The sequence below is a fragment of the Gordonia sp. DT30 genome (assembly GCF_049844915.1).
Classification (GTDB): Bacteria; Actinomycetota; Actinomycetes; order Mycobacteriales; family Mycobacteriaceae; genus Gordonia.
Genome location: NZ_JBNCLY010000007.1, coordinates 115,007 through 170,707, shown reverse-complemented (window position 1 = coordinate 170,707; position 55,701 = coordinate 115,007). Strand labels below are relative to the sequence as shown.

Sequence of the window (55,701 nt, the reverse complement as noted above, 5' to 3'; positions counted from 1 at the left end):
CCAGAAGGTGTGGCCGTCATAACCGGGGCCGGTGAGGCCCTTGGCCGGGATGGCCCGGGACTGGCCGCGCGCGCCGGCCTGCAGCACGTGGAACAAGGCGAACCGCATGGCTTGCTGCAGTTCGGGATCACCGTCGAGCTCGACGTCGGCGTCGCGCCAGAAGTCCTCGAGGTAGGCGACCTGGTCGGCCTTCAACGAATCCCAGCCGGTTTCCATCGCCATGGCCAGCGCGGCGTCGACCTGGGCCCGCAGCGCCGGCACCGAGCGACGGGCCGACCAGCCGTATCCGATGTACTTGGTCAGGCTCAGGCGGGTGCCCTCGGGTACGTTCGCGGCCACCGTCAGGCGTGCGAGATCTCCGTCGGCGCGGATGAATGTGTCTGCGCGGTCCGGGAATTCGATCTGGTGATCCATTCCGGCGGCCACATGCAGGCCGGACTTCTTGGTGTGGTGGACGAGGATGCCCCAATAGTTGCGGCAGGTGGCCAGATCCGAGACCAACGGCTGATCCAGCGCCGCGGCCAGCCGTGGATCGTTACCCGGCGTCGGGATCGGCTCATTGGCAAGCAGATCCGACTGCAGTACCAGTTTCATGTCCTCGCCGACCGGCTCCACCTCGTAGTGGATCGCGACGATGGTGCGTTTGGTGAACGAGACCAGTCGCTCGGATTTGATGCGGACCGTGCGCCCAGTGGGGGAGGTCCACAAGGTGTTGCGCCGCAGCGTGCCGGTACGGAAGTCGAGCACCCGCTCGTGTTCGACGGTGCGCCCGTAGCGCAGGTCCATCGGCTCGTCCTCGACGAGCAGACGGATGATCTTTCCGTCGGTCACGTTGACGACCGTCTGCCCGGATTCGGGGTAGCCGTAACCACTTTCGGCGTAGGGCAGCCCGCGCTGCTCGTAAAAGCCGTTCAGGTAGGTGCCCGGGTGATCGACGGGCTCGCCCTCCTCGAAGGTGCCGCGCAGCCCGATATGTCCGTTGGACAGGGCGAACAGCGTCTCGGTCCGGCCGAGCATGTCGACGTCGAGTCCCCGCCAGCGCAACTGCCACGGGTTGACGTCGAATCCGAAGACGTTCTCACTGGTGCTCATGTGGTCAGCAATTCCTCGAGATCGTTGACGACGATGGACGCTCCGGCTGCGGTCATCGATGCGGCTTGGGTGCCGCCGACCCGGTCGATGCCGACGACGTAGCCGAAGTGGCCGGCGACGCCGGCCTGTACTCCCGAGATCGCATCCTCGACGACGGCGGCGGCTGCCGGTTCGACGCCCATGCGTTGCGCGCCGAGAAGATACGAATCGGGTGCGGGTTTGCCGCGCAGTCCCGCGGCCGCGGTTTCGAGTCCGTCGACACGTACCTCGACGAACGTGGACAAGCCGGCCGCATCGAGTACTGCGGCACCGTTCTTCGACGAGGTCACCACCGCGATCCGCAATCCCGCCTCTTGCGCGGCCTGTAGGTAGCGCACCGAACCAGGGTAGGGACTGACCTCGCCGCGTTCGAGTTCGGTGAGGAACATCTCGTTCTTGCCGCCGCCGATGGTCTCGACGGTGTGCGCGTCGACGTCGTCGATTCCGCGGGCGGTGAGGAAGGCGCGCACGCCGTCATCACGTGGACGACCGTCGACGTAGTCGAGGTAGTCCTGCTCGGTGAACGGCGTGAAGTCCTCGCCCACCTGCTCGCGCAGGTAGGCATCGAACGCGGTCTTCCACGCCTTGCGATGAAGGACGGCAGTACTCGTGAGGACCCCGTCGAGGTCAAAGAGGCCGACGGTGACCGAATCTGGCAAACCCAACACGATTGGCAACGCTACCCGTCGGCGACGCATGGGGCTCGGTATGCGAGAGAAGCCGAACCTGCGTGTGTCGCCCGCCGACGACAAACGTGTGGACGAGCCGACGGCGAATGCTGAACGATGGGGCCATGTCTCGTCGTTTCGCACAGGTTGATGTCTTTGGCTCCGAACCCATCTCCGGTAACCCGGTGGCCGTCGTCGTCGACGCCGACGGGATCACCGACGAACAGATGGCGGCTTTTGCCCGCTGGACGAACCTCTCGGAGACGACCTTCGTGCTGCCCGCGACCGACCCGGCCGCCGACTACCGGTTGCGAATCTGGACGCCCGGCGGAGAGCTGCCCTTTGCCGGTCATCCGACGCTCGGGTCGGCGTCCGCGTGGTTGCAGGCCGGCGGTACCGCGGCCGGCGAGCACATCGTGCAGGAATGCGGAATCGGTCTGGTGCGGATCCGCCGTGACGGTGCGCGGCTGGCGTTCGCCGCGCCGCCGCTGACCCGGACCGGGCCGGTGGAGGACGCCACCCGCGCCGAGGTGATCGCCGCGCTCGGGCTGCACGGCGAGCAGGTACTCGACGCCGAGTGGGTCGTCAACGGTCCGCAGTGGATGGCGTTGCGTCTCGACTCGGCGCAACGCGTGCTCGACGTGCGACCTGACTTCGCCGCGCTCGGCGATCGCGAGGTGGGCCTCGTCGGCGCCTATCCCGACGGGCCGGATACGCCGGCTTTCGAGGTGCGTGCCTTCGCGCCCGGGGTGGGCGTGAACGAGGACCCGGTGACCGGGTCCCTCAATGCGGGTCTGGCGGTCTGGTTGCGCCGCGCCGGACTGGCCCCCGACTCCTATGTGGCCGCGCAGGGCAGCGCACTGCGCCGCGCCGGGCGGATCCACGTGCTCGACGACGGCGCCGACATCTGGATCGGCGGTTTGAGCGCGACGGTCATCGCGGGCACAGTCGAGCTGTGACCCACCCTGCAGACAGTGCTTCGCAGAGCCCCGACAGCGCTTCGCAAGACACCGACAGTGCTTCGCAAGACACCGACAGTGCTTCGATGAAGACCGAGAGCGCCAAGGAGGCCAAGCGTCGGCGTCGCCGGGAGCCGCCGCCCGACCCGGCGCCGCTGCCCGGGCTCGTCGATGCCCACACCCACCTGGCCGCCTGCGGTGGCCGGGACCCCGAGTCGGTGCGGGCGATACTCGATCGGGCCGAGGCGGTGGGGGTCGGGCAGGCGGTCACCGTCGCCGACGACATGGTCGACGCCCGGTGGGCCCTCGATGCCGCACGGTGGGACGACCGCGCGTTCGCCGCCGTCGCCCTGCATCCGACCCACGCCGCCGAACTCGACGACGCGGCGCGGGCCGAACTCGAGCAGATGGCCGCCGATCCGCGGGTGGTGGCGATCGGGGAGACGGGCCTTGACTACTACTGGCCGGGTAAGTCGGAGTCGGCGGCACCGCCGGAGGTGCAGAAGGCGGCCTTCGCGTGGCACATCGATCTGGCCAAGCGGATCGGCAAGCCGCTGATGATCCACAATCGGGAGGCCGACCGCGATCTGCTCGACATCCTCGCGGCCGAGGGCTCCCCGGACGTCGTGATCATGCATTGCTTCTCCGGTGACCGAAATGTAGCCCGCGAATGCATAGATCGCGGATATTTTCTGAGCTTCGCCGGAACTGTGACATTTAACAATGCCGCAGAACTTCGAGAGTCAGCTCACATGGCGCCCGCCGGCCAGCTCCTCGTCGAGACCGATGCACCCTTTCTGACCCCGCATCCCTACCGTGGCCAGCCCAATCAGTCGTATTGCCTGCCGTACACGGCTCGGGTACTGGCCGACGTCCGCCGTATGGATGACGACGTGATGGCGCAGACGCTGGGCGAGAATGCGCGACGCGCGTATCGACTTCCTTTGCGGTAATCATCCCGGCTCGTTATCGTATTGTGATCCATCGCCCCGGCGGTGGCCCGTTCATCGGGGGAGCGGCCCGCGGGCCCGACCTGAACGGCCACGACGCGCCGGGTGCGAGGTGCCCACGTTCCCGACCAGGATGCTTGATCTTGTCTGTTTTTGCGAAAATTCATGTGCTGGATTCGATGCGTGCGCGCGTCGCCATCGGTGCCGTGCTCTGCACCGTCGCTGCCGGCGGCATCACGGGTGCGGCGATGCACAAGAACGTCACCATCGATGTCGATGGGCAGAAGGTCCAGGTCGCCACCATGTCGATGAATGTGGACTCGTTGCTCGAGTCGCAGGGCTATCACCCCGCGGACGGTGACATCGTGTCGCCGGCTCCCGATTCGTCGTTCGCCGATGGCCAGACGGTCACCTTCCATCGCAAGAAGCAGGTCGTCCTCGACGTCGAGGGACAGCGCCGGGTCGTGGAGACGACTGCGGTCAACGTCAACGAGTTGCTCAACCAGCAGGGTCTCGCCCACGGCGCCGACGATCCCAACTTCAACGCCAACGGCCCGATCCCGGTCAAGGGAGCGGTCGTCGACGTCACGCTGCCGAAGAATCTCGTCATTCTCGACGGCGGTACCCGCACCCAGACCTCGGTGCCGGCCGAGACGGTCGCCGAGGCGCTCCAGCGACTCGGCGCGCCGCTTCAGGCCACCGACAAGGTGGAGCCGGCCGCCGATGCCAAGGTCGGCAACGGCACGACCATCACCGTCACGCGTATCCGCACCAACCAGACCACGGTCGAAGAGGACGTCAACGCTCCCGACATCACCCAGGACGATCCGACGGTGACCAAGGGCCGCCGGGTCGTGGCCAAACCCGGCACGCCCGGACGCGCCAACGTCCACTACGAGGTCACCACGGTCAACGGCAAGGTCGTCAAGCGCACCAAGCTCGGTCAGGACGTCATCACCGCACCGGTTGCGGCCACCGTTCGTGTCGGCACCAAGCCCGGGGCGCCGTTCGTCGCGCCCGGGTCGGTGTGGGATTCGCTTGCCCAGTGTGAGTCGACCGGCAATTGGGCGATCAACTCCGGCAACGGCTTCTACGGCGGAATCCAGTTCGACCAGAACACCTGGGATCGCTGGGGCGGCCAGGAGTACGCGCCGCGCCCGGATCTCGCGACCCGCGAAGAGCAGATCGCCATCGCGGAGAAGACCCAGGCCGCCCAGGGCTGGGGTGCATGGCCGACGTGCTCATCCGGACTGGGTCTGCGCTGACCGCCGACAACCCGCCGGCGGAGAGCTCCCCATCGACGGGCCCCGAAGCGCAGAGCAGCGCGCCCGATCCGGCCGTGCGGTTGCTCGGGCCCGCCCAGATCCGTGGGCTCGCAACCGAACTCGGGGTGCGACCGACGAAGACGCTGGGACAGAACTTCGTTCATGACGCCAACACGGTGCGTCGCATCGTCGCCGCGTCCGGGGTGGGCCCCGATGACACCGTGCTGGAGGTCGGGCCGGGTTTGGGGTCGTTGACTCTCGCGTTGCTGGGCACGGTGTCCCGAGTGATCGCCGTCGAGATCGATCCGGTGCTGTCGGCGCGGTTGCCGGCCACGGTGGCCCAGTTCGCGCCGCGACGTGCGGACGCACTCGATGTCGTCACCGCCGACGCGATGACGGTGCGTGCCGCCGACCTACCCGCGGCGCCGACGGCGCTCGTCGCCAATCTTCCCTACAACGTGGCCGTACCGGTGTTGCTGCATCTACTCGGCGAGTGCCCGAGCCTGCGCACCGCCCTGGTGATGGTGCAGGCGGAGGTCGCCGATCGGCTGGCCGCCCCGCCGGGCGGCCGCGTCTATGGGATTCCCAGCGTCAAAGCCCGCTACTACGGCGAGGTCACCCGCGCAGGCGCCGTCGGCCGCAACGTGTTCTGGCCCGAACCCAAAGTGGAATCGGGACTCGTTCGGGTGCAACGGTATTCGCGCTACCCCGACGACCCGGCTGTGCGTGCGAAAACCTTCGCCGTCATCGACGCGGCCTTCGCGCAACGCCGTAAGACGATGCGGTCGGCGCTCGCCGGGTGGGCCGGCTCGGCCGCGGAGGCCGAACGCCGTCTGCGGGCGGCGGCTATCGACCCGCAGATCCGCGGCGAGAAGCTCGGTGTCGACGACTTCGTGCGGCTGGCGCAGGTGCCGGGCGTTTAGGCGAAGCGCGGGCCGAGGCCCCTATGAAGTTCTCAAACAACAATTGCGGTCCCGGCGGGCCGGGTGCAGGAGTCGGGAAGTCGTTGTGGGTGAGACTGTTTCAGGCAGCGGCACTGTCGAGGTGTAGGGTGCGTCGGTTGTAGGCGGGGAGTGGTCGCCGTCGCGGGTCGACCGTGGCCGGTGGGATGAGCCACGGATGTCGATCGAACCCCATGACCACGTCCCAGTGATCATTCGGCCCGCTCGCTTCGCTCCCGGCGCCGGCTCTGTCGTGGACGTCGTGGTGGCAGCTGGTGCAGAGCAGGCAGCCGTTGTCGAGGTCGGTGGTCCCACCGTCAACCCACGACACAAGGTGGTGCGCCTGCGTTCGCGATGCCGGCGCACCGCATTTGACGCAGCACTTATCCCTGAGCAGCAATGCTTTTCGCTGCGACGGCGTGAACAGCCGCTTCTCACGCCCGACGTTCAACGGCACCTGCTCGCCGTCGACGATGACGACGGTGACCGCGGCATCACAACCCAACATTCTCGCGGTCGCGGGTGTCACCGATCCCATGAACTCGAGTGCGGACAGCTTCGGGGCATCAGCGGGGATGGTCAACAGGACGCCGCCGGTCGGTTTGCACGACACGGTCTCGTCAGCAAGTCCCTTCTCGGCGAGCTCGAGAATGGATTCGAAGGCATCGGCGCGCCTGTGTTGTGCTGGCCGCGGATCATGCGAGCCGTCGGATTGCGGTTTCGGCGCCGACAGCGCTTCGACGAGACTGTGCAGTTTTTCCCCGGCAACGGCATCGAGGTTGGCGCGTACATCGAGGCGGCCGTCGTCGGTTTTGTGGTAGCCGAGTTCGTTGATCGACTTGTCTTCGGCGGCAGGTTTGCCGTCGTCGGTGTCGGCGGCGAGTTCGTTGGCGATGGTACGGGCATGATCAGTGATCTGGGCCGGCGTCATGCCCGCCGACGACCACGACATCAGTGACATCAACTGTGCTGACCGCAGGTCGGCGTCGACGGGCTCGGCGGATCGGGTTTCGATGTGCGACAGCCCCCGCACGATCGCGTCGGCGTGTTCGGACGAGATGGCGCCGTCGGCGGCGTGGCGTCGCAGTGGGTCGATGTCGGTGGCGGTGCCGATCCGTACGAACCGGGCGGCGACAGCGGGCGCGCACCCCATCACGACCAACAGTTCCCGCAACCGGCGTCCGTGGCCGTCGGCGACACCGAGGCGGTCGAGTTCACCGGTGAACGCGGCTGCATGGTGGTCGGCGAGATTGCGGATCAGCAGAATCTGTTGCATCGCCGCGTGTGCTTGCGGCCCGCTCATGTCGGGGTTGGTGCGCAGCTCGGCGAGCTGGTCGGCAAATCCGGCCAAAACTGCTGCAGTATCCGTGCTTTCGATGGTGACGTCGGCGATCATGGTGCCCCCCTTGGCGATCGATGCGATGTCTCCATCCTACACGCATCGACCGACAATGGCACCCAAATCTGCGGCGTCTGTGTATCGAATACGGTTTGTGGACAACGATTTTCGCGTCCTCCGTGACTGTGCATTTCTGTCGGTGGCATGTGGTAGCGCGTGCGCCGCAGTCGTCCCTTCGCTACTGGTCACAACATACGGCTGCGACACGGCTTCGCCGCCGCGCCTGATCATCTCAGGCCGACGCCTCCCGATCGCGCAGCAGCCGGCGCAGCTGCTCGGCCAGGCCGCGAGAGTCTTGGCCGACCAATCGATGGTCGCGCACCACCCACCGACCCGCCACCATCACATCGCGCGGGCGGCGTCCCGGTGACGCCCACAGGAGGCCGTCGACCGGGTCGGCGACCCCGGCGTCGTCGACGTCACCGCAATCCCAGACGCACAGATCCGCGGCGGCGCCGACCCGGAGATGACCCAATTCGGCTCGGCCGAGACCTGTGGCCGATCCCTGCGTCGCGGCGGTGAGCAAGGTCCGCGCCGACAACGGGCGGCCGATCAATCCGGATACTTGCATGGCGAGGCGGGCATCGGCCAGCAGATGGCCTCCGTCGTTACTGCCGCCCCCGCTGGTCCCGAGTCCCACGACGATGCCGGCGTCCTGGAGGTCCGCGACCCCGGCGATACCCCAGCCCATCGGGATGTCACAACCGGGCGCGTGCGTGGCGTGGGCCCCCGACCGGGCGAGCGCTGCGATCTCGTCGGTGGTGATGTCACACAGGTGGGCCACGGTGACATCCCGGTCCAGCCAGCCCCAGTCTTCGAGCAACTGCAACGGCCGGGCGCCATAGCGCTCCTGCGCGATTCGGACGTCGACCTGCTCGTTGGCCTGGGTGCGCCGCCGCAGACCGAGTTCGGCTGCGACCGTGCCGAGTTCGCGAAACGCATCTGGCGAGTCCGCATGCACCCCCGACGGTCCGGTCGCCAACTGCGTCATGCCGTCGGCCGACACCCCGTGACTCGGGTCGACGAGATGCGCATCATGGATGGCGCGTACGGAGTCGGCCGCGGCGTGCGGGTCGTCGCCTGCGGTGCCCCGGACGAACACCAGTCGGGCACCGGCATCGCGGGCCGCAGCGATCGTCGCCCCGGCCAGATCGACCGGATCGACTCCTGCGGGCCAGGTCAGGTGGTGATCGGCCACGGTGGTCACCCCGGCGAGCAGCGACTCGGCGAGTCCGACTGCGGCTGCCGCCGCACACAATTCGGGATCGACCCGCATCCGTCGATAGGCGGTTGCCATCACTTGCAGCCACTCCCGCATCGGCCGGAACCGACTGCCCGGAAGTGTCCGGAAGGCCGTCTGCAGCAGGTGATGATGAGCATTGACGAGGCCGGGAGTCACCACACAGTCGGTGCAGTCGACGACCTCGGTGTCACCCGGCACGTCGGCGTCGGCAGAGACGATGTGACCGTCCCGGATGTGGATGGCATCGGAGTGTTCTGATTCGGCGCCGACGATCGCCAGGGCACCGCGCAACGTCATGGTGCTCACAGGTCGAGGACCAATCGTCCGCTCGTGCACCGCGATACGCACAGCATCATCGTTTCGTTCTCGGCCCGCTCCTCCGGGGTCAGGACGGAGTCACGGTGCTCGATCTCGCCGCTGACGACCTCGGCTTCGCATGTGCCGCACACACCCTCGCGACACGAGGAGACGGTGACGACACCGGCATCGTCGAGCGCATCGAGGATCGTCCGCCCGGCGGGCACCGTGACGGTGTGGTGGGAGAGTGCCAGGGACACCTCGAATGGCTCGTCCGACGCGGGCTGCCGATCGGCGGCCACGAAGCGCTCGGCGAACACATCCACGGCATCTTGGTCGGCACAGGCAGATTCGGCATCGGCGATGAGGGATTCGGGCCCGCACGCGTAGACGGCGGTACCCGGCTCGAGGTCGGCGAGCCGCCGGGAAAGATTCAGCCGTCCCGCCGTCGACGAGGAATGGATGACGACCCGGTCGCCGAAGCGCTCGGACAACTCGGCCGCATAGGGCATTCGCGTCGGATCCGATCCGGTGTAGAGCAAACTCCATGGCCGGCCCATCTGCTCGGCCTGCGCCGCCAGCGAGAGGATCGGGGTGATCCCGATGCCGCCGGCGACGAAGACATATCGCAGTGCCCGGCTCAACGCGAAGTGGTTGCGCGGGCGGCTGATCCCGAGCTGAGAACCGGGCTGCACCCCACGGTGCAGCGACACGGAGCCACCGCGGCCCTCATCGCATCGGTCCACCGCGACGCGATAGGTGCCGGTGTCGCCGGGCAACGAGATCAACGAATACTGACGGACGGCGCCGCCGGGCGTGTGGATGTCGATGTGGGAGCCGGCGGACCAGTCGGGTAGGGCCGCAGATGCCAGGGGGGTCAGGGTGAACTCGTCGACGCGGTCGGTCAGTGGGCGTCGCCCGGTGACACGGACCTCGATCAGATCCGAATCGGGGAGACGGGATGATGTTGTGGGCATGGAAATCTCCTAAGGGGAAGATCTCCGCCGATGTCCCAGCCAGGGAACCGATTTCCTATTCCGATGCCTGCACCACGATGAGATGTGCGGACAGGCCACGGCTCAAGCGCCATCGGTGAGGAATGTGGCCAGCATAGTAAAGGCTGTCGCCCGATTGCAATGTGACGAGATGGTCGTCACCGAGGTCGACCTCGATCTCACCGGAGATCACATGCACCCACTCGGGTTGGTGATGGTGGTAGTACTCGTCGAATTCGGCGCTCTGGATGAGGTGTTCCTGCGGATAGAAGGCGGCGTCCCCACGAACCAGCAGCCGCGTGTGACTGGCCTCACGCCGTCCGGGAGACCGCGGTAACCAGGTGCCCTCCTCGTTGCGCATCAGTTGCGTCCCCTCGGGCAGTTGTGCGTTCGGCGGTGACGATGTGTTCGGCGGGGTGGTGGCGAGCATGAGACTCACCTGGGTGGTGCCCAGCGCGGAGGCGATGCGTTCCAGGGTGAGCATCGACGGCCGGGCGTATCCGCGTTCCAGTTGCGAGAGGAAGGAATGTGAGATCTTCGCGTCCGTGGCCAGCTGCGTGATGGTGAATCCCTTCTCGGTTCTGCGCCTGCGGATCTCGGCGCCCAAGGTGGCCTGCGCCGGGTCCGGACTGTCGAGTGCCACTACGACCTCCTGTTTGTGCGGCGAGGAATCACGGTTGAGGAGTCACAATAGCCGCCCATCGGACTGTGAGGTTGCCGACGGTGCGTGTCACGCCGCCTGGAGCGTCCGAATTGCCGTGCTGCGCAATCACTGTGGGGTTGTGTTCAAGCGGCGGCGGACATGTCACACACGCAACGTCTGCCCGTAACACGACCGCAATACGGCGCTCGTACCTTTCTCGATGTTGACCACATCAACATAGCTCAGACCATCAGCATAGCTCCGCCACCCAGCCAGGCGGGACCACCGCGCCGCGTCTTTCGATGCGGCGATGCCATTTCATTCACCATCGGAGAGGTCATATGCAGTCACACGGTGCGCCGCCCTATCGCGTGATCACCGCGCGATCGGCGGGGGGTGACCTGATCGACGTCGCTCTCGCCCCCGACGACGGGGGCCGGATGCGGGTGACGGCGATCGGCTCCACGACCGCGGGCGCATACCGAGAACGACATCTCGACCTGAGCGATCACGTACTGCTGCCGCCGGCCGCCGACCCCCATGCCCATCTCGACAAGGCGTTGTCGTGGGAGGATCTCACACCCGCCGTCGGCGATCTCGATGCTGCGATCGAATGCTGGCGGCGCGGGGTCGACGTGTTCGACGAGACCGACTTTCATCGGCGAGCACGGGCGGCCGCGTTGCTGATGCTCACTCGTGGGACCACTGCCGTGCGTACCCATGTGGATGTCCTCGCCGGCGATGATCCCTACCGCGGGATCCGGGCGATCGATCGGGTACGGCGCGAATTGGCGTCGGTGATGGCCATCGAGATCGTCGCGCTTCCACTTCCCGGAACGCCGTCGGAAGTCGTTCTCGGGGCGCTCGATGCCGGCGCGGACCTCGTGGGCGGCGCACCCCACATCGCCGAGGACCCGGCGACCGAGGTCGCCCATCTGATCCGACTCGCCGAGAGCCGCGGAGTGGGTGTGGATCTGCACACCGACGAATTCCTGATCGGCGATCACATGACGATCGGCACCTTCGCCGAACTCGTCGCCGGATGGCCGGCCGACCGTACCAGGACCGCGGGCCACTGTTGCCGGTCGTCGACGATGGAGCCCGAAGAGTTGTCACAAACCGTCAAAGCGCTTCGTACGTCCGGGATCTCGGTGGTCACGTTGCCGATCACCAACCTCTACCTGCAGGGCAGGGTCCCGCCGGGTTCGGGTCCACGCGGTATCGCACCGATCGACGAGCTGGTGCGCGGCGGTGTGCTTGTGGCTGCCGGTGCCGACAACATCCGGGACCCGTTCAATCCGATGGGGCGCGGGGACGCATTGGAAACCGCGTCGCTGTTGGTGACCGCGGCCCACCAAACTCCCGACACTGCACTCGAACTCGTCACAACCGCCGCCCGCGCCGTACTGGGCCTCGAACCGGCGGGGCCGGCCGTCGGGGCACTGGCCGACTTCATGGCCGTACGCGCCGCCAACCAGGTCGAGGCGATGGCAGCTGCCCCGGATGACCGCGTCGTCATCGTGGACGGCCGCGTCGTGTCCCGCACCGAATCCACCACATGGACCGCGATCGCGTGACCTGATTTCCGCCCGGCCGGTCAATCCCTACCCGGTCGGCCACTCCCCAGTCCGTCACCCTCCAGTCCACTCATCACCCGGAAGGTCGTTCATGACATCGACATCCCCACCCACGCCACCGGTGACCCGGCACCCCATGGTCGGATTCGAGCACGTGGATCTGCGCTTCCCGAACGGCACCCACGCACTGCACGACGTGAGCCTGCAGGTTCGTGAAGGCGAATTCGTCAGCGTCGTCGGCCCGTCCGGCTGCGGAAAGTCCACCTTGCTGCGACTGGCCGCTGGGCTGGAGTCGATCACCGATGGCTACCTGCAGTGCGGCGCCGACCGAATCGGCTACGTTTTCCAGGACGCGACGCTGTTGCCGTGGCGCACAGTCGAAGACAATGCGGCACTGCTCGCCGAGCTCGACGGTGTGGGGAAGCGGGAACGCCGTGGTCGCGCCGCGGAGGCGCTGTCGCTGGTGGGGCTCGACGGATTCGGCAAGCACCTGCCGCACATGCTGTCCGGGGGGATGCGCATGCGGGTGTCGCTGGCACGTTCGCTCACCGTGGACCCCCAGTTGTTCCTTTTCGACGAGCCATTCGCCGCCCTCGACGAGATCACGCGCCAGCGGCTCGGCCAGGAGCTGACCGAGCTGTTCTCCCGCAAGACATTCGCGGGACTGTTCATCACCCACTCGGTGAGCGAGGCCGTGTACCTCTCGTCGCGGGTGCTGGTCATGTCCGGCCGGCCCGGCACGATCGTGGACGAGTTCGAGGTCCCCTTCGACTACCCACGTACCCCTGATCTCCGATTCGACCGATCATTCACCGACCTCACCGAACGGGTGTCGGTGGCACTTCGAGAGGCCCACTCATGACCCGTGCGCTCAGCAGGTCCCGATCCGCCGGCCCCGCCGCGGACGCGGCGGCGACATCGGATATCGCGACCGCACCGCCGACACGTTCCGCCGGCGGCGTGACGGCACGGCTGCGCCGGTGGTCCGCCCCCGCATTCGTCTTCGTCCTCGTCATCGGCGCCTGGTATCTCGTCAGTTACGTCTTTCTGGACGAATCACGCCGCTTCTTGATGCCACCGCCGCAGCAGGTCCTCACCGACGGACTGCTCGGCGACTCGGCGCAAGAGATGTGGCAGGCGCTCGGCCGGACCGCCACCGTTGCGCTGACCGGTCTGTTGATCGCCGCCGTGATCGGCATCCTGTGGGCGATCGCGATGGCCCAATCGCGGACCATGGAAAATGCGCTGTTTCCGTATGCGGTGGTGTTGCAGTGCATCCCGATCCTGGCGCTGGTCCCGCTGGTGGGCTTCTGGTTCGGGTTCGGATTCGGTGCGCGCGTCTTCGTCTGTGTCCTGATCTCGTTGTTCCCGATCGTCTCCAATACGCTCTTCGGATTCCGCTCGGTGGATCCACGGATGCGTGATCTGTTCGCACTGCACCATCCAAGTCGGCTGACGGTGCTGCGGAAGTTGGAGTTCCCGGCCGCGATGCCGGCCATCTTCGCCGGGCTGCGCATCTCCGCGGGGCTGGCCGTGGTCGGCGCCATCGTCGGTGACTTCTTCTTCAAACAGGGCGATCCCGGAATCGGAATCCTGATCGACAATTACCGGTCCCGGCTGCAGTCGCCCGAACTGTTCGCGGCGATCGTCCTGGCATCGCTGCTGGGCGTGGTCGTGTTCTGGTTCTTCGGATGGGTCGGCAACCGCATCGTCGGACGCTGGTACCAGCAGTAGTTCTCACCACTCACCTCACCCACCTGACAGCAAGGAAGTCATGAAGATCAACTCTGCACGAACCCGGGCCCTGTTGGCGGCGGCAGCCGCCGCGGCCGTCGTCGCGACCGCCGCCGGATGCGGCGGTGCGGCCTCATCCGAGGGTTCCGGATACACCGGCTCGATCGGTCCGGTCGACCTCAGCGCCAACTGTCCCAAAAAGGTGGTGGTCCAGACGGATTGGTATCCGGAGGCCGAACACGGGCACCTGTACCAGCTGCTCGGGCCGAATCCGAAGATCGATGCATCGGGTAAGAGGGTTGTCGGTCCATTGTTCGATCACGGTGCGTACACAGGCGTCGACATCGAGATCCGGGCGGGCGGGCCGGCGATCGGCAATCAGTCGGTGGCCGCCCAGATGTATTCCGATGACTCGATCATGCTCGGATACGTCGACACCGACCAGGCCGTCCAATTGTCGCGGACCAATCCGGTGACCGCGGTCATGGCGCCGCTGGACATCTCGCCGCAGATGATCATGTGGGACCCGGCGACCTACCCGCAGGTGCACGGTATCGCCGATCTCAAGAAGACCGGCGCCACCGTGCTGTACTTCCAGGGCACCACGTGGATGAATTACCTCACCGGCGCCGGGATTCTCGACAAGGGTCAGACCGACGCCAGCTACGACGGCACGCCCGCCAATTTCGTTGCGGCAGGCGGTAAGAAGGCCCAGCAGGGCTATGCCAGCGCCGAGCCGCAGATCTACGAAGAAGAAGTCCAGGGATGGAAGAAGCCGGTCAAGTATCAACTGCTCCACGATGTCGGTTTCCCCACCTACAAGTCCGCGATCTCGGTGCGTTCCGGTGATCTGCAGAAGGATTCGGCTTGTCTGAAGAAGTTGGTGCCGGTTCTGCAACGCGGGGTGGCCGACTACCTGGCGTCGCCGGACCAGGCCAACAAGGTCATCCTCGACGCGGTCAAGGAGTACAACACCGGCTGGACCTACTCGGCGCGCAACGCCCAGTACGCGGACGAGACCATGAAGAGTCTCAAGCTGATCGGTAACGGCACCGACAACGCCACGGTAGGCGACTTCGACCCGGCGCGAGTGCAGCGGATCATCGACATCACCGCGCCGATCTACGCTCAGCAGAAGACCCCGATCGCCGACGGGCTCACCCCGGAGAAGGTCGCCACCAACGAGTTCATCGACACCTCGGTGGGGATCCAGTGATCTCGGCGCCGGTCTTCGGCACGCACCGTGACGAGGGCCGCCCGGACTTCGGGCCTGATGAGGTCGAGGCACTCGCCGACGATCTCCTCGCCCTGCTCGGCCCACGCGGTGTCAGCTCGCTGCCGCGGGCCATCGCACGCGCGTCCCGGGACGGCTCGGGAATGAGTCCGATCCTCTCGGCGCAAGATCTCGGCCGGCCCGACCTGGTGTGCTATCCCCGTACACCACAGGTGATCCCGCACATCGTCCGAGCCGCGGTGCGCCGCGGTGTGCCCCTCACCACGCGGGGTAAGGGCACCGGAAACTACGGGCAGGTCGTACCGCGCTTCGGTGGTCTGGTGATGGACATGACCTCGCTGACCGCGATCGAGGCCATCGACGATCGCGCCATCACCGCGCTCGCCGGTGCCCGGATGGTCACACTCGAGCAATTCGCATGGGACAACGGCAAACAGCTGTGGATGTATCCGTCGACGGTGCAGTCCACCCTCGGTGGCTTCCTCGCCGGCGGTTCGGCGGGGACGGGCACGATCGTGCACGGCCGCAACCACGAGGGCTTCGTCGAAGCGCTCGACGTGGTGTACGCCACCGATGACGCGGAACTTGTGCATCTGGAAGGCGATGACGCGCAACCGCTGGTCCACACCTACGGGGTGGCCGGGGTGATCGTGGGGGCGCGCGTACGAGTGGAACCCTTGCAGGACTGGCGCAGCATCTACGTGAGCTTCGCCGATCACCACAACGCATTCACTGCGGCACTGGATCTTTCGACGTTCGACCCGGCTCCCCGGCTGTTGTCGGCGGATCGGGCCGAGGTGGTCGACGCCCTGCCGAGCGATCCGGCGCTGGTTCGCGGGCGGGCGAGCATCCGCGCTCTTCTCGACGCCCGGTGCGTCGACGAGGTCTGTGATCGCCTCACTGCGGCCGGCGGGCGTGTCGAGGCAGTCCGCGACGGAATCATGCAGACGGTGAAGATGTCGGCACTGTCCTACAACCACCCCACGTGGTGGCTGCAGAAAGCGCACCCGGACAGGTACTTCCACATGGAGGTTCGCGGTGACGCGCTGGTGACCGCACTCGACGCGGTGGAGCAGGTCTACGAGGGCGGCATGCTCCACCTGGAGATGGGACACGAGATGATGTTCGGCATGCTCAACGGCATCTACCACAGCCCCGAACAGGTCGTGGCGGGCGTGCCGGAGCTGGAGGCGCTCGGGGTCGGTGTGCACTCGCCGCATCAGTGGTATGTCGATCTCGACGCCGACCGGGTGAAGGCGATTGCCGCTCGGACAGATCCGATGGGGCTGCTCAATCCTGGGAGGTGGATGTGACGACCACGACGCGCCGGTACGGTGATCTGACCACGTCGGAGGTCGGGGAGGTGCTGACCCGCGACTCGGTGCTGATTCTGCCCACCGGCGCCATGGAACCGCACGGTCCGCACCTGCCGTTGTCGACCGATCTGGTGATGGCCGAGGCGATCGCCTCGGCGGTCGTCGACCGGGGCGCCGACGCCGGCCACGACGTGTGGCTGCTGCCGCCGCTGGCCTACACCAAATCCGACGAGCACGCGCGATTGCCGGGCACCATGTGGCTACGTGCGACGACCCTTTGGGAGACGTTCGTCGATCTCGGGTCGGCGATCGCGTCGACGCCGGCGCGCCGGCTTCTGATCATCAACGCTCATGGCGGCAATTCGGCGTTGATCGAGGTCGCGGCGCGGGAATTGCGCCGCCGATTCGATCTGCAGACCTTCTTCTCGTCGGGGCCACCGACGCCGGGCCCGACCGAGCGGGGTCTCGGCATCCACGCAGGCTGGGCGGAGACGTCGATGATGCTGCACGTCCGCCCCGACCTGGTGCAGATGGACAAGGCCGTGGCGGCGGTACCGCATGCGGTCGCCGACAACATCCATGTCGGTTTCGGCACGGCCATCAAATTCGGTTGGCTGTCCACCGATTTCGACGAGTCGGGCGTCGTGGGTGACCCCACCGACGCGAGCGCCGAGATCGGGGCCGAGCTCTTCGAGCGCCGGGTGGACGAACTGGTGGCCGGGCTCGCCGAGGTCGCGGTGTTCGATCCCGGGCGGGTGCACGCATGATCACCAGTACCACCGACTTCGGTACCGACTGTGCCCCAGAGGATCAGGAAGACATCGATCCGATGACGTTGGTGGGGATGTGGACGCGGACCGCCGCGCTCACGGCGCCGCCCCTGATGTCGCTGGCCACCGTCGGCCTCGACGGATATCCCCGGGTGCGCCACGTCCTGCTCTCCGAATCCGACGCCACCGCAGTCTATTTCCACACCGACTCGAGGTCACAGAAGGCTGCGCAGATCGCACAGGCGCCGCGCGGCGCGTGTGCGCTGGCATGGCCGGCCGCCGGGCGGCAATTGGTCATGCACGGGGACCTGCGCGTCGCCGAACCGGAACAGGCGCTCCGATCCTATCGGGAGCGTTCCCGCTACCTGCAGATCCTGGCCTGGCGCAACGACTCCGACCTGGCACATCGGCCGCCGGCGGAGCGTCGTCGGGCGTGGGCACGATTCGATGCCGAGAACGACGAGCTCGACCCGCCGCCGACCTGGGTCGGCTACGCCCTGATCCCACGCGAGATCATCTTCTGGCGTGGCGATCCCGACGGTCCGTCGCGACGAATAGCGTTTCGGTGCAACGACTCCGGCGCATGGAACACGGAGGTGCTACCGGGATGACCGAGACCGTCTTCCACAACGCGGTGATCCTGCCCGTGGACGGTGTGCGGGAGTGGCTGCATGGATGGCTCGCGGTGCGCGACGGACGCATCGCCGCCATCGGTGAGGGCACGCCACCGCCGGGCGCCGACGAGTACCACGATCTCGACGGCTGTTTCGTGGCACCGGGATTCGTCTCGGCACACAGCCACATCTTCACCGGCGGTATGCGCGGGGTCGCGGCGTCGAGCCCGCTCTACGAGTGGGTCAGCGCCAACAGCCACATGCTCTCGCACGCCGATCCGGAGGACCTGTACTGGCTGTCGCTGGCCGGGGCGCTCGATCACCTCGCGGCCGGGATCACCTCCGTGTACAACTTCACCCAGTCGCGCGTCGTCGCCGTGTTCGATTACGGGACATCGACATTGCGTGCCGAGCGCGTGAACGGACCCGACTTCGTGACACGTCAGGTCGACGGTGTGCATCGCTCCGGCATCCGGTCGGTAACCAGCGTTCGGCTCGACGACGAACAACTCTCCGCCGACGAAGCCTTCGACGGGTTCGACGCGGCGATGCGCCACGTATGGGCGATCGACACGCCGGCGAATCTCGGTGGTTCGGTGTACGGGTCGGTGCAGTGGTCGTCGTCGCCGATCACCGCCGAGCGCGAACGAGAACTCATGACGCGCTACGGGATCACCAACCAGGCGCATTTCGTGGAGACCGCCGAGCAGCTCGACATCCAGCAGTCCAAGTTCGACTGGTACGACGCGGCCGGCTGCTTGGGGGAGTCCTTCGCCTTCGGACACTTCGTCCACCCCACCGAGTGCATGGTCACGCGGGTCTGCGACACCGGCAGCGGCGTGGTGTGGCAGCCGATGTCGAACGGACGACTGGGCTCGGGCATCGCGGACGTGCCGACGTTGCTCGACCGTGGAGTGCGGGTCGGGATCGGCGTCGACGACCAGTCGTGCACCGACATCTCCGACCCGTTCGAGAACATGCGGACAGGGCTGTACATGCAGCGCGCGGTGCGCTCCGACCCGGGAATCCTCTCGCCCGCAGATGTTCTCACGCTGCACACCATGGGCTCGGCGGCCGCGGTCGGGGTGGCGGACCGGGTGGGTTCGCTGGAAGCCGGCAAATACGCGGACTTCATCGTCGTCGATCCCCGTGAGCCCCACCTGGGGCCGATCTGGGATCCCGTCGCGACATTCGTGCTCGCGTGCGGACAGCGGAACCTCGTCTCGGTGTATATCGGGGGAGACGTGGCCTGGCAGCGCGGCGTGCCCGATGCGCTGCGGGACGAGGCGAATATCGAGTCGGCCGAACGCATGGTCAGATGCGCGGGTGCGGCCGGGGTGTATCCGGCAATCGATCTCCGACCGGAACGGGGGCAGTGGTCTCATGTCCGGTGATCAAGCAATGTCCGGTGATCGTCCGGTGGTCAGGGAGTCGATGATCAAGCAGTTGTCCGGTGATGCGGGCGTCGCCGCCCCGCCGACGACCACCACGATCGCCGATGTCGTCGCCTACCGCATCAGTCCCGACGACACGGTGGCGCTGGCGGTCTTGTCGGGTCCGCGGACCTCGGGCTCGCAGACGACGGTGTGCTTCGAGGTGTGGGAGCCGGGCGGGTCGCAACCCGACAACTCTCACGTGGCGTCGACGGAGACGTTCGTCGTCTTGCAGGGCGAAGGTCTCGCGCACAGCGACGGGCACAGGGTCCGCCTACGTGCCGGTTCGGTGATCGTGCTGCCCGCCGGGTCGGTGCATCGAATCGAGAACACCTCGACCAGTGAACGCCTCTATTCGGTGACGGTGATGGAGAACGACGACGGTTTCGAGGAACTGATCCGCTCCGGTACGCCCACGGCGCTGACCGACGCGGACCGGGCGGTACTCGCCGGTGCCGACGTCCCGCACACCGGTTGAGCAGGCCCGCGCCGCCTACCCGGCCGCCGCCGACCGCAGCTTCTCCAATAGCGGCCCGGCCGCCTCGGCGAGGAACCTTTCCTGGCTCTCGCCGCCGATCTGCACCAGCGCGATATCGGTGAATCCGGCCTCCCAGTAGGCGCGGATGGCGTCGACGATGGCGTCGAGGTCGGGGCCACACGGGATGGCCTGCGCCACGTCGTCGGGTGTGACGAATTGGGTGGCTCCGGCGAAGGCGGCGGTCGTCGGCAGGTTCGAGTTCACCGGCCAGCCGCCGCCGAACCAGCGGAACTGATCGTGTGCCCGGGCCAGGGCGGTGTCGCGGTCGGGGTCCCAGCTGATCGGGATCTGCCCGATGGCGCGGGTCAGTGCTTCGGCGTCACCCTGCCCGATCGAGGTCGTCGCGTCGTTGGCGTTCCAGTGCTCGATCAATTCCGCATTCGGTTCGGTGGCGATGAGATGGTCTGCGAGCGGACCGAATTCGTCGATGCCGCGCGGACCGGACACCGCCACACCGATCGGTACGCCGTCGTCGGGTAGATCCCAGATCCGCGCCGAATCGACCTGGAAGAACTCACCGCGATGGTCGACGTATCCGCCGTCGTGGAGGGCGCGGATGATCTCGATGGCCTCGGCGAGCATCGCCTGCCGTTCGCCCACGGCCGGCCAGCCGGCGCCGACGACATGCTCGTTCAGGTTTTCCCCGGCGCCGAGTCCGAGAGTGAACCGACCCTCGGCGAGTAGTTGCAGCGTCGCGGACTTCTGGGCGATGACCGCCGGGTGATAGCGGATGGTCGGGCACGTCACGTACGTCATCAACCCGACGCGCTCGGTCGCGTACGCCACCGCCCCGAGCACCGTCCACGCGTATGGTGCATGCCCCTGCGACGACAGCCACGGAAAGTAGTGGTCGCTGGAGACCTCGAAGTCGAATCCGGCCTCCTCGGCGGCGACCGCGTCGCGAACCAGCTGTCGGGGACCGGCCTGCTCGGTCATGAGGGTGTATCCGAATCGTGTCTCCATAATTCGCTCCTGACTCGATATGGCGTTTGGAATCGATGACACGGTGAAAGCTGGGCCATGTTCTAGACCCTCAAGCTCTCGACCGAAGAAAGCTCTCGACCCGAAGAAAGCGACGGTGGATCCGATGGCCGATACGGCAGGTTCCGGGCGTTCCGATGCGCCCGACGAAGCGACCTCGGGTGAGGTGCGCTCCGATGATGGGCCGGTGAACACCGTGCTCCTCGACGTCGACGGTACCCTCCTCGACTCCAATCATCTGCACGCTTTGGCGTGGCAGCGGGCCTTCGCCGGTCACGATCTGTATCCGGAATGGTGGCGAATCCATCGCGCGATCGGGATGGGTGGCGACCAACTCGTCGGCGAGGTGTGCGGCTCCGACGTCGAGGACTCGCTGGGCGATCAGCTGCGCGACGAGTGGGCGCAACGCTATCGCGAACTGGTCGGCGAAGCGTACGTGCTGCCGAAGGCGCCCGAGTTGATCCGCATGCTCACCGGCGCCGGGTACCGGGTGGCACTGGCATCGTCGAGCGCCAAGGAGTTCACCGACACCGCGTTGGAGATCCTCGGCATCTCGCGGTCCGACGTCGACGTGGTGACCAGCGCCGACGATGCCGACACGTCGAAGCCGGCGCCGGATCTCCTCGGCGTCGCGCTCGAACGCGCGGGTGGCGGGCCGGCGATCCTGGTCGGCGACAGCGTGTGGGATGTGGCGTCGGCATCGGCGCTCGGGATCCCGTGTCTGAGCGTCCGGACGGGCGGGTCGGCGGCCGCGGAGCTGCTCGACGCGGGTGCGGTCCGCGTCGTCGACGACGTGGCCGCGCTGGTCACCGAGGGTTGGCGGCCGTGACCGGTCGGGCGGTTCACTACTCTGTATAGCCGTGTCCCCCGCATCCCTTTCGGTGATCTCCGACGCCGTCTCGGTGCGCGTACCGGCCAAGGTGAATCTGCACCTGGGGGTCGGGCCCCTGCGTGCCGATGGCTACCACGACCTGGTCACCGTCTATCAGGCGCTCTCGCTCTACGACGACGTGACGGTCGCGCAAGCCGCCACCCTGGAGGTGACGCTGCGCCGCGAGGGCGGGCGCGGCGCCGACGCCGCCGAGGTCCCGCTCGGCGACGACAATCTGGCCGTCCGGGCGGTCCGCGCTCTCGGTGAGTGGGCCGACCGCGATCCACGTGTGACGATCGAGATCGTCAAACGCATCCCCGTCGCCGGCGGCATGGCCGGCGGCAGCGCCGACGCGGCCGGCGCGCTGGTCGCCCTTGCCGCGCTGTGGAAGCTGGACATCCCGCGCGCGCAATTGCTGGAGATCGCCGCCGGATTGGGTAGTGATGTGCCGTTCTCGGTGCAGGGCGGAACCGCCTTGGGTACGGGCCGCGGTGAGCAACTGATGCCGATGCTGGCCCGCGGTGAGCTGCATTGGGTGCTGGCCTTCGCGCGCGAGGGCCTGTCCACCCCCGCGGTCTTCGACGAGCTCGACCGGCTGCGCGCCGACCACTCCGAGACCTTTCCCGAGCAGAACCCGCGACCCGACGAGCTGATGGCTGCTCTCGCCGCCGGGCGTCCCGAACAGATCGCGCCGCTGCTGCACAACGATCTGCAGCCGGCGGCACTGAGTTTGCAGCCGGGTCTGCGTCGCACGCTGCGCGCCGGGATCGATTCCGGCGCGCTCGGCGGCATGGTCTCCGGGTCGGGACCGACGTGCGCGTTCTTGTGTGCCGACGCCGACGCCGCGGTGGCCGTCGCCGCCGAGCTCTCCGGTGCCGGGGTGGCCCGTTCGGTGCGTACCGCGGCCGGGCCGGTCGGCGGTGCGACGCGGCAGACCCCGGGCCGATGAGGGCACGATGATGCGCCGAGGACTGCGGCGCCGACTGCTGCCGTTGCTCACCACGGCACTCGTCGTCGCGACGGCCGGCACCGCGTCGGCCGTCGCCGCGCCGACCTCCGCGGCCCCGGCGGCAGCAGGCGCTCCCACCACGACCCCGGCAACCCCTGCCACGGACACGGCCATCCCGGCCCCGGCCGGCCCGGCCGCCGGTCGGGTGCTGTCGAGCAGTGCGATCGCGCGGACAGACCTGCCGCCCGGTGCCGCATCCGGACAACGCGTCACCTATGTGACGCGCGACCAGAACAACCGAATGGCGTTGTCCACCGGCGTGTTCTACGTTCCGCTCGGCAACGCACCCGCCGACGGGTGGCCGATCTTCTCGTGGGCGCACGGCACCACTGGCATCGCCGACGAGTGCGCACCGAGCCGCACCCGCCGCGGCGACGGCGTCGAGCGCCCCGTCATCGATGCGCTGAAGCGTGGATATGCCGTCACCGCAACCGATTACGCCGGGCTGGGGTCGGCGGGGGAGTCCGAGTACCTCGGCGGCCGGGCCGCCGCGCATTCGGTGATCGACATGATCCGCGCTGCGCGGGCAGCCGAGCATTCGCTGGGCACCGAGTGGGTGTCGGCCGGCCACTCGCAGGGCGGCCACGCGGCGCTGTTCGCCGGACACGAGGCGCCCGGCTACGCGCCGGAGTTGCGGCTGCGTGAAATCCTCGCGCTCGCACCGGCTTCCGGCATCGAAGGGGTGCTGACCAAGTCGTTCACCCCCGACGTGCCGAGCCTGGGGCGGATCAACACGGTCAGCGCCCTCTACCTCTACATACTCGCCGGCCTCGACCACGCCCGTCCCGACCTGCACGTGACCGATCACCTCACCTCCGCGGGCAAGCGCTTCCTCGACCTCGCGCGTTCGGAATGCAACGGCGAGGTGTCGCAGGCGCTGCGCTCGGTTGCGCCGGGTTCGCTGCTCGGTTCGGTGCTCGGCGGCGAGCAGTTCGCGGCCGCGCTGGCCGACTACACGCGCGTGCCGACGAGCGGCTACCCGGTGCCGATCCGCATCGACCACGGACTGCTCGACCCGGTGGTCCCCTTCCCGCTGACCGCGGCCCTGGTCCGGTCCATGCAGGCCGCGGGCACCGACGTCGACCTGCACACGCACACCCGCGCCGACCACACCGGCGTCGTCGCGGACTCCGTCGACGAGGTGATGGACACCGCGGCGGCTGCGTTCGGGCGGGACTGAACGGTCGCGCCCGCGGTTGTTATCGTCTACCGGTGTCACCTGCCTCCCCATCTGCGCTGATCAACGCCGACCGCATCAGCAAGAGCTTCGGCATCCGCCAACTGCTCGACGAGGTCAGTCTCGGGGTGCATGAAGGCCAGCGGATCGGTGTGGTCGGCCTCAACGGCGGCGGCAAGACGACGCTGCTCGAGATCCTCGGCGGCATCGTCGAACCCGATTCCGGCCGGGTGTCGCGGGCCGGCGGGGCTCGCGTCGCGGCCGTCACCCAGCGCGGTGAGCTGCCCGCGGGGAAAACCGTCGCCGAGGTGGTGGTCGGTGGTCCCGACGTCGCCGTCCACGAGTGGGCCGGCGATCCGCGGGTACGTGGTGTCCTTGCCGGAATCGGCGTCGACGGACTGCTCGACGCGCGGGTCGACGAACTGTCCGGCGGGCAGCGCCGCCGGGTCGCCCTGGCCGCGGCACTGGTCTCCGACGCCGACGTCCTGATCCTCGACGAGCCCACCAACCACCTCGACGTCGAGGGCGTGGGATGGCTGGCCGAGCATCTGGCCAACCGCCGCAGCGCGCTCGTCGTGGTCACCCACGATCGCTGGTTCCTCGACACCGTCGCCACCCGCACCTGGGAGGTGCATGACGGCCGCGTCGACGAGTACGAGGGCGGCTACAACGACTGGGTGTTCGCGCGTGCCGAGCGGGTGCGGCTGGCCGACGCCGCCGAGGAGCGCCGACGCAATCTGGCCCGCAAGGAGCTGGCGTGGCTGCGTCGTGGGCCGCCGGCGCGCACCTCCAAGCCGCGCTACCGGATCGAGGCCGCCGAGCAGCTCATCAGCGACGTCCCGCCGCCGCGGGACACGGTGACGTTGTCGGCGTTCGCGCGCCGGCGCCTGGGACGGATCGTCATCGAACTCGAGGACGCCCACATCGAAACCCCGGGCGGCAGTGGTGAATCCGAAGAACCGGACGATCACCGGCGGCGGGTGCTCCTCGACAGTCTGACGTGGCGGCTGGCGCCCGGTGAGCGGATCGGTCTGGTGGGCGTCAACGGGTCCGGTAAGACGACGCTGCTGCGTGCACTGGCCGGCGAGGTCGACGTCGCGCCCGGTCGCCGCGTGCAGGGCACGACCGTCTCCATCGGCTGGCTGCGTCAGGAACTCGACGATCTCGACCCCGATCAGCGGGTGCTCGATGCGGTGGAGTCAGTCGCGGCACGGATCATGTTGGGCGACAAGGAGTTGTCGGCATCTCAGCTCGCCGAGCGGTTGGGTTTCACACCGGCCCGCCAGCGCACCCCGGTCGGCGATCTCTCCGGTGGGGAGCGACGCCGACTGCAGCTGACCCGGGTGCTGATGTCCGAACCGAATGTGTTGCTGCTCGACGAGCCGACCAACGACCTCGACATCGACACCCTCCAGCAGCTCGAGGACCTCCTCGACTCCTGGGCGGGAACGATGGTGGTGATCTCGCACGACCGCTACCTGATCGAGCGCATCTGCGACTCGACGTGGGCGCTGTTCGGTGACGGCAAACTCACCAATCTGCCCGGCGGCATCGCCCAGTATCTCGAGCGTCGACGTGAGATGCGCGGTGGCACTTCGGGTTCGGGATCGTCCAAGGTGGGCCTGTCGCAGGCGGCGGCCGGTGCCGGTGCATCCACCACGGACAAGCCTGCGGTGAGTGCGGCCGAGCACCGTGAGGCGCGCAAGGCGATGAATCGGGCCGAGCGCCAGATGACCCAACTCGCCCGGCGCGAGGAGGAGTTGCATGCGGCGCTGGCCGCGGCGGCCACCGACCCGGACCGACTGGTGACGCTGAATGCCGAACTGCGCCAGGTGATCGCGGACCAGGAGGCCGCCGAGGTGGCCTGGCTCGAGGCTGCCGAGGCCATCGAGTGATCGCACCTGTCGGTACCGGCCGCCGCCTCACATCGCGTGTTCCCAGCTGCCGCGGGTGTTCACGTCCGCGGCGTCGGCGAGGGTTGCCAGCTCACCGATCTCGTCGTCGGTGAGGGTGATGCCGGTGGCGCGCACGAGGCCGTCGCCGGCGTCTCGCGCGCACTGCAGCTCGAGGAGGCCGAGGACGAGCATCTGTTCGACCTCGCCCGGCGCCAACGCCGGTCCGGTCCCGCGCCGTAAGCCGACGTTCTGGCGCGACGGGGAGCGCGTCGCCGCCGACACCGTCGCCTACCTGCGTGCCGAGGTTAGGTGGAGCCGAGCTCGTTCGTGCCGGGCGCCGCGTCCCGCTCACACACGTTCGCTGCGCTTCCCGGGGATGAGGAAGGCTAGGGCAAGGGGGATGGCGCTGAGACCGAAGGCCCACCAGAAGGTGCCTGCGAACCCGGCGAGCATCTGCTCCGGAGTGTGGGCGGTGTCCAGGAAGCTCTGGAGAATCACAGCGATGACGGCGACGCCGAACGGCGCGCCGACCGCTGGACGACGCTGAAAGCCGCGCTGCCGCTGGGGATCTCAGCATGACTGAGACTGCCGAAGGCGAGTGTCATGACCGGGTACATGGCGGCACCGAACCCGATGCCTTGCAGGAGCTGACCGCCCAGCAGCAAGAGTTCCCCTCCGTGGAGGCCGACGAAGGCGAAGGGCAGGATGCCGATCATCGTCAAGGCGATTCCGCCGGCAACAACGAGGCGGCCGTCGAGCTTGGCGGCGAGCGGCCGGACCAGGAGGAAGAAGAGCATCGTCCCTGCGCCCTGGGGAATCAGCAGGAGGCCGGTGGCAAGCACGCTTTCGCCGCGAAGCTGCTGGTAGAACAGCGGTAGCAACAGGGTCAGTGCATATGTCGAGAACCCGGCCATGAAGGTGATGACGCTGCCGAGGCCAAAGCTTCGCCGCGCGAAGAGTCGCACGTCGATGAGCGGCTTGCGCCGCGCGGACAGCGAATGCCTGACGAACCCGGCGATGAGAACGGTGCCGATCAGCAGCGGCAGCCACGCGGACACGCTTGCGAAGCCGCCTTCGCCGCCTGCCTCGGAGAGGCTGTAGGCCAACGCGACGACGCCGAGGGGGCAGCAACGCGAGGCCGAGTACGTCCAGCCGGTCACCGGGCCGGCCTCCGACGGCGGGGAGAAGTCGGGTGAGGGCGAGGGTCGCGATGCAGACGGGGACGTTGATGAGGAACATCCACTGCCAGGACCAGTACTGCAGGATGAGTCCTCCGAGGACCGAGCCCAGGACCGGGGCGAGCTGGGCGGGGAGCGCGATCGCGATCATTGCCTTTCCGATCCGCTCGGGGCCGGCAGCGCGGGTGACTCCGCCGTCTGGGCGCTGGTCGCGCAGCGACGCTGGCAGGACCCCGACGCCGCCGACGACGACGTGGAGACCGCGGCGGTCGAGCGTGTCATCGCCCAACGCATCGCACACTTCGGTGAACTCGGGCTCCTCGACACCGACGACCCACGGCGCACGACGGACCACTTCTTCGCGCTCACGGTCCTGTTGGCCTTCAACGAGCAGCCGAACCCCCTCGCCGTGGACCATGGACGGCTTCGAGCGACGATGGTCGACGGTGCGCGCGCCTTCGTCCGCGCATACGGCACCCGGCGATGGCCGCTAGTGTTCCGCGCCGTTAATTCATTGAATATGTTGTAGGGTTGGGTATGGCACGCACTGGACGCCCAAAAGCCGCTTTGACGTTGACCGACGAGGAGCGTGAACAGTTGGCGCGTTGGGCTCGGCGGCGAACCTCGTCGCAAGCGCTGGCGTTGCGATCGAGGATTGTGCTTGGGTGCGCAGAAGGGTTGAGCAACAAGGATGTTGCGGCCAGGGTGGGTGTGTCGCAGCCGACGATCGGCAAATGGCGGTCCCGGTTCATTGACAGTCGCCTGGATGGGTTGGTCGATGATCCGCGACCGGGTAGGCCGGCGACGGTCACCGTCGACCAGGTCGAAGACGTGGTGATCTCGACGTTGGAGACGACACCGGCCAATGCCACTCATTGGTCACGGAAGAAGATGGCCGAGCGGACCGGGCTGAGCAAGTCGACGATCGGTCGGATCTGGAAGACGTTCGAGATCAAGCCGCACCGGGCTGAGGGGTTCAAACTATCCAACGATCCGCTGTTCGTCGAGAAGGTCTACGACGTCGTCGGGCTGTATCTGAACCCACCCGAGCATGCAGTGGTCCTCAGCGTCGACGAGAAGTCTCAAGTGCAGGCGTTGGGGCCGGTCGCAGCCGGCGTTTCCGATGATGCCGGGGATGCCGGAGAAACGCACCCACGACTACATTCGCAACGGGACGACAAGTCTTTTCGCGGCGTTCAATGTCGTTGACGGCACCGTGATCTCGGCGACGCACCGCAGGCATCGAGCCGTCGAATTCAAGAAGTTCCTGGCCAAGATCGACGCTGAAGTTCCCGACGGGCTCGACGTGCATCTCGTGTGCGACAACTACGGCACCCACAAGCACCCCACGATCGCCACCTGGCTGGCCAAGCATCCGCGATTCCACATGCATTTCACCCCGACCTACTCGTCATGGCTCAACCAGGTCGAGCGGTTCTTCGCCGAGGTCACTCGGGACTTACTGCAACGCTCACACCATCGCAGTGTCCAGGCACTGGAGAAAGACCTCCGCCAATGGGTCGCAGCATGGAACGAGAACCCGAAACCATTCATGTGGACCAAGACCGCCGAAGAGATACTCGAATCCCTCGGCAGACTTCTAAAACGAATTAACGGCGCGGGACACTAGCGGCCCGCTGACTCGCCGGCGCCGAACACGGCTTCGGCCGGAATTACGACGTCACCTCGGTTGTCTGCCGCAACGCTGTTCGGTTCTCGGCGATCAAATGGATGTCGGCAACGCCATGGCAGGGTTCGGATGTGGGTTCGCCGGCCGGCCACGATCACCAGGGAGGCCGCGCCGAGGACGAGTCCGACGCCGATCCCCGCGTCGGGCCGCTGCCCGAGCATGCCCCACCCCAGCAGGGCTGACACCGACGGGATGAGGGTGAACAGCATCGACGTCGCCGCCGCGCCCGCGGTGTTGACCAGCCGCAGGAACAGGGTGGTGGCGACCATGGACGACAAGATGATCATCGTCGGCAGCACCCAGGCTGCGCGCAGTGGATCCGAGATCGTCTGAGGTGTGGCCAAAGCCAGTGCCGCCGTGGGGATCAGGGCGACGCCGAGTTGAATGCTGTTGCCGGCGACGAGGTCCACGCTGCCGCAGAACCGTTGCTGGTAGAGGCCACCGAGCGCGACGCCGGCGAGGGCGAGCAGGACCAGTCCGACGGCGAGGCCCATCGTCGAGGCGTCGGCGAGCACCCGCGGAAGGCAGGCGGTGAGCACCGCGGCCGTCCCGACGCCGATCCCGACCCATTGACGTGGCCGCAGCCGGGTGCCGAGCACCGGCCAGGCGAGCAGTGCGGTGGCGACCGGGTTGAGTGCGATGACGAGGGCGACGATGACGGCGGGGACATCGAGTTGCAGTGCCAGATAGGCACATCCGAACTGGAGGAATTGGGTGAGCAGCCCGACCACGGCTACGTGCGCCAGCATGCGACCCCGGGGGAATGTGCGGTGGGTCAGCGCTGCGATCAGGCCGAGCGCAGCTGCCGAGCCCGCGAAACGGATGGCCAGCAACGCCATCGGCGACATCGCGGTCACGCCGAGCGCGCCGAGCGGGTAGCCGAAGGCCCAGAGCAGGACGAAGGCCGATGCGGGCACGAGGGGGATTCGCATGTGTCAAGCGTGCGCGACGACCATCGGCGCGGTCCAACAACGATCAGTAATCGTGATTGATCAGTGAACGGCATCGATCTAGGCTGGTCGTCATGGCCAACACCGTTCTCGACATCACGCCATTGCGCAGCCTGGTGGCGGTGGCCACCTGTGGCGGTTTCCACCGTGCCGCCACCGCCCTGCATCTCACCCAGTCGGCCGTCAGTCAGCACGTCCGGCGGCTCGAGACGGTGACCGGGATGCGTCTGGTCGAGCGGGAGGGCCGTGTCACCCGATTCACCCCGGACGGTGAGGCGCTGCTCGCGCACGCCCGCACGATCCTGGCCGCGCATGACGAAGCGGTGCGGCGCTTGAACATCCGATCGTCGACGCCGACGCTGACGGTGGCGACGAGCGAGCACGGAGCCGATTGGGCTCTACCGGTGCTCTCGCAGATTCTGCGCGAACAATGCCCCGGGCATGCGGTCAGCTTCCGGCTCGAACGCAGCAGGCGGGTGATCGCGGCGATCGACAAGGGGGATGTGGATGTCGCGGTCTATCACGAGCCGATCGGCCCGCGTACCGAGCTGTTCGGGCCGCAGGTGGCGATGCGCTGGTTCGGTGCCCCGGATCTCGTTCTGGATCCCGAACGGTCCGTGCCGCTGATCGTCTTCGACGAGCCGTGCTCGACGCGCGGCGTGGCGCTCGATGTGCTCGGCAAGGCCGGGATCGACTTCGGCATCGTCGTCGAATCCGCCGACCTCGCAGGCGTGACCGCCGCGGTCCGGGCAGGTCTCGGGGTGGTGTTGCTGCCGGTGGTCAGCCGGCCGCCGGAAGGGATGCGGGAGGTGACATCGCTGCCGCCGTCGCCGCCGTGCGCGCTACAGGTGCGATTTGCGCCGACCGTCCCCGAGTCGGTTCAGGCCGCAACGCGTGCGGCGCTGGCCGAGATGACCTCCGGTGTCGAGGCGGTCGGCGAGCCCGCGGTGGCGACGCGCTAGCGTGAAACGCATGTCCTACATCCGCACCAACGTCGCCAACAGTGTCGGCGAGGTCATCCTCGACCGGCCCAAGGCGCTCAACGCACTCGACCAGACGATGGTCGACGACATGTACGAGGTACTGCTGCGCTGGGCCGACGACGACACGATCGAGACCGTGTTGCTGACGTCCGCCAGTGACCGTGCGTTTTGTGCCGGCGGCGACATTCGCGCGATACGCGACAGCGCGCTCGCCGGTGACGGCGACGCCATCATCCGATACTTCTCCCACGAGTACCGGCTGAACCAGCTGATCGCCGAATACCCCAAGGCGCACATCGCGTTGATCGACGGCGCGGCGATGGGCGGGGGACTCGGCATCAGTGTGCACGGTGAGATCAGGGTGGTGACCGAGAAGACGATGATCGCGATGCCCGAGACCGCGATCGGTTTCTTTCCCGACATCGGTTCCACCTACTTCCTGCCGCGGCTGCCGCAGGGTGTCGGAATGTGGCTGGGCCTCACCGGCGCACGCGTGCGCGGATCACAAGCACTCTCGGTGGGACTGGCCACCCACTATGTGCCGTCGGCCGAATTGGGTGGTGTGGCCGACCGAATCCGTTCCGGCGCACCACTGGTCGAAGTGCTGACCAGCTCACCCGACAAGCATGACGACCATCCGCCGCTGCCGGTGGAGAAGATCGGCGAATATTTCTCCGACACCAACGTCACCGCGATCGTCGGCGGTCTGCGTGGAGCGGTCGGCGACGAGTGGGCCACCGAGATGCTGGAGTTGCTCGAGCACGCCTCACCCACCAGCCTGTGGGTGACCGCCCGACTCCTCGAACTCGGCGCGTCGTCATTGCTCGACGAATGCCTTGAGCGCGAACTGCATGCCGCCGAGAAGATCACTGCCACACCCGACTTCGCCGAGGGAGTGCGTGCCGTCCTCGTCGACAAGGACCGTAACCCGGCCTTCGACCCCGCCGACATCGACGCCGTCGACCCGGCCGAGGTGGCCCGGATCGTCGGCGCCTGAGAGTTCAGCCGGACGCCGACGACCGGGGCCGGGGCTCTATGAAGTTCTCAAACAACAATTGCGGTCCGGGCGCGCCGGGTGCACGGGTCGGAAAGTCGTTGCAGGTAAGCCTGCTTCAGGCAGCATCGTCCAGGTGGAGGGTGCGTCGGTTGTAGGCGGGGAGTGGTCGTCGTCGCGGGTCGACCGTGGCCGGTGGGATGAGCCACGGATGCCGGTCGAACCCCATCACCACATCCCAGTGATCATTCGGCCCGCTCGCTTCGCTCCCGGCGCCGGCACGGTCGTGGACATCGTGGTGGCAGGCGGTGCACAGCAGGCAGCCGTTGTCGAGGTCGGTGGGGCCGCCGTCAGCCCAGTGGCGCAAATGGTGCGCGGCGGTGCGCGATGCAGGTGCACCGCACTTCACGCAGCACTTATCCCGCAGCAGCAACGCTTTTCGCTGCGACAGCGTGAACAGCCGCTTCTCCCGCCCGACGTTCAACGGCACCTGCTCGCCGTCGACGATGACGACGGTGATCCCGGCATCACAACCCAACATTTTTGCCGTCGCAGGGGTCACCGAGCCCATGAACTCCAGTGCGGACAGCTTCGGGGCATCGGCCGGGATGGTCAGCAACACCCCGCCGGTCGGTTTGCACGACACGGTCTCGTCGGTGAGACCCTTCTGAGCGAGCTCCAAGATGGATTCGAAGGCATCGGCGCGCCTGTTGTGTGCTGGCCGCGGGTCATGCGAGCCGTCGGGCTGAGGTTTCGGCGCCGACAACGCTTCGACGAGGCTGTGGAGTTTCTCCCCGGCGACGGCATCGAGGTTGGCGCGCACATCCAAACGGCCGTCGCTGGTCTTGTGGTAGCCGAGTTCGTTGACGGTCTTGTCTTGAGCAGCGGGTGTGCCACCGGTATCGTCGGCCAGCAGATTGCCGAGTTGGCGTGCGTGCTTGCCTATTTCGGCGGGACTCATCCCGGACAGAGCTTGGGACACCAATGCGCGGGTGTGGTCGCGGCGTTGTTCGGGCGTGACGGGTTCGCCGGCGCGGGAGGCGATGTGGCCGAGTCCGAGGACGATGGCGTCGGCGTGGTCGAGGGATATCGCACCGTCGACGGTATGTCTGCGGAGGCCGTCGATTTCTGTGGTGGTGCCGACGCGGACGAGTCGGCCGGCGACGGCGGGGGCGATTCCCATGGTGATCAACAGTTGTCGCACCGAGCGGCCTTGGGGTGCGGTCATCTTGAGGCGGTCGAACTCGCCGGTCAGGTTGGCGGCGTGGTGATCGACCTTGTTGCGCAAGGTGATCAGTTGCTGCATCGCCGCGAAAGCTTGACGTGATGTGAGGTCCGCACGGAACGTTCGGTCGTCGAGTTGGGCGATGAGGTCCGCGAACAGCTCAGCCGAAAGCTCCGCGGAATGAGTGGTGTCGTCGATCATGGATTCCCCCCTGGATGATCTTACGATGACTCCAGTGTAGCAGAATATTTGTTCGACGCCAGAGTGTTCGAAGACTAATCCACAAGGGCTGCAACCAGTTTCGTCACATCAGTGAACTGTTGTCACAGCGGTGAACGGCTTTCCCTGCGGTGAACAGCAGTCACACGGACAACGCCGTGTCGGCGTCAATCTGCCGCAGCGACAAGCGGTTCGAGGGTCAGGCCGGGGTGTTCCTTCTCGATGTACTGCAGTCGCCACTTGTCGCTGAACAGCGCGAGGAGCACGCCGTCGCCGGAGCGGGTGAACACCTCGACGCCGCGCTGCCGGTCGAGTTCGGCGGCGCTGTCGGCGTCGGTGCGGCGGGCCAGGGTGTAGCCGAGCGGTTCGATGACGGTGTCCACGTTGTATTCCGCCTTCATCCGCGCGGTCATCACCTCGAACTGCATCGGACCGACTGCGGCGAGTACCGGCGAGGCGTCGCCGCGCAGGTCGTTGCGCAGGACCTGCACCACACCCTCGCTGTCGAGCTGCTCCATGCCCTTGCGGAACTGCTTGTACTTGTCGGCGGTGGTGACGCGCAACGATGAGAAATGTTCGGGCGCAAAGGAAGGTATGGGCGGAAACTGAATCCGCGGTCCGTCGTGGAGGGTGTCGCCGGGAGCGAGCGCAGTCGCGTTGACCAGCCCCACCACGTCGCCGGGATAGGCGGTGTCGACGGTGGAACGGTCACGGCCGAACACGGCCTGGGCGTACTTGGTGGCGAAGGGTTTTCCGGTCTGCGCGTGGGTCACCACCATGCCGCGCTCGAACTCGCCGGAGACGATGCGCATGAACGCCAGTCGATCCCGGTGGCTGGAGTCCATGCCGGCCTGCACCTTGAACACGACCGCGCTGAACGGATCGGTGGGCTCCCGGACGGTGCCGTCGACGCCGGCGCGTCCGGCCGGGGCGGGTGCGAGCTCGACGAGCGTCTCGAGTAGTTGGCGCACACCGAAATTCAGCATCGCCGACGCGAAGATCATCGGTGAGGTCTGCCCGCCCAGGAACAGTTCCTGATCGTGGTCCTGACCCATCTCGGTGAGCAACTCACTTTCTTCGACCGCTTCGGTCCACGCCTGCCCTTCGCGAGCGGACGCGGCGTCGGCGTCCATGACCTCCTCGGGGGCGATCGTGGCGCCGCCGGCGGTGCGGGTGAAGTGGATGTAGCGGCCGCTCCGGCGGTCGAGCAGACCGCGGAAATCGCCGGCGATGCCGACGGGAAAGAACAGGGGAGTCGGGAGCAGGCCGATGCGTTCGCTGATCTCGTCGATCAACTCGAGGGGTGTGCGTCCGGGCCGGTCCCATTTGTTGATGACGGTGATGACAGGGATGCCGCGATGGCGACACACCTGGAACAGCTTGAGCGTCTGCGGCTCGAGGCCCTTGGCGGCGTCGATGAGCATCACGGCGGCGTCGACGGCGGTGAGTACCCGATAGGTGTCCTCGGAGAAGTCGGCGTGACCGGGCGTGTCGACGAGATTGATGACCGTGGGTTCGGCGCCCGGCGCAGAGCCGGCGGGCAGGTAGTTGAACTGCAGCGCGGTCGAACTGACCGAGATCCCGCGCGCCTTCTCCATCTCCATCCAGTCCGAGACCGTCGAGCGGCGGCCGGCCTTGCCGTGGATTGCGCCCGCCTCGCTGATCATGCGGGCGTGCAGTGCCAGCGCCTCGGTCATGGTCGACTTACCGGCGTCGGGGTGGGAGATGATGGCGAAGGTGCGGCGCCGGCGGACCTCGTCGGCAACGGAAGAACTCACCCGTTGAGGCTATCGGGCCAGGCCGTGGCGCCCAAAACGCCGACGCGCACCGAAGCGATGCGAGGGAACTACTCGAACGGCACCGGCGGCATCTTGACGACCTGCGCGGCGTAGCTCAGCCCCGCGCCGAAGCCGAGTAGCAGCGCGGTGTCACCCGGCTTGGCCTTGCCGGTGGAAAGCAGATCCTCGATGGCCAGGGGGATCGACGCGGCAGAGGTGTTGCCGGTGTACTCGATGTCGTTGGCGACGACGGCGCGCTCGGGCAGGTGCAGGCTCTTGGCCAGCAACTCGTTGATCCGCGCGTTGGCCTGGTGCGGCACGAAGACGTCGAGGTCCTCGGTGCCGATCTTCGCCGCCTCGAGCGCGCGCTGGGCGGCCTTGCCCATCTCGAATGCCGCCCACCGGAACACCGCGGTGCCCTGCAGCCGCACATATGGGCGCTGGACGCGGTCGCCGTCGAGGAAGGTGACCCAGTCGATGTCCTGGCGGATCGCGTCGTACTGCGACCCGTCGCTACCCCAGATCACCGGGCCGAGTTGCTGATCCTCGGTCGGGCCGACGACGACGGCGCCGGCACCGTCGCCGAAGATGAAGCAGTTGGTCCGGTCGGTCATGTCGAGGGTCACCGACAGTTGTTCGGCCCCGATGACCAGCACATGGGTGGCGCTGCCGCCGCGGATCATGTCGGCGGCGATCGCCATCGCGTAGCCGAATCCGGCGCAGCCGACGGTGACGTCGAAGGCCGGGACGCCGTTGGCGCCGAGCTCGGTGGCGACCTTCGTCGCGCCGGCCGGCGTCAGCAGCAGATGGGTGTTGGTCGCGAGGATCACCGCGTCGATATCGGATCCCGACAGCAGCGCGTTGGCGATCGCCGTGCGGCCCGCCGCGATGGACATCTGGGTGACGTCCTCGTCGCGGCGTGCGAATCGCCGGGTCTTGATGCCGGTGCGGGTGTAGATCCACTCGTCGGAGGAATCGATGTGTTCGCATATCTCGTCGTTGGTGACGACGCGCTCGGGCCGGTAGGCGCCGATTCCGAGCATCCCGATGTTCGTCACACCGGTCTTGTCGGCGATCACGGTCATGATGAGGTGTCCTTCCGTTCGGCGATCCGCCTGCGGTGCGCTATGCGAGTCAACATAGACGGTCTCACATGAGGCGCCTACTCGGAAGTAGTGGAGCGCCGCTCGGCGATCAACGCACGATAACGAGACCGGTCGGAGGTCATCTGATGGCCCGGGTCGTCCGCCGGGGGCGCCCACGTCGACGATGGCTGAAAGGACAGTTCCCCGGACCGTAGATCGTCGACGACGCCGGTCAGCCACTCGAGTTCGGCGCGGGCGCGGGTGATCCAGAGTTGGGCGCCGCGTTGCGCATGGGGCGGTACGTAGGGATTCGGTGAGGCGGCCGGTGCGAACTCGTCGATGGCCGCGGCGAGTCGGCGCCGCCGCTCGTCGAGGTGGTCGAGGGCGGGCGCGTCACCGAGTAGCGGCAGCAACCCGAAGGCGGCATGGAACGCCCGGTCGTCGAAGATGTCCACCTCGCGGGTCGCATCGGCGAGCTGCTCGGCAAGTCGTCGCCGTCCCGGCTCGGTGATCTCGTATACGGCGACCTCACGCGTGCCCTCGGGCAGATCGTGGCGTCGCAGCAGTCCCTCGTCGGCGAGTCGGCCGAGCGCGTGATAGATCGAGCCGGGTTTCACGTTGGCCCACCGGTCGGCCTGCCACGACAGCAGCTCGCGCCTGATCTGATAGCCGTTCACCGGCCCGAACAACCCGACCGCGCCCAGGAGCAGCAGCTGGGTGGCAGGTGGGCGCATGAATGCAGGGTAATCGCCGCGTCGCCGGACCTGGCGGACAGTCGTTGTCCGCGATCCGGTGAATTCTGGTTCGCGACCGGGTCACAACAGGCGAGCAACGTCGGAAAATGGCGGTAGTGCCCGACGAAGCAGTGGAGTCGGCCGAGACGCAACCACTTGACAGGTATGTTCAAATTTGAATAGCACGGTGAAAATACCCTGGCCGCGTTCGGCCGGCCGGACGCACGACGAGTGATCGAGGAGAGGAACCCATGATCCATGCGCGAGGTCTCGTCCAGACCTTTCACACCGGGCGCGGGAAGCAGAAACGTGAGGTCCGCGCGGTCGACGGCGTCGATCTCGACATCGCCGAGGGTGAGGTGGTCGGATTCCTCGGGCCCAATGGCGCCGGGAAGACCACCACCCTGCGAATGCTCACCACCCTGTTGCGGCCCACCGCGGGGACCGCGACGGTCAACGGCTACGACGTCGTACGCGACGCCGTCATGGTCCGGCGCAGCATCGGCTACGTCTCGCAGGCCGGGGGAACGTTCAGCCAGGCCCAGGCCGGCGACGAGGTCGTCGACCACGGCATGCTGTACGGGCTGTCGCGGCCGGACGCCATCCGCCGCGGTAAGGCGCTCTTCGAGCAGCTGCAGCTCGACGGACTGTGGGAACGCATGCCCAAGAACATGTCCGGCGGGCAGAAACGCCGGCTCGACATCGCGATGGGTCTCGTCCACGACCCGACGCTGGTGTTCCTCGACGAGCCGACCACCGGCCTCGACCCGCAGGCCCGCGCCAACCTGTGGGAGCACATCCGGCGGCTGCGTACCGAACGCGGCGCCACGATCTTCCTGACCACCCACTACCTCGACGAGGCCGACGAGCTCTCGGACCGGATCCTCATCATCGACAACGGCCGGATCGTCGCCGCCGACACCGCCGACAACCTCAAGGCGCATGTCTCCGGCGACCTCGTCGATCTCGAGATCTCCGACGTGGCCCAGGTGTCCACCGCCGCAGCCAAACTCGGCTCCATCGCCAACGCGGTCGAGACCGAGGGCCGCCACATCCGCGGCCGGGTACAGCGCGCGGGCCGGCACGTCCCGGCACTGCTTCGTGAACTGACCACGGCGTCAATCGAACTGGACTCGATAGAGATCATCCGGCCGACGCTCGACGACGTCTTTCTCACCATGACCGGGCGTTCTCTGCGGGACGCCCAGGCCACCACCGAGAACGCCGAAGAGACCGAACTCGACAACGAAGGAGCGCTGCGATGACCTTCCTGCGTGAATCCCACATCGTCTTCCGGCGGCAGATCCGGATGAACCTGCGCAACCCCGCGTGGGTGTTGATCGGGGTGCTGCAGCCGGTGCTGTATCTCGTGTTGTTCGGCCCACTCCTCAAACCGTTGGTGTCCCAATTCCCCGGTGGCTCAGACAATCCCTACACGTTCCTGGTGCCCGGTCTGCTCGTACAGCTGGGGCTGTTCGGTGCCATGTTCGCCGGCTTCAGTCTCATCGGCGAATGGCGCGAGGGCGTCATCGAGGCCGAGCGGGTGACACCGGCGAGCCGCACCGCGCTGCTCACCGGCCGGCTGATGCGCGACATGCTGCAACTTCTCGTGCAGGCAGTGATCCTGGTGCTTCTCGGGTGGGCGATGGGGATGCGCGGGTCGGTGATCGGCGTCGTCGTCGGGATCGTGATCACGTTGCTCATCGGCGGCGCATGCGCGGCGGCGTCGAATGCGTTGGCGCTCACCACCAAGAGCGAGGATGTGATGGCCCCGGTCATCAACATGGTGATGATGCCGGTCCTGTTGCTCTCCGGCATCCTGCTCCCGATGACGCTGGGCCCGGCATGGCTGCACCGGCTCAGCGACTTCATGCCGTTCCGCTGGATCGTCGACGGCGTCCGCGACACCTTCGGCGGCGAGATCGCGACGATGGCGGTGCTGTGGTCGGTACTCGCCGCGCTGATCTTCGCCGCGCTCGGAACATGGTGGGGGACTTCGGTGTTCCGTAAGGAGAATGCCTAGCGTCGATTGTTCCCGCTCACTCGTTTGTTTCCCGCTCACCGAGATCGCTGAGCGGGAAGCGAATGAGTGAGCGGGAGCGGGTCGCAACCCCAATGGAACCGAACTCCAGCGGTCTGCGTCCAACGCATCATGACGAGCTATCCCCACGACCGTTTCGGACTCATCCGTCGGGAGGCGGCACTACGGGCGGGCATCTCCGACGCCCACCGGGCCGCGGCGGTCAAGCGGGGCGAACTGCTCCGGCTCGTCCCCGGAGTCGACGTGGAACCCAGCGAGGAGTTCGACGGCCACGAAGGCGCACAGAAGCTGCATCGACTCAAGGCTATCGCGGTGTCGACGTCGAATCTCGGTGCGGGCAAGGTGCTTCCGCTCAGTCACGCGTCGGCGGCGTCGCTACACGGCCTGCCGCTGCTGAAGCCGGACATCGACCGGGTACACGTCACCACCGGACGTGTGGCGGGCGGGTCGATCCGTAGCCACCGGCACCTGCACGCGGCGCCGCTCGAGGCGGACGAACTGGTGCGGTGCGACGGCCTGCTCGTCACCTCGCTCGAGCGCACCGCCGTCGACGTCGCGACGTCGGGCGACTTCGCCCAGGCGCTCACGGCATTCGACCAGGCGTTGCGTCTGGGTGCCGACAGATCGCTGATGCTGGAGATCCTCGTACGTCGCCGACGACGGAACGGCAAGATCGCCGAGCGCGCACTCCGATTCGCGAGTGCACTGGCGGACAGCGTCGGCGAGTCGTGGAGCCGGGCCCAGATCATCGATGCGGTGTTGCCGATGCCGCGGTTGCAGCAGGAGATCGTCGTCGCCTCCGGTCGCACCTACCGCACCGACTTCGATTGGGACTGGCGACTGGTCGGTGAGTTCGACGGCATGACCAAATACGGGCGGCTACGCCGTCGGGGAGAATCCGTCGCGGACGCGGTCATCCGCGAGAAGCTCCGCGAGGACGAGATCCGCGACACCGGCCCGATGGTCGTGCGCTGGATCTGGAGCGACCTCGAACGAGACCTGCCGATCCCGCGGCTCCGAAACCGGCTCGCCACACTCGGAATGGCCGCGTGAATCCTGTTCCCGCTCACTCAGTTGCTTCCCGCTCACCGATCTCGCTGAGCGGGAAGTAGACGGGTGAGCGGGAACGAGGGCCGTCAGGGGCCGATCATCGAGACACCGTCGTAACCGACCGTGCTGTACACGGCCGACGCCTCGTTGATCAAATGCTCTCCGTCGGTTCTGAACTCCCAGGCCTGCTGCCCGGTGGCCATGTCGTACGCGGTCAGGGTGGAACCGTTGCTGGTGATCAGCCGCTCCCCGTCGGTGTTCAGGACGTCGGTCAGGTACTCCTTGGGGTCGACCTTGATGGGTACAGATCGGTTCGCTCCGGTCATGGGATCGAACAGTTGGAGCGGGCCATCGGTATCCGCAGTGCCGCCATAGGTGCTGGGGTCGGTCGATCCGCCGGCCTTCCCGAGGCGGATGCCCAGCAGGTCACCGGTCATCTCGGCCGTCAGCCGGCTCGCGGTGAACTCGGAACCCGTTCTGCGCCAGATGAGATGGCCCGTCATCGGATTGGCTGCACCGATGATGTGGGAGGTCTTGCTGACGCTGGACGCGATACGGCCGAGGATCGGCGCCGGTGGTGCGGGGGATCCGATGTTGTAGTTCTCCGCTGCGGGAGCCCAACCTGGTGCGAAACCTGTTCTGGTGCCGTCCGACGAATAGAAGTCGGTGCCGGTGCCCTGGGCGTTCATCACCGCGACGCCGCCCTGATACACGGTAAACGGAACGGTGGGGAACCGGCGGGCGGTGGACCGGCTCAGCGAAGCGATCGGCTTTCCGTCGGCGGCACGCAGCAGCGACAGCTCGCTCGAATTGGGCAGCGGCGCGTCGGTCCGCACGATGATCGGCTGGTCGCCGGCCACGCCCGAACCCTGTCCGGACCACGTCACCGTTCCATTGGCGTCGGTGGAGATCATCGTGCCGGATTCGGTTGCCGAGGCGCAACTCACGATGAACCGATCGCCGACGGCGTACATCTGCTGGACGGCGTTCGACTGTGCGGGCAACGGGGTATCGGCGATGTGGGCGCCGGTGTGCGCGTCGAGCACCGTGAGACTCTCCGCGCCGGGCCCCTTCGTCGCTGTGGCACAGGCGATTCGGGCGTCGGTGGCCGCGCACAGATCGATGAACCGGCCGGGCGGCAGCGCGGAGGTGAATCGCGTGCGTCCGGTGGCGGCATCGACCACCGTCACCGACGGCGAGTACTCCTCGCTGCCCAGGATCAACGCGGTCGAATTCGCTCCCCACCATCCGGGCAGGGAACGTCCGGACGACCATTTCACAGTCGGCTCGGTGGGCATCGGGGCCAGGTCGGCCGGCACCGGGTGCGCGATGGATCCGATTTCCTCGGGGTGCACCGTGTCGTCGCCGGGGACGAGTGCAGTTGCGGCAGAGTCTCCGTCATCACCGGAGCCGGCCACGACGACCACCGTCACGATCACGATCACGGCGACGACGACGAAGGCCACGGCTCCCAACGCGATCCACAACCAGGTGCGGCGCGGCGACTTGGAGGGCGGGGGCGGTCCGCCACCTGGGGGTGCGGGCCACGGGGGTCCGCCCGGCGCCGGATGTGCGGGCCCAGGCATCGGGTACCCCGGTGTTACGTACCCCGGCCCCGCATAGCCCGGCCCCGCATACCCCGGCCCCGAATAGCCTTGTCCCAGATGGCTCGTCGGCGCGTACTCCGGACCCGGATATCCCGGCGACGGATATCCGGGCTGCAGTGGAACGGGCTGCGGTGGGCCGGGGGCCACGGGATGTTCCGGTGGATCAACAGGGCTGGTCACGCCGAAGACCCTAACCCGAGCCCATGCCCGCCGGGCGATCGGCCCGGCGGATCACGTGGAGTGCGCCAAAGCCGTTGCGGCGCCGCGGCGGTGTGCCGCGCTCAGCCCAACTCGTCGAAGCTGGTGATCGCCGGGGCCGGCGGCAGGGTGACGACGGCGCCGGCATACGAGAGGCCGGCGCCGAAGCCGAGCAGCATCGCGGTCTGTCCGCCGCGGGCCTTTCCGGTGGCCAGCATCTCCTCCATGGCGAGTGGAATCGAGGCGGCCGACGTGTTGCCGGTGTTCTCGATGTCGTTGGCCATCGGCAGATCGTCGGGGAAGCCGAGGTTCTTCTTCATCAGTTCGTTGATCCGTGCGTTCGCCTGGTGGGGGACGAAGACCTCGATGTCATCGATGCCCACCCCGGAGGTCTCGATGACGGCGGCGAGTGCCTTCGGCAGTGTGATCGCCGCCCAGCGGAACACCCGCGAACCCTGCATCGTCACCACCATGCGGCCGACGGGATCGGTGTCGGGATCCTTGTGCTGATACTCCTGCGCCCGGTCCATGTAGTCGGGGATGTCGTAGTTCTGTCCGATGGCCTCGGCGTTCTCGCCGTCGGAACCCCAGACGGTCGGGGAGATACCGTTCTCCTCGCTCGGTCCGACGACGACGGCACCGGCACCGTCACCGAAGATGAAGGCGGTGTTGCGGTCGGTGGGTTCCATGACCACCGACATCGTCTCGACGCCGACCACGAGGACGTACTCGGCCGACCCGGCCCGCACGGTGTCGGCGGCGACGCCGAGTGCGTACCCGAAGCCGCCACACCCGGCGGCGACGTCGTAGGCGGGTATGCCGTTGAGGCCGATATCGAAGGCGACGACGGGGCCGCCGTGCGGGATCTTGGTCCGCCAGCTGTTGGTGGCCAGGATCAGCGCGCCGATCTTGTCCTTGGCGATGCCGGAGTTGCTGATGGCACGTTCGGCGGCGGCGGCGGCCATCGTCCGCGCGGTCTCGTCACCACTGATCCAGCGTCGGTTACGAACACCGCTGCGCTCGTAGATCCATTCGTCCGAGCTGTCGAGAACCTCGCACACCTCGTCGTTGCTCACCAGCCGCCGGGGCCGGTAGGCGCCGATGCCTAGCATCGCGACATTCTGATGTCCGGTGTTCGCTGCGAGTTTCGCCACGTGTTGGTCCCTTCGTGTTGCGCCGGGGGAGATTGTATGCGGTGATCCGGCAGCGAGATATCACCAGGCGTGCACGGTGTTCTGCGCGGCCTCGAGGCCGTGGCCGAGCAGCAGGTCGACGGCGTCGGCACCGTGCTCGATCAGCAGGTCGACCTCGGCCCGGGCCGCCGACGGGAACGGTTTGAGGACGAAGTCGGCGGGGTCCTGCCGTCCCGGGGGACGGCCGATGCCGAGCCGGACCCGCAGATAGTCGCGGGTGCCGATGGCCTGACTGAGTGAACGCAGGCCGTTGTGGCCACCCTCACCGCCGCCCCGTTTGAGCCGCACCAGACCGAAGTCGATGTCGAGTTCGTCATGCAGCACGATCAGATCGGCGGGGGCGACCGAGTAGAACTTGGCCAGCGGCCCGATCTGGCGGCCTGCGGTGTTCATGTAGGTGCGCGGTTTGGCCACCAACACCGAACCGCCGGCGAGCGGTACCGATGCGACCTGGGCGCCGGAGCGCTTGTGCACCGTGTACCGCTCGCCGGCAGCGGTGACCAGACGATCGGCGACCATGGCACCGATGTTGTGACGTGTGTGCTCGTACTTCGTCCCCGGATTACCAAGTCCGACGATGAGTTTCACGTATCAGGCTCCCGGTGCGGCACTGTCACCGTGAGCCGAGGTCACCCGCTTGGGGGTCACGCGGACTCGTTGGCCGATTCCGTCGGCACCTCGGCGCCGGCTTCGACGGCCTCGGCCTCGCGGTCGGCGGCGGTGGCGGCCTCGTTGATCGCGACGATCAGGGTCTCCGGATCGGAGATGAGGGTGACGCCCTCCGGCAGTGCCAGATCCGAACCGTGGATGGTGGTGCCGGCGTCCTTGCCCTCGACGTCGACGACGATCTGCTCGGGGATCGAGAGCACGTCGGCCTCGACCTCGATCGTGTTGGCATCCTGGGTGACCAGCGTGCCGGGGGCGGCGTCGCCCTCGACCACGATGTTGATCTCGACGCTGACCTTCTCGCCACGCCGGATGAGCTGCAGGTCGACGTGCTCGATGTAGTTGCGGATCGGGTGGACGTCGACCTGCTTGGTCAGCGCGAGCTGCTTGGTGCCGTCGACATCGAGATCGATGATGGCGTTGATGCCGTTGTTGCGCAGGATCGCGGCGAACTCACGCGCCGGGATGCTCAGGTGCTGCGGGTCGGAGCCGTGGCCGTAGAGCACGGCCGGCACCTGGCCCGCGCGACGGGCGCGGCGCGCGGCGCCCTTGCCCTTCTCGGTGCGAATGGTGACGGCGAGGCCGGAGGTCTGGGTTGCCATGAATGTTCTCCTTGGTGCGGGGACCGGATCGCCCGGTCGGGGGTGGTGCTTCCCGGCGCGACGACGCCCACATCACGACCGCCCAGGTGCACTCGGAGTCCGCACCGGAGGAGACATGCGATGGCCGCGCCGATCACGGTGATCACTCACCCTCGCCGAGACAACCCGAACAGCGTAGCCGATGAGCTGCGTCGATGTCATATCACGGTGGGTGGCCCTGGTCTCGGCGATACGGTCGCGACGCGCACACGTGGTGGGCATACTGGCCTTCATGACCTCACGCAGCCCGATCGACACCGCGACCGGCTTCCTCGATGCGCTGGCGCGCGGGGACAGCGCCACGGCCGCGCTCGACCTCGCCGACGACGTCGTCTACACCAACGTCTCGCTGCCGACGATCCGCGGGAGCAACAAGGTGGCCCGGCTCTTCGCACGCATGGACGCCTCACCGGTGTCCTTCGACTACCGGATGGTCAACGTCTCGTCGGCCGACACGGTGGTGTTGACCGAACGCGTCGACCAGATCAGCCTCGGCCGATTGCGGCTGCAGTTCTGGGTCTGCGGACGATTCGAGGTGCTCGACGGTCGAATCGCGGTGTGGCGGGACTACTTCGACTACTTCGACATCACCAAGGCGCTGGCGCGCGGTCTGCTCAGGCTGGTCATCGGCTCTGCGGTGCGTCCGCTGCACGGTAGCCCGAAAGCGGGACATGCTCTCGCCGAATGACGGCGTCGTCCCCTAGCATTGGCGCCCATGACCTACCAGCAACCACCTGCGTATGGATACGGCCAGCCCGCGGGCGGCTCCTTCTACGTCAACGTTCTCGGCCAGGAGTACGGCCCCCTCGGGATTGCCGAGCTGCAGCAGATGGCGCTCGCGGCATCATGATGCTGACGGGCAAGGTCACCGACTCCGACGGACGGCCGTTGGCCGACTGAGTCGGCAGAATTCGCCACCATGACCGTCGACACCGAGACCCGGACCCCGCGACTCGCGGCCAGTGAACTGGTCGCGGGCGTCGGGGTCGTCGGTGTCGGCGTGGCGTGCGCGCTGCCGTCGGCAGGTATCGAGCACGGTCCGATTCTGTGCCCGTTCCGGCTGGTGACGGGCCTGCCGTGTCCCGGATGCGGGCTGACCCGCGCGTGGGTCTATGCCTGCCACGGCGACTGGGCGCAGTCGTTCGCCGCGCATCCGTTCGGTCTGCCGATGGTCGCGGCGGTGCTGGCGCTCGCCGTGGCCGTGCTGGCCTGCCGCATCACCCGCCGACCGCCGCCACCGCTCACGCGGTTGTTGTGGAATCCGGTCACCAAACTCGTCGCGGTGGCCTGGGTGATCTTCGCCGTGGTGCGGCTGATCCTGGCGATCTGAGCCAGATCCCGGTCGGCTCAGAGGATCTCGTCGAGCGATTCGATCGGACGGCCCAGCCGTGTGCCCTTGTCGGTGACGACGAAGGGACGCTCCACGAGCACGGGGTGGGCAACCATCTCGTCGAGCAGCGTGTCCTCGGACGCGTCGGCGAGGTCGAGTTCTTTGTAGAGCGCCTCGCGTTTGCGGGCCGCCTGCTGTGCGCTCAGGCCCGCGTCGGTGAGCAGCGCTTCGAGCTGCGGACGCGTGTAGGGCTTGTCGAGGTATTTCACGATGGTGGGTTCGATTCCCGCATCGCGCAACTTCTCCAGGGCCTTGCGGGAGGTCGAGCACCGAGGGTTGTGGTAGATCGTCGCCTTCACGACTCACACCCTATTCGAGGTCGTCGGGGGGAGTGCGCCGCGACGCGCCCCGACGTCCCCGGTTCAGGCGATGCCGTCGAAAAGGCTTGTCACCGAACCGTTCTCGAATACCTCGCGGATGGTCTGGCCGAGCAGCGGGGCGATGGACAGGACGGTGAGCGTGTCGAAGCGCTTGTCCTGCGGGATCGGCAGCGTGTCGGTGGCGATGACCTCGGTGGCACCGCAGTTGGCGAGCCGTTCGGTGGCCGGATCGGAGAACACGGCGTGGGTGGTGGCGATGATGACGTCACCGGCGCCCGCGTCCTTGAGTTTGCTCACCGCGCCCGCGATGGTGCCGCCGGTGTCGATCATGTCGTCGATGAGCACGCAGGTGCGGCCCTCGACGTCGCCGACCACGCGGTGTGCCACGACCTGGTTGGCCACCAACGGGTCACGGGTCTTGTGGATGAACGCGACCGGTGCGCCGCCGAGCGCATCGGCCCACTTCTCGGCGACGCGCACGCGGCCGGAATCGGGGGAGACGATGGCGATGTTGTCGGTGCCGTATTTCTCGCGCACGTAGTCCGAGAGCTGACCCAACGCGTGCATGTGGTCGACCGGGCCGTCGAAGAAGCCCTGGATCTGGTCGGTGTGCAGGTCGACGGTGATGATGCGGTCGGCGCCCGCGGTCTTCATCAGGTCGGCGATGAGGCGAGCGGAGATGGGTTCACGGCCGCGGTGCTTCTTGTCCTGGCGGGCGTACGGGTAGAACGGCAGGATCACGCTGATCCGTTTGGCCGACCCGCGCTTGAGCGCGTCGATCATGATCAGCGCCTCCATCACCCACTCGTTGAGCGGGGCCGGGCAGCTCTGCAGCACGAAGGCATCCGATCCGCGTACCGACTCCTCGAAGCGGACGAACAGCTCACCGTTGGCGAAGTTGCGGGCGGTCTGCGGAGTCAGCTTGATGCCCAGTTCGTCGGCGACGGCCTGAGCGAGTTCGGGATGCGCACGCCCCGAGAACAGCATCAGGTTCTTCTGGTTGTCGGTCGTCCAGGTCATGAAAACTCTTCTACTCGGGGCTGGCTGGTCGTGGTCGGTGTTGCCGTGGCGGGTACTGCTGGGTCGGGCGGGCTACGACGGTGCGGGTCCGTCGATGGTCGGTGTCGAGGGCGTCTCGGTGGCCGAGCGGGCGGCCTGCGCGGCGGCCGTGTCCGGCCGCTTGCGAACCACCCATTCCTCGATGTTGCGTTGCGCGCCCGCCGATACCGCGAGCGCACCGGGCGGGACATCGTCGCGCACGACGGTACCCGCACCCGTGTACGCGCCGTCACCGACCTGCACAGGTGCGACGAACATGTTGTCAGAACCGGTCCGGCAGTTCGACCCGATGACCGTCTGATGCTTGTTCACGCCGTCGTAGTTGACGAACACGCTCGACGCCCCGATGTTCGATCGGTCGCCGATCGACGCATCCCCGACGTAGGTGAGGTGCGGCACCTTGCTGCCCGCGCCGATGATCGCGTTCTTCGTCTCCACGAAGGTGCCGATCTTGCCGTTGACGCCCAGGATGGTCCCCGGCCGCAGATAGGCGAACGGACCGACCGAGGCGCCGTCGCCGATCGCCGCATTGCTGCCGTGGGTCCGGATGACCTGCGCGCCGCGGCCGACGACGACGTCGGTGAGAGTCGAATCGGGACCGACGACGGCGTCCGAACCGATCGCGGTGACGCCGTGCAGCTGGGTTCCCGGATCGATGCGCACGTCCTCCCCGATCGTGACGTCGATGTCGATCCAGGTGGTGGCGGGATCGGCGACGGTCACCCCGGCGAGCTGATGGCGACGGATGATGCGCCGGTTGAGTTCGGCGGCGAGCTCGGCGAGCTGGGCGCGATCGTTGCAGCCGGCGACGAGCATCGGATCGCCGATAGTGAAGGCGCGCACGGCTTTTCCGTGGTTTCGGGCGATCTCCACGACGTCGGTGAGGTAGAACTCGCCCTGCTCGTTGTTTGTCGAGAGACCGGCCAGCGCAGTACGCAGGGTGGCCGCGTCGAAGGCGTATACCCCGGCGTTGAGCTCTGTGATGGCGAGTTGCTCGGGCGAGGCGTCCTTGTGTTCGACGATTGCGTGGACGTTCCCGTCGCCGTCACGGACGATCCGGCCGTAGCCGTTCGGGTCCTCGGCGGTGAATCCCGTGACGGTCACCGCGGCCCCGCCGTCGGCGGCGTGGGTCTCGACGAGGGCCCGCAGGGTCGGCGCGTCGAGCAGCGGGACGTCGGCGGCGGTGACGACGACGGTGCCGTCGAAGTCGCCGGGCAGCGCGGTGAGCCCGGCCCGGGCGGCGTCGCCGGTACCGAGCGGCGCGTCCTGCACGGCGATGGTGACGCCGGTGCCGAGTCCCTTGGCGGTCGCGGTGATCGAGTCGGACACGCGTTCACGTTCGTGGCCGACGACGGCGACCAGATGCGTGGGGGCGATGCCGTCGGCGCCGTGCAGGGCGTGTCCGACGAGCGTGCGTCCGGCGATGGTGTGCAGGATCTTCGGCGTCTTCGACCGCATCCGCGTGCCCGCTCCGGCGGCGAGGACGATGACGGCGGTCGTCGTCGGGGACGTCTGTGTCATGTAGACCTCCGATGGAGCTGGGTCCGGTGAGTTCGGGCGAGAGTCGGGCGGTCCCGTATCGGGCTTCGCCGCGCGGGCAACGTCTGGATACTACTGAGTGGTTCGCGGCGCCCGACCCCATCCCCCGGTGCGAACGCTGCCTGATAGAACCAAAGGGACTCACGTCACACTCGACGGAAACCAATGAAGGGAAGCCGATGAGCACCCAGAAGACAGCAATCGTGACCGGTTCGGCACGCGGGATCGGCGCGGCCGTCGCCAAACGACTCGCCGCCGACGGACTCGCCGTCGCCGTGCTCGATCTCGACGAGGCGGCCTGCGCCGACACCGTCAAGGCCATCACCGACGCGGGCGGCAAGGCCATCGCCGTGGGCGCGGACGTGTCCGACGAGGCGTCGGTCGGCGCGGCGGTGGACAAGGTCGTCGCCGAGCTCGGTGCCCCGACCGTCGTGGTCAACAACGCCGGCGTGCTGCGCGACAACCTGCTGTTCAAGATGAGCGTGGACGACTGGGACACCGTGATGGCCGTCCACCTGCGCGGCGCGTTCAACGTCACGAAGGCCGCGCAGAAGCACATGGTCGACGCGGGCTGGGGTCGCATCGTGAACCTGTCGAGCACCTCGGCGCTGGGTAACCGCGGTCAGTCCAACTACTCCGCGGCCAAGGCGGGTATGCAGGGCTTCACCAAGACCCTCGCCATCGAGCTCGGCAAGTTCGGCGTCACCGCCAACGCCATCGCCCCCGGCTTCATCGAGACCGAGATGACCGCGGCCACCGCTGCCCGGGTCGGCGTTCCGTTCGAGGATTTCAAGCGTGCCGCCGCCGCGGAGATCCCGGTCAACCGCACCGGCGTGCCCGAGGACATCGCCCACACCGCATCGTTCTTCATCAGCGAGGGCGCCGGATTCGTCTCCGGCCAGGTGGTCTACGTCGCCGGTGGTCCGAAGGACTGAGGTCTGCGTTCCCGCGCACCGCGAGTCGGCGCGTGCGCGGGAATCGATGCGGACCCGTGCGTAGCGCTGTGGCACAATCGGGTCCGCAACAATCCCCCATGGTGTAATCGGCAACACTTCTGATTTTGGTTCAGGCATTCCAGGTTCGAGTCCTGGTGGGGGAGCAACGCCATATCCGCAGCTAGATGCGGGTTTCGGTTCGCTCCCAATTCGGTCCGTGCATCTCATCCGCACCTTTTGGACCTGGTGATCGGTAAGGGCGGCCCTGGTCAGTGCGCTAACACTGACGAGGGCCTCGACCCATACGGAGAGCCCCGCATGAATCGTTCGACCAGCATATTCACCTACCTCGGCGCGGTCACCTTCGCGCTGGCCCTGTACTTCCTCCCCCTCGGCGCGTTCGACGTCGCCATGCACCTCGGTTGGTACGCCCGATGAGCGCGGCCGACGGACTGATCGAGCGCGCGTGGGTACTGCTCGACGCTGCGGCCGGTCGGGCACCCGAGTATGTGCTCTCCGAGTTGAGGGACGCGGTGTGGCAGTTCGACGACGTCACCGCCCAGAACCTCCGAGACCCGGACTCGGCCGCCCATCGGCGTCTCACGCAGGCGATGCGGGCCGCCCAGCAGTATGCGGGCGGCCCGCGATGAGCGCGCACACGAGCGCGGGGAATCCGACCGCCGATCGGTGGTCGCTGGGCTACCAGCGCGCCGCCGACGACCTCGACGAGCTGCCCGGCCCCGTGCTGCAGGACGTCGTCCGAGCAATTCTGCGCGTCCAGCCCGACCCCGACGACGATCCCTTGTATGACGCGGGCTATCGCGCGGGATTGCGCACAGCGCTGCCCTAGATCCCCACAGCCCCGGCGGTCGAGCCGTACGCGCGTCGAAGCGCACCGGGGCGCTGAGCACACAACCCGCTTCGGACCGTGTGCCCGTCGTCATCGCAGAGCCCGACGTAAACCAGCCTGCTCGACGTAGCCCAGTCCCTCGACGTCGACGAGGGCCACCGATCACGACCTCGCGAATCGCGACCCGGTGCCACAGCGGTACCGCCTGCCCCTCGGGTCGGGTGGCGATCGGTGTTGCGCAGATGCGATATGCGGCTATGGACTCGTGGGTCGACGGTGTGAGGGATCGACACCGGCACCCGCCTGCCCGTAGGGCAGTCCGTTGTCGGTGAGCCCACCACACCCAAACAGAAAGTGAGACAACACGATGGCAGATCAGATCGAGTACGCGATGCGCCGGGGAGATGACGGTGTGTTCGTGACCGTCGACGGGGAGATGACCCTCGAACAGTGTGCCGAGTCGAGACTCTGCCAGCCGATTACACCCGGCCGCGCCCGTGAGGTCGCCCTGTCGATCCTCACCGGTATCGACATCTCCGAACGCATCCGGTCCCAGTAGCGGACCGCACGCGCAAACAGACCCCCGAGTGTCCGTGATGGACTCGGGGGTCTGTTGCCTTTCTACCGGTGCCTTTCTACCGGCGCGGCGCTCGTACGACCTCCCCTTGGCTACCGCGAGGTGTGGGGATCGTGGGCCGTCGATACTTGGCCGGGGCAGGGAATATGAGCCCCCCCGGCCGGAGCTTGACGCCGAAGTTGTTGCGAGTCAGTCGAATACGGCCAGCTCGGCAAGTAGTGACTTCGCCGTGAGGTCGACAGCCGCCGACTTCACCGCGTTGGCCCCGTCGGCCGCGCCGGACAGGTCAGCATCGTCGTCGGTGGTCGCATCGCCGTCGGCGAGCCACGGGGCCAGCGCGTCAAGCTGATCGCTCACGACCTGCAGCGCGGCGGGTAGATCGGCCGCGCCGAGGCCCTGCAGTGCTGCCACATCCGAGATGAACTGCGCGAGCTGGTCGCCGTCGATCTCGACCTGCGGCGCATCGCCGTCGTCGGCCGGGGCGGCAACCGACTTGGCGGCGGTCACGCGCGCGTCGGCGTTCGCCGGGGCATATACGACGCTCCCGCCGAGTAGATCCCGCGTGCCGTCGCCGTGGTCCAGGAACTCGACGGACAGGCCACGGAGGTGGCCGGCCGCGACGAGCTGCCGGACGCGCTGGCCTTGCTCGGTGTCCGCGAATACGCCTCGAACGCAAAGGTTTCCGGCGCTGTCGAGGTAAGGCTGTGCCGAGCCGATCACCCCGCCGACGCTCATGTCATGGTCCATGGAGATCGGGATCTGATCGGGTAGTGGCTGCTGCCACCCGTCCGGGTGCAGCACGTCGCCGTCCCGGTCCCGGCTCGGAGCCGAGAGCACACCCTCGAACGAGCCGGGACCGGCGTCGGCCGCGCTATCCGTCGGGCGCAGCGTGGCCGTCGCCGACTTGGTTCGGGTCATGCCTGCACCTCCTTGTCGGCGGCGGCGGCCGCCGCAAAACCGTGCTCGATCCACTTGGCGGCCACCGACGCGGGCACAGTGGCGCGCTGGCCGCCGACCCGAATCAGTACGCCGTCGAATACCTGGATGCCCTCGGTGACGATCACGTCCACTGTGGTCTCTTGCACGGCGCGATCAGAGCCCCGTGACGATGCACAGGGACGACGGTTTGGTGACGCCGAGGGCTAGGCGCTCCTCGACGATGAAGGTCGTCTTGTTCGAGGTGAAGTCCCCGGCGCCGTACGGTCCCATACGAACAGAGATGCCTTCGCGGACAAACAGACTCGTCGCCGAGGTGTCGGCAATCAACACCTTCCCGGCCGGGCACTGCGTGGTCAGTACGACGTCGATACCCCACAACTTGGATGCCTCGTCGGCCGTCGGGTCCGGGTTCAAGTAGTAGCGGCCGGTGCCGTCCTTCGATCGGCGCAGCGCCGAGAACGTGGTCGGATTCGCCACGATCAGATCGGCCTCGGCGAAGCTGGCCCCGGTGCGAAGCAAGGTGATGCCCCGCTCAATGGCGTCGATACCGATCTCGGCCGGAGTAGCCGAGCCGTCGACGGCCGTCGTGAGCGCGCCGGTGGTGTTGAACAGTCCGAGCAGATTCGTGCCGGTGCCGTCGCCGGTGAGAAGTTGCGCGTTCTCGGCGTCGATCAGCAGCGCGGTGAGCGCGTTCTGCAGGTAGCTGGCGAACGAGTCGACGTCGGCCAGGTCTTCGTCGACGACCGACGTGGTCACCGCGACCTTGCGCGCCGTGATGTCGAGCGGAGTGACGTTGATTCCGGCCGCAGGCTTCGTAGCACCCGGAGCAACGGTGCCGGCGGCGCCGGTGGTCGAGGTGTGCTGCAGGATGCGCGTGGTGGGCGCGCCGAGGGCCTCGGTCGGCAGGTGTGCGGCAACTCGGGTCGGTTCGAGCGACCGGGGCACGATGCCGGGCCGCAGAGTCGGCGGAAGCTGGCCAGACACGCTGGCGACGTCCTTGACGGTCGCGCGGTACTGCGAGCGGGTCTGCAGGGCCTCGAACATGCCGCTGATCTGCTCGGGATCGAGCGCCAACTGCGGCGCGCCGAACTTGCCGACGGTGACGCCGTGGGCGGCACCGTCGGCCGATGCCATGCCGTCGTTGAGCAGCCCGCGAGTGCGGGCAGCCTTGTTGTGCTCGGCGCGGATCGCGGTGAGCTGGTCGACATACCCGGACAACTCGCTGAGCTTCGCGGACTTCACAGTGACCGACCCGGCGCCACCGCTGGCAGCCTTGATCGCCGATCGCAGCTCACGGGCCAGGGCAGACGCGCGGACTGTCGAGTGTTTTGCGGCAGCCAGTTCAGCCGCCCAGTCAATGGTATTCAATTTGACCCCTATGGGTGAAAGGTGTTGCACCCGTGGATATTTCGGGCATGAAAAATAGATGTTGCCGGTGTGCCTTTCGCGGCCTGCAAGCCGGTGGTGTGCGTGTCCCGGCCGGTTTGCAGACCGGCCGGGCAGACACACCGTGTGAGGCCACTGGGCGCCCGGTCCGGTAGCGGCCCTTTGCGGGGGCGGGTACCGAAGACGGGGCGGCGCATCGGCGCCTCGATTGCCATCGTGGCACGCGGCGCCGGGCCGCGTCACTATATTGCCACCGCCGCGCGCACCATGCTGAACGCCTTGGCCGCCAAGGCGAACGCCTCGGCATTGGCGCACCCGCAGCCCCACAGAATCGACTCGGCGGCCAGATGCGCGGCGACCTCGGCGAGCGGATTGCCATCGTCGAGGTCGCAGGCTTCGAGTAGGCGGAGCCCTGCGGCGGCAAGCGCTGCCCCATGGGCGGACTCGGCCGCCCGGAACACTGCGCGGACCGCCGTCGGTATGCCACCGATCAGCTCACGCCGGTCTAGCTCGTCGGCCCGTGCGACCAGAGCGGTCGCACGGGCCGCCAGGGCGGCCGCTGAGCCGAGCGCGCCGTGCTGGGCCACAAGTTGTTCAGCGCAAGCCATGAACGTCGCTCTGCGTACGTCTGAGACCGGTAACTGGGCGGCCGTATCACGGAGGCCACGCGCCAAGTGCACCACCGAAGCCGGTGGCGCCCCCGACACAATGGCGAGGGCCAGCCGTTGGCGCGCGGTCGCGGCCGGATCACTCATCGGCGGCCACCTCCTGCACCTCGACGCCGTAGAGCCGATCGAGGCGGCCGGACAGATCGGCGATGACCTCGGCGCGGCGCTGATCGGTGTGCCCGTTCAGCGCGTCGACAGCCCGGCCCTCCTCGAACTTGGCTAGTATCGTTCCGAGCCGCCGGATCTCGGCCTCACCGGCCGCCTTGCACCCCGACGAGCACCAGCGCGTCGGCCTGCCTCGGGATTGCGTCAACGAAGTTCCACACTTCGCACATAAACTTGGGTACTTCACAATGGTTCTCCTCGTGTTTCTGGGCCAGACCTGGCCGTTTGCAAACAACTCTCAGCGGTTCGAGCCGGGCTGGCGGACCGGTCTCCTGAGTGCGATCGCCGAGATGGTTGCCACCCCCCGGCCTGTCGGGTCGGCGAGGTCGGCCGGGGCCGCCTTTTTGGAATCGGAGTCGGCCGGCCTTTTTGCCTGCATCGCCCTGTAGCGCGGGCACGTGTCGTCATGGCGGGTCCATACATGTGTGATCCCGAGCGCGTCCCTGGTCACGTCGTAGGTCGATGAGCAATCGGGGCATCGTGCTACGGCGTCGATGAGCGCGGGGTCGATGCGCTTGCCTCGATGGCCTTTGGCGCGTCCCTGGTGTCGTCTCTGGTGTCGGTTCATGTGTTGTTCCTTGTCGTTGGTTCCGTGACCTCGGCACTGTCCGTTCGCCCCCTCTATAGAGGGGGGCGAAACGTGACCTATGTGTGTGTGAGTGGCGCGTGAGGGTGCGTGACGCTATGCGTGACGCTGTGACCTGCGGTTATGAGTTTGGCGTGACAGCGCGTGACGTCATGCGTGACGTTGCCGACGGTAACCCTGCGTGACCCCCGCGTGACACCGACGCAAGCCTCTGACCTGCGCTTTTCCTATCGCCACCATGGGCGCGTGACCCTTGCGTGACCCCGGCGTGATCCCGTGGCGTGAGGGCCGGAATCAATGCTCTGACCTGCGCACTTGTCGATCACTGCTCATTCGAGGCCGTGAACGGGAGTATCTGCGCGCCGAGGTCGTCGTGACGCGCCTGCACGTCGGCCTCGGGGTCCGACCACCACACATTCGGGCTACTCCCGTCCGAGTGCATCCGCCCGGCGCGCTCGTACTCGTCGAGCTTCCGGCGCGCCTTCTCGACCTGTGCGCGACTCGGCCGCTCCGTCTCGAACATCGCCTGCGCCGCAGCGCGGGCCGTCAGTCCTCCGCGCGCCAACGTCAGCAGCTCGGCGCCTCGGCGCACCTCCGTCGAACCGTCGGCGTTGTGCACGAGCGTCAGCGGTCCGATCTCGTTCACGGGCTGTTTGAGGTGTCGGGCCGTCACAATCGGATCTCCCGGGTTGCCGCTCAGCAACAGCACCGACCCCGCGCCGGACGTAAGCCAGGTCGAGCCGTACAACGTGTCGATGTCGACCGGCGGCCCCTTGTCGCCGCGTTCGCGCGTCACCTTCTTGAGGTGGTGTAGCTCGGCGATCTGGCGCCCCGTCACGAGGAGCTGCTGCCGCGCCCGATTCCACCCGGCGCCAACCTCGTCATCACTGAGCCCGATCGCCGCATCCTTGAGGGAATCGACGACCACCACGTCAGCCTCCGCGCGCTCGGCCATCTCGGTGAGTAGCGCCGGATGACGCGCGAGGTCGTGGGGCGGCGGTCCCTTCCACACGACGAGTCGCCCGCGCAGGATCTCGGGATCGACCTCATGCAGTTGTCGGCGAATCGACCGCGCGAGCTGCCGGGGTCGGTCCATTGCCAGGTACAACACACGCTGGGCGCATCGAACGGGCAGGCCCCACAGCTCGGCCACCTCATCGGAGATCATTCCCCGCACAAGGTTTCCTGCGGTCGTCGTTTTCCCGACACCCTGCGGACCGGCGATGATGAGAGACTCACCGGCCGCCCACAGCACGTTATCGCCTGCGCCCCAGAATGATTCGACACCTTCCGGCTCGTCGGTGAGGAACTTGTGCCCGTCGACCAGCAAGTCTGTGAACGTGCCGTCTAGGATCGCCTGCCGTGACTTCTGCGCCTCCACGAGCTGCCGGGCGCGGTCGTTCGCGGCCAGACGT

General features: G+C 67.4%; 57 protein-coding genes, 1 tRNA gene and 3 pseudogenes (2 of these 61 only partly in view). 32 read left to right on the top strand and 29 right to left on the bottom strand.

The window, feature by feature from the left end; genetic code table 11:
• Together ACLQ3C_RS09545 and ACLQ3C_RS09540 are read right to left on the bottom strand one after the other, a co-directional pair.
• Positions 1-1,092, bottom strand: partial view of a glycoside hydrolase family 65 protein gene (locus ACLQ3C_RS09545; RefSeq protein WP_425704813.1) — the start only. It extends 1,263 nt beyond the left edge of the window; 1,092 of the gene's 2,355 nt are visible here — the first part of the coding sequence; the start codon lies at positions 1,090-1,092; its stop codon lies off the left edge, out of view.
• A complete protein-coding gene (locus ACLQ3C_RS09540; protein WP_425704812.1) occupies positions 1,089-1,829 on the bottom strand; it encodes an HAD family hydrolase in 741 nt (246 codons plus the stop codon). The genes ACLQ3C_RS09545 and ACLQ3C_RS09540 overlap by 4 nt, the downstream gene beginning before the upstream one ends.
• A gap of 95 nt (positions 1,830-1,924) precedes the next feature.
• Between ACLQ3C_RS09540 and ACLQ3C_RS09535 the strand changes: the two genes are divergently transcribed.
• From ACLQ3C_RS09535 to rsmA, 4 genes are all read left to right on the top strand, one after another.
• A complete protein-coding gene (locus ACLQ3C_RS09535; protein WP_425704811.1) occupies positions 1,925-2,758 on the top strand; it encodes a PhzF family phenazine biosynthesis protein in 834 nt (277 codons plus the stop codon).
• A gap of 86 nt (positions 2,759-2,844) precedes the next feature.
• Positions 2,845-3,711, top strand: a complete 867-nt coding sequence (locus ACLQ3C_RS09530) for a TatD family hydrolase (RefSeq protein ID WP_425704810.1) — start codon at positions 2,845-2,847, stop codon at positions 3,709-3,711.
• 176 nt (positions 3,712-3,887) lie between these two features.
• Positions 3,888-4,973: a transglycosylase family protein gene (locus ACLQ3C_RS09525; RefSeq protein ID WP_425704809.1), complete on the top strand. Its 1,086-nt coding sequence runs from the start codon at positions 3,888-3,890 to the stop codon at positions 4,971-4,973.
• Positions 4,937-5,896 (top strand): 16S rRNA (adenine(1518)-N(6)/adenine(1519)-N(6))-dimethyltransferase RsmA, encoded by a 960-nt coding sequence (gene rsmA, locus ACLQ3C_RS09520; RefSeq protein ID WP_425704808.1) that lies wholly within the window; start codon positions 4,937-4,939, stop codon positions 5,894-5,896. The genes ACLQ3C_RS09525 and rsmA overlap by 37 nt, the downstream gene beginning before the upstream one ends.
• Positions 5,897-5,996: 100 nt before the next feature.
• On the opposite strand, the gene ACLQ3C_RS09515 is transcribed toward rsmA, so the two are convergent.
• From ACLQ3C_RS09515 to ACLQ3C_RS09500, 4 genes are all read right to left on the bottom strand, one after another.
• Positions 5,997-7,310 carry a DUF222 domain-containing protein gene (locus tag ACLQ3C_RS09515; protein WP_425704807.1) on the bottom strand — a complete coding sequence of 438 codons (1,314 nt, stop codon included), beginning with the start codon at positions 7,308-7,310 and terminating at the stop codon, positions 5,997-5,999.
• Positions 7,311-7,545: 235 nt separating this feature from the next.
• A complete protein-coding gene (locus ACLQ3C_RS09510; protein WP_425704806.1) occupies positions 7,546-8,862 on the bottom strand; it encodes an amidohydrolase family protein in 1,317 nt (438 codons plus the stop codon).
• A complete protein-coding gene (locus tag ACLQ3C_RS09505) occupies positions 8,859-9,830 on the bottom strand; it encodes a PDR/VanB family oxidoreductase (RefSeq protein WP_425704805.1) in 972 nt (323 codons plus the stop codon). The genes ACLQ3C_RS09510 and ACLQ3C_RS09505 overlap by 4 nt, the downstream gene beginning before the upstream one ends.
• A 55-nt stretch (positions 9,831-9,885) precedes the next feature.
• On the bottom strand, positions 9,886-10,491 hold the full coding sequence (locus ACLQ3C_RS09500) for a helix-turn-helix domain-containing protein (RefSeq protein WP_425704804.1): 606 nt from the start codon (positions 10,489-10,491) through the stop codon (positions 9,886-9,888).
• A 341-nt stretch (positions 10,492-10,832) separates the two neighbouring features.
• Here ACLQ3C_RS09500 and ACLQ3C_RS09495 point away from each other — a divergent pair, with 341 nt between their 5' ends.
• The 9 genes from ACLQ3C_RS09495 (at position 10,833) to ACLQ3C_RS09455 (ending at position 19,647) form a co-directional block, all read left to right on the top strand.
• Positions 10,833-12,068, top strand: a complete 1,236-nt coding sequence (locus ACLQ3C_RS09495) for an amidohydrolase family protein (RefSeq protein ID WP_425704803.1) — start codon at positions 10,833-10,835, stop codon at positions 12,066-12,068.
• 91 nt (positions 12,069-12,159) lie between these two features.
• Positions 12,160-12,930, top strand: coding sequence for an ABC transporter ATP-binding protein (locus ACLQ3C_RS09490; RefSeq protein WP_425704802.1), 771 nt, complete (start codon positions 12,160-12,162; stop codon positions 12,928-12,930).
• Complete coding sequence (locus ACLQ3C_RS09485) at positions 12,927-13,802, top strand: ABC transporter permease (protein ID WP_425704801.1); 876 nt, start codon at positions 12,927-12,929, stop codon at positions 13,800-13,802. The genes ACLQ3C_RS09490 and ACLQ3C_RS09485 overlap by 4 nt, the downstream gene beginning before the upstream one ends.
• Before the next feature lie 40 nt (positions 13,803-13,842).
• Positions 13,843-15,018 carry an ABC transporter substrate-binding protein gene (locus ACLQ3C_RS09480; RefSeq protein ID WP_425704800.1) on the top strand — a complete coding sequence of 392 codons (1,176 nt, stop codon included), beginning with the start codon at positions 13,843-13,845 and terminating at the stop codon, positions 15,016-15,018.
• Positions 15,018-16,349, top strand: coding sequence for an FAD-binding oxidoreductase (locus ACLQ3C_RS09475; protein WP_425704842.1), 1,332 nt, complete (start codon positions 15,018-15,020; stop codon positions 16,347-16,349). The genes ACLQ3C_RS09480 and ACLQ3C_RS09475 overlap by 1 nt, the downstream gene beginning before the upstream one ends.
• Entirely contained in the window at positions 16,346-17,119 is a 774-nt protein-coding gene (locus ACLQ3C_RS09470) for a creatininase family protein (protein WP_425704799.1), read from the top strand. Before ACLQ3C_RS09475 ends, ACLQ3C_RS09470 begins: the two co-directional genes overlap by 4 nt.
• The gene (locus tag ACLQ3C_RS09465; RefSeq protein WP_425704798.1) at positions 17,116-17,733 is read left to right on the top strand and encodes a pyridoxamine 5'-phosphate oxidase family protein; all 618 of its coding nucleotides are present in this window, start codon (positions 17,116-17,118) and stop codon (positions 17,731-17,733) included. The genes ACLQ3C_RS09470 and ACLQ3C_RS09465 overlap by 4 nt, the downstream gene beginning before the upstream one ends.
• On the top strand, positions 17,730-19,130 hold the full coding sequence (locus tag ACLQ3C_RS09460; protein ID WP_425704797.1) for an amidohydrolase family protein: 1,401 nt from the start codon (positions 17,730-17,732) through the stop codon (positions 19,128-19,130). The genes ACLQ3C_RS09465 and ACLQ3C_RS09460 overlap by 4 nt, the downstream gene beginning before the upstream one ends.
• A gap of 40 nt (positions 19,131-19,170) precedes the next feature.
• Positions 19,171-19,647 (top strand): cupin domain-containing protein, encoded by a 477-nt coding sequence (locus ACLQ3C_RS09455; RefSeq protein WP_425704796.1) that lies wholly within the window; start codon positions 19,171-19,173, stop codon positions 19,645-19,647.
• 15 nt (positions 19,648-19,662) lie between these two features.
• Here the strand turns inward: ACLQ3C_RS09455 and ACLQ3C_RS09450 are convergent, their stop codons facing one another.
• On the bottom strand, positions 19,663-20,670 hold the full coding sequence (locus tag ACLQ3C_RS09450; RefSeq protein WP_425704795.1) for a TIGR03557 family F420-dependent LLM class oxidoreductase: 1,008 nt from the start codon (positions 20,668-20,670) through the stop codon (positions 19,663-19,665).
• A 124-nt stretch (positions 20,671-20,794) separates the two neighbouring features.
• Here ACLQ3C_RS09450 and ACLQ3C_RS09445 point away from each other — a divergent pair, with 124 nt between their 5' ends.
• The 4 genes from ACLQ3C_RS09445 to ACLQ3C_RS09430 are packed head-to-tail and all read left to right on the top strand — an operon-like array spanning position 20,795 to position 25,640.
• Complete coding sequence (locus ACLQ3C_RS09445) at positions 20,795-21,517, top strand: HAD family hydrolase (protein ID WP_425704794.1); 723 nt, start codon at positions 20,795-20,797, stop codon at positions 21,515-21,517.
• A gap of 31 nt (positions 21,518-21,548) precedes the next feature.
• Positions 21,549-22,508 carry a 4-(cytidine 5'-diphospho)-2-C-methyl-D-erythritol kinase gene (locus ACLQ3C_RS09440; protein WP_425704793.1) on the top strand — a complete coding sequence of 320 codons (960 nt, stop codon included), beginning with the start codon at positions 21,549-21,551 and terminating at the stop codon, positions 22,506-22,508.
• 22 nt (positions 22,509-22,530) lie between these two features.
• Positions 22,531-23,748 carry a lipase family protein gene (locus ACLQ3C_RS09435; RefSeq protein ID WP_425704841.1) on the top strand — a complete coding sequence of 406 codons (1,218 nt, stop codon included), beginning with the start codon at positions 22,531-22,533 and terminating at the stop codon, positions 23,746-23,748.
• A gap of 32 nt (positions 23,749-23,780) precedes the next feature.
• Positions 23,781-25,640: an ABC-F family ATP-binding cassette domain-containing protein gene (locus ACLQ3C_RS09430; protein WP_425704792.1), complete on the top strand. Its 1,860-nt coding sequence runs from the start codon at positions 23,781-23,783 to the stop codon at positions 25,638-25,640.
• Positions 25,641-25,667: 27 nt separating this feature from the next.
• Here ACLQ3C_RS09430 and ACLQ3C_RS09425 read toward each other — a convergent pair whose 3' ends face one another.
• The 4 genes and pseudogenes from ACLQ3C_RS09425 to ACLQ3C_RS09410 form a co-directional block, all read right to left on the bottom strand.
• Entirely contained in the window at positions 25,668-25,922 is a 255-nt protein-coding gene (locus tag ACLQ3C_RS09425; RefSeq protein WP_425704791.1) for a hypothetical protein, read from the bottom strand.
• Between the two features lie 66 nt (positions 25,923-25,988).
• Positions 25,989-26,138, bottom strand: coding sequence for a hypothetical protein (locus ACLQ3C_RS09420; RefSeq protein ID WP_425704790.1), 150 nt, complete (start codon positions 26,136-26,138; stop codon positions 25,989-25,991).
• Positions 26,135-26,818: pseudogene (locus tag ACLQ3C_RS09415) on the bottom strand (hypothetical protein); the annotation flags it as partial. The gene ACLQ3C_RS09420 and the pseudogene ACLQ3C_RS09415, both read right to left, overlap by 4 nt.
• 16 nt (positions 26,819-26,834) lie before the next feature.
• A pseudogene (locus ACLQ3C_RS09410) lies at positions 26,835-27,119 on the bottom strand (MFS transporter); the annotation flags it as partial.
• Between ACLQ3C_RS09410 and ACLQ3C_RS09405 the strand changes: the two are divergent.
• On the top strand, positions 27,072-27,347 hold the full coding sequence (locus ACLQ3C_RS09405; protein WP_425704789.1) for a hypothetical protein: 276 nt from the start codon (positions 27,072-27,074) through the stop codon (positions 27,345-27,347). The pseudogene ACLQ3C_RS09410 and the gene ACLQ3C_RS09405 overlap by 48 nt on opposite strands.
• 8 nt (positions 27,348-27,355) lie before the next feature.
• A pseudogene (locus tag ACLQ3C_RS09400) lies at positions 27,356-28,448 on the top strand (IS630 family transposase).
• Here the strand turns inward: ACLQ3C_RS09400 and ACLQ3C_RS09395 are convergent.
• A complete protein-coding gene (locus ACLQ3C_RS09395; RefSeq protein ID WP_425704788.1) occupies positions 28,445-29,440 on the bottom strand; it encodes a DMT family transporter in 996 nt (331 codons plus the stop codon). The pseudogene ACLQ3C_RS09400 and the gene ACLQ3C_RS09395 sit on opposite strands and share 4 nt — an antisense overlap.
• 92 nt (positions 29,441-29,532) lie before the next feature.
• Between ACLQ3C_RS09395 and ACLQ3C_RS09390 the strand changes: the two genes are divergently transcribed.
• Complete coding sequence (locus tag ACLQ3C_RS09390; protein WP_425704787.1) at positions 29,533-30,420, top strand: LysR family transcriptional regulator; 888 nt, start codon at positions 29,533-29,535, stop codon at positions 30,418-30,420.
• A 10-nt stretch (positions 30,421-30,430) separates the two neighbouring features.
• Positions 30,431-31,438: an enoyl-CoA hydratase/isomerase family protein gene (locus tag ACLQ3C_RS09385; RefSeq protein ID WP_425704786.1), complete on the top strand. Its 1,008-nt coding sequence runs from the start codon at positions 30,431-30,433 to the stop codon at positions 31,436-31,438.
• A 115-nt stretch (positions 31,439-31,553) separates the two neighbouring features.
• On the opposite strand, the gene ACLQ3C_RS09380 is transcribed toward ACLQ3C_RS09385, so the two are convergent.
• From ACLQ3C_RS09380 to ACLQ3C_RS09365, 4 genes are all read right to left on the bottom strand, one after another.
• Positions 31,554-32,861, bottom strand: a complete 1,308-nt coding sequence (locus ACLQ3C_RS09380) for a DUF222 domain-containing protein (protein ID WP_425704785.1) — start codon at positions 32,859-32,861, stop codon at positions 31,554-31,556.
• A 185-nt stretch (positions 32,862-33,046) separates the two neighbouring features.
• Positions 33,047-34,657 (bottom strand): peptide chain release factor 3, encoded by a 1,611-nt coding sequence (locus ACLQ3C_RS09375; RefSeq protein ID WP_425704784.1) that lies wholly within the window; start codon positions 34,655-34,657, stop codon positions 33,047-33,049.
• Between the two features lie 68 nt (positions 34,658-34,725).
• Positions 34,726-35,742, bottom strand: coding sequence for a beta-ketoacyl-ACP synthase III (locus ACLQ3C_RS09370; protein WP_425704783.1), 1,017 nt, complete (start codon positions 35,740-35,742; stop codon positions 34,726-34,728).
• Positions 35,743-35,819: 77 nt separating this feature from the next.
• Positions 35,820-36,476 carry a PadR family transcriptional regulator gene (locus ACLQ3C_RS09365; RefSeq protein WP_425704782.1) on the bottom strand — a complete coding sequence of 219 codons (657 nt, stop codon included), beginning with the start codon at positions 36,474-36,476 and terminating at the stop codon, positions 35,820-35,822.
• Positions 36,477-36,727: 251 nt separating this feature from the next.
• Between ACLQ3C_RS09365 and ACLQ3C_RS09360 the strand changes: the two genes are divergently transcribed.
• The 3 genes from ACLQ3C_RS09360 (at position 36,728) to ACLQ3C_RS09350 (ending at position 39,570) form a co-directional block, all read left to right on the top strand.
• Positions 36,728-37,741: an ATP-binding cassette domain-containing protein gene (locus tag ACLQ3C_RS09360; RefSeq protein WP_425704781.1), complete on the top strand. Its 1,014-nt coding sequence runs from the start codon at positions 36,728-36,730 to the stop codon at positions 37,739-37,741.
• A complete protein-coding gene (locus ACLQ3C_RS09355) occupies positions 37,738-38,499 on the top strand; it encodes an ABC transporter permease (RefSeq protein WP_425704780.1) in 762 nt (253 codons plus the stop codon). The genes ACLQ3C_RS09360 and ACLQ3C_RS09355 overlap by 4 nt, the downstream gene beginning before the upstream one ends.
• A gap of 129 nt (positions 38,500-38,628) precedes the next feature.
• Entirely contained in the window at positions 38,629-39,570 is a 942-nt protein-coding gene (locus ACLQ3C_RS09350) for a hypothetical protein (RefSeq protein WP_425704779.1), read from the top strand.
• Positions 39,571-39,653: 83 nt separating this feature from the next.
• Here ACLQ3C_RS09350 and ACLQ3C_RS09345 read toward each other — a convergent pair whose 3' ends face one another.
• The 4 genes from ACLQ3C_RS09345 to ACLQ3C_RS09330 form a co-directional block, all read right to left on the bottom strand.
• Entirely contained in the window at positions 39,654-41,354 is a 1,701-nt protein-coding gene (locus ACLQ3C_RS09345; RefSeq protein ID WP_425704778.1) for a PQQ-binding-like beta-propeller repeat protein, read from the bottom strand.
• A 101-nt stretch (positions 41,355-41,455) separates the two neighbouring features.
• Positions 41,456-42,526, bottom strand: coding sequence for a beta-ketoacyl-ACP synthase 3 (locus ACLQ3C_RS09340; protein ID WP_425704777.1), 1,071 nt, complete (start codon positions 42,524-42,526; stop codon positions 41,456-41,458).
• A 60-nt stretch (positions 42,527-42,586) separates the two neighbouring features.
• Positions 42,587-43,153 carry an aminoacyl-tRNA hydrolase gene (gene pth / locus ACLQ3C_RS09335; protein WP_425704776.1) on the bottom strand — a complete coding sequence of 189 codons (567 nt, stop codon included), beginning with the start codon at positions 43,151-43,153 and terminating at the stop codon, positions 42,587-42,589.
• Between the two features lie 56 nt (positions 43,154-43,209).
• Entirely contained in the window at positions 43,210-43,833 is a 624-nt protein-coding gene (locus tag ACLQ3C_RS09330; protein ID WP_425704775.1) for a 50S ribosomal protein L25/general stress protein Ctc, read from the bottom strand.
• A gap of 271 nt (positions 43,834-44,104) precedes the next feature.
• Between ACLQ3C_RS09330 and ACLQ3C_RS09325 the strand changes: the two genes are divergently transcribed.
• The 3 genes from ACLQ3C_RS09325 (at position 44,105) to ACLQ3C_RS09315 (ending at position 45,202) form a co-directional block, all read left to right on the top strand.
• Complete coding sequence (locus tag ACLQ3C_RS09325) at positions 44,105-44,560, top strand: limonene-1,2-epoxide hydrolase family protein (protein ID WP_425704774.1); 456 nt, start codon at positions 44,105-44,107, stop codon at positions 44,558-44,560.
• 27 nt (positions 44,561-44,587) lie between these two features.
• Positions 44,588-44,722 (top strand): hypothetical protein, encoded by a 135-nt coding sequence (locus ACLQ3C_RS09320; RefSeq protein ID WP_425704773.1) that lies wholly within the window; start codon positions 44,588-44,590, stop codon positions 44,720-44,722.
• 69 nt (positions 44,723-44,791) lie between these two features.
• Positions 44,792-45,202 (top strand): DUF2752 domain-containing protein, encoded by a 411-nt coding sequence (locus ACLQ3C_RS09315; protein WP_425704772.1) that lies wholly within the window; start codon positions 44,792-44,794, stop codon positions 45,200-45,202.
• 17 nt (positions 45,203-45,219) lie between these two features.
• Here ACLQ3C_RS09315 and arsC read toward each other — a convergent pair whose 3' ends face one another.
• From arsC to glmU, 3 genes are all read right to left on the bottom strand, one after another.
• The gene (gene arsC, locus ACLQ3C_RS09310) at positions 45,220-45,561 is read right to left on the bottom strand and encodes an arsenate reductase (glutaredoxin) (protein WP_425704771.1); all 342 of its coding nucleotides are present in this window, start codon (positions 45,559-45,561) and stop codon (positions 45,220-45,222) included.
• Between the two features lie 63 nt (positions 45,562-45,624).
• Positions 45,625-46,602, bottom strand: a complete 978-nt coding sequence (locus tag ACLQ3C_RS09305) for a ribose-phosphate diphosphokinase (RefSeq protein WP_425704770.1) — start codon at positions 46,600-46,602, stop codon at positions 45,625-45,627.
• A 72-nt stretch (positions 46,603-46,674) separates the two neighbouring features.
• Positions 46,675-48,162 (bottom strand): bifunctional UDP-N-acetylglucosamine diphosphorylase/glucosamine-1-phosphate N-acetyltransferase GlmU, encoded by a 1,488-nt coding sequence (gene glmU, locus ACLQ3C_RS09300; protein WP_425704769.1) that lies wholly within the window; start codon positions 48,160-48,162, stop codon positions 46,675-46,677.
• A gap of 197 nt (positions 48,163-48,359) precedes the next feature.
• Here glmU and ACLQ3C_RS09295 point away from each other — a divergent pair, with 197 nt between their 5' ends.
• The 5 genes from ACLQ3C_RS09295 to ACLQ3C_RS09275 all read left to right on the top strand — a co-directional run bounded on the left by ACLQ3C_RS09295 (position 48,360) and on the right by ACLQ3C_RS09275 (position 50,524).
• Positions 48,360-49,115, top strand: coding sequence for an SDR family oxidoreductase (locus tag ACLQ3C_RS09295; RefSeq protein ID WP_425704768.1), 756 nt, complete (start codon positions 48,360-48,362; stop codon positions 49,113-49,115).
• Between the two features lie 92 nt (positions 49,116-49,207).
• Positions 49,208-49,279: transfer RNA gene (locus ACLQ3C_RS09290), tRNA-Gln, on the top strand.
• A gap of 270 nt (positions 49,280-49,549) precedes the next feature.
• Complete coding sequence (locus tag ACLQ3C_RS09285) at positions 49,550-49,765, top strand: hypothetical protein (RefSeq protein ID WP_425704767.1); 216 nt, start codon at positions 49,550-49,552, stop codon at positions 49,763-49,765.
• On the top strand, positions 49,762-49,965 hold the full coding sequence (locus tag ACLQ3C_RS09280) for a hypothetical protein (protein WP_425704766.1): 204 nt from the start codon (positions 49,762-49,764) through the stop codon (positions 49,963-49,965). Before ACLQ3C_RS09285 ends, ACLQ3C_RS09280 begins: the two co-directional genes overlap by 4 nt.
• A 367-nt stretch (positions 49,966-50,332) precedes the next feature.
• The gene (locus ACLQ3C_RS09275) at positions 50,333-50,524 is read left to right on the top strand and encodes a hypothetical protein (RefSeq protein WP_425704765.1); all 192 of its coding nucleotides are present in this window, start codon (positions 50,333-50,335) and stop codon (positions 50,522-50,524) included.
• A gap of 207 nt (positions 50,525-50,731) precedes the next feature.
• Here the strand turns inward: ACLQ3C_RS09275 and ACLQ3C_RS09270 are convergent, their stop codons facing one another.
• The 6 genes from ACLQ3C_RS09270 to ACLQ3C_RS09245 form a co-directional block, all read right to left on the bottom strand.
• Positions 50,732-51,460 carry a hypothetical protein gene (locus ACLQ3C_RS09270; protein ID WP_425704764.1) on the bottom strand — a complete coding sequence of 243 codons (729 nt, stop codon included), beginning with the start codon at positions 51,458-51,460 and terminating at the stop codon, positions 50,732-50,734.
• Positions 51,457-51,627 (bottom strand): hypothetical protein, encoded by a 171-nt coding sequence (locus ACLQ3C_RS09265; RefSeq protein WP_425704763.1) that lies wholly within the window; start codon positions 51,625-51,627, stop codon positions 51,457-51,459. Before ACLQ3C_RS09265 ends, ACLQ3C_RS09270 begins: the two co-directional genes overlap by 4 nt.
• A gap of 7 nt (positions 51,628-51,634) precedes the next feature.
• On the bottom strand, positions 51,635-52,849 hold the full coding sequence (locus ACLQ3C_RS09260) for a phage major capsid protein (RefSeq protein ID WP_425704762.1): 1,215 nt from the start codon (positions 52,847-52,849) through the stop codon (positions 51,635-51,637).
• Positions 52,850-53,109: 260 nt separating this feature from the next.
• On the bottom strand, positions 53,110-53,475 hold the full coding sequence (locus ACLQ3C_RS09255) for a hypothetical protein (RefSeq protein ID WP_425704761.1): 366 nt from the start codon (positions 53,473-53,475) through the stop codon (positions 53,110-53,112).
• Between the two features lie 139 nt (positions 53,476-53,614).
• Complete coding sequence (locus ACLQ3C_RS09250) at positions 53,615-53,848, bottom strand: hypothetical protein (RefSeq protein WP_425704760.1); 234 nt, start codon at positions 53,846-53,848, stop codon at positions 53,615-53,617.
• A gap of 760 nt (positions 53,849-54,608) precedes the next feature.
• Positions 54,609-55,701 carry the 3' portion of an AAA family ATPase gene (locus tag ACLQ3C_RS09245; RefSeq protein ID WP_425704759.1) on the bottom strand. 164 nt of this gene lie beyond the right edge of the window, so only the last 1,093 of its 1,257 coding nucleotides appear in the window; its start codon lies beyond the right edge, outside the window; it ends in the stop codon at positions 54,609-54,611.

Excerpts from the sequence above, each read along its gene's own strand:
- ACLQ3C_RS09530 (WP_425704810.1), top strand. The coding sequence starts at position 2,845 with ATGAAGACCGAGAGCGCCAAGGAGGCCAAGCGTCGGCGTCGCCGGGAG.
- ACLQ3C_RS09535 (WP_425704811.1), top strand. The coding sequence starts at position 1,925 with ATGTCTCGTCGTTTCGCACAGGTTGATGTCTTTGGCTCCGAACCCATC.
- ACLQ3C_RS09515 (WP_425704807.1), bottom strand. The coding sequence starts at position 7,310 with ATGATCGCCGACGTCACCATCGAAAGCACGGATACTGCAGCAGTTTTG.
- ACLQ3C_RS09445 (WP_425704794.1), top strand. The coding sequence starts at position 20,795 with ATGGCCGATACGGCAGGTTCCGGGCGTTCCGATGCGCCCGACGAAGCG.
- ACLQ3C_RS09485 (WP_425704801.1), top strand. The coding sequence starts at position 12,927 with ATGACCCGTGCGCTCAGCAGGTCCCGATCCGCCGGCCCCGCCGCGGAC.
- ACLQ3C_RS09390 (WP_425704787.1), top strand. The coding sequence starts at position 29,533 with ATGGCCAACACCGTTCTCGACATCACGCCATTGCGCAGCCTGGTGGCG.
- ACLQ3C_RS09270 (WP_425704764.1), bottom strand. The coding sequence starts at position 51,460 with ATGACCCGAACCAAGTCGGCGACGGCCACGCTGCGCCCGACGGATAGC.
- ACLQ3C_RS09385 (WP_425704786.1), top strand. The coding sequence starts at position 30,431 with ATGTCCTACATCCGCACCAACGTCGCCAACAGTGTCGGCGAGGTCATC.
- ACLQ3C_RS09450 (WP_425704795.1), bottom strand. The coding sequence starts at position 20,670 with ATGGAGACACGATTCGGATACACCCTCATGACCGAGCAGGCCGGTCCC.
- ACLQ3C_RS09275 (WP_425704765.1), top strand. The coding sequence starts at position 50,333 with ATGGCAGATCAGATCGAGTACGCGATGCGCCGGGGAGATGACGGTGTG.
- ACLQ3C_RS09305 (WP_425704770.1), bottom strand. The coding sequence starts at position 46,602 with ATGACCTGGACGACCGACAACCAGAAGAACCTGATGCTGTTCTCGGGG.
- ACLQ3C_RS09480 (WP_425704800.1), top strand. The coding sequence starts at position 13,843 with ATGAAGATCAACTCTGCACGAACCCGGGCCCTGTTGGCGGCGGCAGCC.
- ACLQ3C_RS09285 (WP_425704767.1), top strand. The coding sequence starts at position 49,550 with ATGAGCGCGGCCGACGGACTGATCGAGCGCGCGTGGGTACTGCTCGAC.
- ACLQ3C_RS09505 (WP_425704805.1), bottom strand. The coding sequence starts at position 9,830 with ATGCCCACAACATCATCCCGTCTCCCCGATTCGGATCTGATCGAGGTC.
- ACLQ3C_RS09280 (WP_425704766.1), top strand. The coding sequence starts at position 49,762 with ATGAGCGCGCACACGAGCGCGGGGAATCCGACCGCCGATCGGTGGTCG.
- ACLQ3C_RS09540 (WP_425704812.1), bottom strand. The coding sequence starts at position 1,829 with ATGCGTCGCCGACGGGTAGCGTTGCCAATCGTGTTGGGTTTGCCAGAT.
- ACLQ3C_RS09370 (WP_425704783.1), bottom strand. The coding sequence starts at position 35,742 with ATGACCGTGATCGCCGACAAGACCGGTGTGACGAACATCGGGATGCTC.
- ACLQ3C_RS09295 (WP_425704768.1), top strand. The coding sequence starts at position 48,360 with ATGAGCACCCAGAAGACAGCAATCGTGACCGGTTCGGCACGCGGGATC.
- ACLQ3C_RS09325 (WP_425704774.1), top strand. The coding sequence starts at position 44,105 with ATGACCTCACGCAGCCCGATCGACACCGCGACCGGCTTCCTCGATGCG.
- ACLQ3C_RS09460 (WP_425704797.1), top strand. The coding sequence starts at position 17,730 with ATGACCGAGACCGTCTTCCACAACGCGGTGATCCTGCCCGTGGACGGT.
- ACLQ3C_RS09365 (WP_425704782.1), bottom strand. The coding sequence starts at position 36,476 with ATGCGCCCACCTGCCACCCAGCTGCTGCTCCTGGGCGCGGTCGGGTTG.
- ACLQ3C_RS09360 (WP_425704781.1), top strand. The coding sequence starts at position 36,728 with ATGATCCATGCGCGAGGTCTCGTCCAGACCTTTCACACCGGGCGCGGG.
- ACLQ3C_RS09495 (WP_425704803.1), top strand. The coding sequence starts at position 10,833 with ATGCAGTCACACGGTGCGCCGCCCTATCGCGTGATCACCGCGCGATCG.
- rsmA (WP_425704808.1), top strand. The coding sequence starts at position 4,937 with ATGGCCGACGTGCTCATCCGGACTGGGTCTGCGCTGACCGCCGACAAC.
- ACLQ3C_RS09320 (WP_425704773.1), top strand. The coding sequence starts at position 44,588 with ATGACCTACCAGCAACCACCTGCGTATGGATACGGCCAGCCCGCGGGC.
- ACLQ3C_RS09315 (WP_425704772.1), top strand. The coding sequence starts at position 44,792 with ATGACCGTCGACACCGAGACCCGGACCCCGCGACTCGCGGCCAGTGAA.
- ACLQ3C_RS09380 (WP_425704785.1), bottom strand. The coding sequence starts at position 32,861 with ATGATCGACGACACCACTCATTCCGCGGAGCTTTCGGCTGAGCTGTTC.
- ACLQ3C_RS09330 (WP_425704775.1), bottom strand. The coding sequence starts at position 43,833 with ATGGCAACCCAGACCTCCGGCCTCGCCGTCACCATTCGCACCGAGAAG.
- ACLQ3C_RS09465 (WP_425704798.1), top strand. The coding sequence starts at position 17,116 with ATGATCACCAGTACCACCGACTTCGGTACCGACTGTGCCCCAGAGGAT.
- ACLQ3C_RS09525 (WP_425704809.1), top strand. The coding sequence starts at position 3,888 with ATGCGTGCGCGCGTCGCCATCGGTGCCGTGCTCTGCACCGTCGCTGCC.
- ACLQ3C_RS09455 (WP_425704796.1), top strand. The coding sequence starts at position 19,171 with ATGATCAAGCAGTTGTCCGGTGATGCGGGCGTCGCCGCCCCGCCGACG.
- glmU (WP_425704769.1), bottom strand. The coding sequence starts at position 48,162 with ATGACACAGACGTCCCCGACGACGACCGCCGTCATCGTCCTCGCCGCC.
- ACLQ3C_RS09395 (WP_425704788.1), bottom strand. The coding sequence starts at position 29,440 with ATGCGAATCCCCCTCGTGCCCGCATCGGCCTTCGTCCTGCTCTGGGCC.
- ACLQ3C_RS09355 (WP_425704780.1), top strand. The coding sequence starts at position 37,738 with ATGACCTTCCTGCGTGAATCCCACATCGTCTTCCGGCGGCAGATCCGG.
- ACLQ3C_RS09255 (WP_425704761.1), bottom strand. The coding sequence starts at position 53,475 with ATGGCTTGCGCTGAACAACTTGTGGCCCAGCACGGCGCGCTCGGCTCA.
- ACLQ3C_RS09490 (WP_425704802.1), top strand. The coding sequence starts at position 12,160 with ATGACATCGACATCCCCACCCACGCCACCGGTGACCCGGCACCCCATG.
- ACLQ3C_RS09350 (WP_425704779.1), top strand. The coding sequence starts at position 38,629 with ATGACGAGCTATCCCCACGACCGTTTCGGACTCATCCGTCGGGAGGCG.